The organism is Corynebacterium sp. zg-331 (assembly GCF_014267345.1).
GTDB lineage: Bacteria > Actinomycetota > Actinomycetes > Mycobacteriales > Mycobacteriaceae > Corynebacterium.
The window spans coordinates 1-55944 of sequence record NZ_JACMYD010000009.1; the positions used below are offsets into that span (position 1 = coordinate 1).

The 55944-nt window shown below is 66.0% G+C and carries 56 protein-coding genes, 1 tRNA gene and 1 pseudogene; 30 read left to right on the forward strand and 28 right to left on the reverse strand.

The window, feature by feature from the left end:
- Positions 1-483: 483 nt before the first annotated feature.
- On the reverse strand, positions 484-1581 hold the full coding sequence (gene ychF / locus H7347_RS09180; protein ID WP_186337444.1) for a redox-regulated ATPase YchF: 1098 nt from the start codon (positions 1579-1581) through the stop codon (positions 484-486).
- Positions 1582-1818: 237 nt separating this feature from the next.
- Between ychF and H7347_RS09185 the strand changes: the two genes are divergently transcribed.
- Genes H7347_RS09185 through H7347_RS09195 form a run of 3 tightly spaced genes read left to right on the forward strand, consistent with a single transcriptional unit; the run spans position 1819 to position 4291 of the window.
- Positions 1819-2184 (forward strand): hypothetical protein, encoded by a 366-nt coding sequence (locus H7347_RS09185; RefSeq protein WP_152823222.1) that lies wholly within the window; start codon positions 1819-1821, stop codon positions 2182-2184.
- Between the two features lie 59 nt (positions 2185-2243).
- Positions 2244-3518, forward strand: a complete 1275-nt coding sequence (locus H7347_RS09190; protein ID WP_152823223.1) for an AI-2E family transporter — start codon at positions 2244-2246, stop codon at positions 3516-3518.
- An 11-nt stretch (positions 3519-3529) separates the two neighbouring features.
- A complete protein-coding gene (locus tag H7347_RS09195; RefSeq protein WP_152823224.1) occupies positions 3530-4291 on the forward strand; it encodes a DUF6542 domain-containing protein in 762 nt (253 codons plus the stop codon).
- Between the two features lie 105 nt (positions 4292-4396).
- On the opposite strand, the gene H7347_RS09200 is transcribed toward H7347_RS09195, so the two are convergent.
- A complete protein-coding gene (locus H7347_RS09200; protein ID WP_152823225.1) occupies positions 4397-5362 on the reverse strand; it encodes a 4-hydroxy-3-methylbut-2-enyl diphosphate reductase in 966 nt (321 codons plus the stop codon).
- Between the two features lie 78 nt (positions 5363-5440).
- On the opposite strand from H7347_RS09200, the gene xseA reads away from it, so the two are divergent.
- Both xseA and H7347_RS09210 read left to right on the forward strand, forming a co-directional pair.
- Positions 5441-6682, forward strand: a complete 1242-nt coding sequence (gene xseA / locus H7347_RS09205; RefSeq protein ID WP_152823226.1) for an exodeoxyribonuclease VII large subunit — start codon at positions 5441-5443, stop codon at positions 6680-6682.
- Positions 6683-6694: 12 nt separating this feature from the next.
- Positions 6695-6988: an exodeoxyribonuclease VII small subunit gene (locus tag H7347_RS09210; protein ID WP_186337445.1), complete on the forward strand. Its 294-nt coding sequence runs from the start codon at positions 6695-6697 to the stop codon at positions 6986-6988.
- Here H7347_RS09210 and H7347_RS09215 read toward each other — a convergent pair.
- Positions 6925-7533 (reverse strand): DUF4245 domain-containing protein, encoded by a 609-nt coding sequence (locus H7347_RS09215; protein WP_370513955.1) that lies wholly within the window; start codon positions 7531-7533, stop codon positions 6925-6927. The genes H7347_RS09210 and H7347_RS09215 overlap by 64 nt on opposite strands.
- 200 nt (positions 7534-7733) lie before the next feature.
- Between H7347_RS09215 and glpX the strand changes: the two genes are divergently transcribed.
- From glpX to H7347_RS09235, 4 genes are all read left to right on the forward strand, one after another.
- Complete coding sequence (gene glpX, locus H7347_RS09220; RefSeq protein WP_152823227.1) at positions 7734-8765, forward strand: class II fructose-bisphosphatase; 1032 nt, start codon at positions 7734-7736, stop codon at positions 8763-8765.
- Positions 8766-8849: 84 nt separating this feature from the next.
- Positions 8850-10250, forward strand: a complete 1401-nt coding sequence (locus H7347_RS09225) for a class II fumarate hydratase (RefSeq protein ID WP_152823228.1) — start codon at positions 8850-8852, stop codon at positions 10248-10250.
- A gap of 252 nt (positions 10251-10502) precedes the next feature.
- A complete protein-coding gene (locus H7347_RS09230) occupies positions 10503-11129 on the forward strand; it encodes a TetR/AcrR family transcriptional regulator (RefSeq protein WP_152823229.1) in 627 nt (208 codons plus the stop codon).
- A complete protein-coding gene (locus H7347_RS09235) occupies positions 11126-12634 on the forward strand; it encodes an MDR family MFS transporter (RefSeq protein WP_152823230.1) in 1509 nt (502 codons plus the stop codon). The genes H7347_RS09230 and H7347_RS09235 overlap by 4 nt, the downstream gene beginning before the upstream one ends.
- A 110-nt stretch (positions 12635-12744) precedes the next feature.
- Here H7347_RS09235 and H7347_RS09240 read toward each other — a convergent pair whose 3' ends face one another.
- From H7347_RS09240 to H7347_RS09250, 3 genes are read right to left on the reverse strand one after another with little or no spacing between them, the layout of a single operon-like run.
- Positions 12745-13296: a GNAT family N-acetyltransferase gene (locus H7347_RS09240; protein WP_152823231.1), complete on the reverse strand. Its 552-nt coding sequence runs from the start codon at positions 13294-13296 to the stop codon at positions 12745-12747.
- A 51-nt stretch (positions 13297-13347) separates the two neighbouring features.
- The gene (locus H7347_RS09245; protein ID WP_152823232.1) at positions 13348-13830 is read right to left on the reverse strand and encodes an LGFP repeat-containing protein; all 483 of its coding nucleotides are present in this window, start codon (positions 13828-13830) and stop codon (positions 13348-13350) included.
- Positions 13827-14492: a LysR family transcriptional regulator substrate-binding protein gene (locus H7347_RS09250; RefSeq protein ID WP_152823233.1), complete on the reverse strand. Its 666-nt coding sequence runs from the start codon at positions 14490-14492 to the stop codon at positions 13827-13829. The genes H7347_RS09245 and H7347_RS09250 overlap by 4 nt, the downstream gene beginning before the upstream one ends.
- Before the next feature lie 25 nt (positions 14493-14517).
- Here H7347_RS09250 and H7347_RS09255 point away from each other — a divergent pair, with 25 nt between their 5' ends.
- On the forward strand, positions 14518-14904 hold the full coding sequence (locus H7347_RS09255; protein ID WP_152823234.1) for a DUF5997 family protein: 387 nt from the start codon (positions 14518-14520) through the stop codon (positions 14902-14904).
- On the opposite strand, the gene glyA is transcribed toward H7347_RS09255, so the two are convergent.
- Positions 14901-16193 carry a serine hydroxymethyltransferase gene (gene glyA / locus H7347_RS09260; RefSeq protein ID WP_152823281.1) on the reverse strand — a complete coding sequence of 431 codons (1293 nt, stop codon included), beginning with the start codon at positions 16191-16193 and terminating at the stop codon, positions 14901-14903. The two genes, H7347_RS09255 and glyA, sit on opposite strands and share 4 nt — an antisense overlap.
- A gap of 106 nt (positions 16194-16299) precedes the next feature.
- On the opposite strand from glyA, the gene coaA reads away from it, so the two are divergent.
- Positions 16300-17244, forward strand: coding sequence for a type I pantothenate kinase (coaA, locus tag H7347_RS09265; RefSeq protein WP_152823235.1), 945 nt, complete (start codon positions 16300-16302; stop codon positions 17242-17244).
- Positions 17245-17266: 22 nt separating this feature from the next.
- Here the strand turns inward: coaA and H7347_RS09270 are convergent, their stop codons facing one another.
- The 4 genes from H7347_RS09270 to mca are packed head-to-tail and all read right to left on the reverse strand — an operon-like array spanning position 17267 to position 19878.
- Entirely contained in the window at positions 17267-17806 is a 540-nt protein-coding gene (locus H7347_RS09270; RefSeq protein WP_186337446.1) for a flavodoxin domain-containing protein, read from the reverse strand.
- Positions 17807-17815: 9 nt separating this feature from the next.
- Positions 17816-18598 (reverse strand): isoprenyl transferase, encoded by a 783-nt coding sequence (locus H7347_RS09275; protein ID WP_152823236.1) that lies wholly within the window; start codon positions 18596-18598, stop codon positions 17816-17818.
- A 40-nt stretch (positions 18599-18638) separates the two neighbouring features.
- Positions 18639-18944, reverse strand: coding sequence for a hypothetical protein (locus H7347_RS09280; RefSeq protein ID WP_186337456.1), 306 nt, complete (start codon positions 18942-18944; stop codon positions 18639-18641).
- A 37-nt stretch (positions 18945-18981) separates the two neighbouring features.
- Positions 18982-19878, reverse strand: a complete 897-nt coding sequence (gene mca / locus H7347_RS09285) for a mycothiol conjugate amidase Mca (RefSeq protein ID WP_186337457.1) — start codon at positions 19876-19878, stop codon at positions 18982-18984.
- Between the two features lie 148 nt (positions 19879-20026).
- Here mca and H7347_RS09290 point away from each other — a divergent pair, with 148 nt between their 5' ends.
- The 3 genes from H7347_RS09290 to H7347_RS09300 are packed head-to-tail and all read left to right on the forward strand — an operon-like array spanning position 20027 to position 21512.
- Positions 20027-20467, forward strand: coding sequence for a DUF4307 domain-containing protein (locus H7347_RS09290; protein ID WP_152823237.1), 441 nt, complete (start codon positions 20027-20029; stop codon positions 20465-20467).
- A 26-nt stretch (positions 20468-20493) separates the two neighbouring features.
- Positions 20494-21018, forward strand: a complete 525-nt coding sequence (greA, locus tag H7347_RS09295) for a transcription elongation factor GreA (RefSeq protein WP_152823238.1) — start codon at positions 20494-20496, stop codon at positions 21016-21018.
- A gap of 29 nt (positions 21019-21047) precedes the next feature.
- Positions 21048-21512: a hypothetical protein gene (locus H7347_RS09300; protein ID WP_152823239.1), complete on the forward strand. Its 465-nt coding sequence runs from the start codon at positions 21048-21050 to the stop codon at positions 21510-21512.
- Between the two features lie 79 nt (positions 21513-21591).
- On the opposite strand, the gene H7347_RS09305 is transcribed toward H7347_RS09300, so the two are convergent.
- A complete protein-coding gene (locus H7347_RS09305; protein WP_152823240.1) occupies positions 21592-22386 on the reverse strand; it encodes a Bax inhibitor-1/YccA family protein in 795 nt (264 codons plus the stop codon).
- Between the two features lie 158 nt (positions 22387-22544).
- Here H7347_RS09305 and H7347_RS09310 point away from each other — a divergent pair, with 158 nt between their 5' ends.
- Together H7347_RS09310 and H7347_RS09315 are read left to right on the forward strand one after the other, a co-directional pair.
- Positions 22545-23786 carry an Nramp family divalent metal transporter gene (locus tag H7347_RS09310; RefSeq protein ID WP_370513961.1) on the forward strand — a complete coding sequence of 414 codons (1242 nt, stop codon included), beginning with the start codon at positions 22545-22547 and terminating at the stop codon, positions 23784-23786.
- 584 nt (positions 23787-24370) lie between these two features.
- Positions 24371-24781 (forward strand): hypothetical protein, encoded by a 411-nt coding sequence (locus tag H7347_RS09315; protein ID WP_152823242.1) that lies wholly within the window; start codon positions 24371-24373, stop codon positions 24779-24781.
- 1210 nt (positions 24782-25991) lie between these two features.
- Here H7347_RS09315 and H7347_RS09320 read toward each other — a convergent pair.
- The 6 genes from H7347_RS09320 to H7347_RS09345 form a co-directional block, all read right to left on the reverse strand.
- Positions 25992-26068: transfer RNA gene (locus H7347_RS09320), tRNA-Leu, on the reverse strand.
- A gap of 73 nt (positions 26069-26141) precedes the next feature.
- Positions 26142-27101 carry a Ppx/GppA phosphatase family protein gene (locus H7347_RS09325; protein WP_152823243.1) on the reverse strand — a complete coding sequence of 320 codons (960 nt, stop codon included), beginning with the start codon at positions 27099-27101 and terminating at the stop codon, positions 26142-26144.
- A gap of 15 nt (positions 27102-27116) precedes the next feature.
- Complete coding sequence (locus tag H7347_RS09330) at positions 27117-27662, reverse strand: DUF501 domain-containing protein (RefSeq protein ID WP_152823244.1); 546 nt, start codon at positions 27660-27662, stop codon at positions 27117-27119.
- 5 nt (positions 27663-27667) lie between these two features.
- On the reverse strand, positions 27668-28219 hold the full coding sequence (locus tag H7347_RS09335; RefSeq protein WP_186337448.1) for a septum formation initiator family protein: 552 nt from the start codon (positions 28217-28219) through the stop codon (positions 27668-27670).
- Positions 28220-28226: 7 nt separating this feature from the next.
- Positions 28227-28889: a metal-dependent transcriptional regulator gene (locus H7347_RS09340; RefSeq protein ID WP_152823245.1), complete on the reverse strand. Its 663-nt coding sequence runs from the start codon at positions 28887-28889 to the stop codon at positions 28227-28229.
- 240 nt (positions 28890-29129) lie between these two features.
- Entirely contained in the window at positions 29130-29321 is a 192-nt protein-coding gene (locus H7347_RS09345) for a hypothetical protein (RefSeq protein WP_152823246.1), read from the reverse strand.
- Between H7347_RS09345 and H7347_RS09350 the strand changes: the two genes are divergently transcribed.
- Positions 29308-30198: an alpha/beta fold hydrolase gene (locus H7347_RS09350; RefSeq protein ID WP_186337449.1), complete on the forward strand. Its 891-nt coding sequence runs from the start codon at positions 29308-29310 to the stop codon at positions 30196-30198. The two genes, H7347_RS09345 and H7347_RS09350, sit on opposite strands and share 14 nt — an antisense overlap.
- 19 nt (positions 30199-30217) lie before the next feature.
- On the opposite strand, the gene eno is transcribed toward H7347_RS09350, so the two are convergent.
- From eno to H7347_RS09370, 4 genes are all read right to left on the reverse strand, one after another.
- Positions 30218-31495, reverse strand: a complete 1278-nt coding sequence (gene eno, locus H7347_RS09355) for a phosphopyruvate hydratase (protein ID WP_186337450.1) — start codon at positions 31493-31495, stop codon at positions 30218-30220.
- 159 nt (positions 31496-31654) lie between these two features.
- On the reverse strand, positions 31655-32440 hold the full coding sequence (locus tag H7347_RS09360) for a lytic transglycosylase domain-containing protein (RefSeq protein ID WP_152823248.1): 786 nt from the start codon (positions 32438-32440) through the stop codon (positions 31655-31657).
- Complete coding sequence (locus tag H7347_RS09365) at positions 32430-33038, reverse strand: MazG nucleotide pyrophosphohydrolase domain-containing protein (protein ID WP_152823249.1); 609 nt, start codon at positions 33036-33038, stop codon at positions 32430-32432. Before H7347_RS09365 ends, H7347_RS09360 begins: the two co-directional genes overlap by 11 nt.
- A gap of 12 nt (positions 33039-33050) precedes the next feature.
- Positions 33051-33260, reverse strand: coding sequence for an antitoxin (locus tag H7347_RS09370; RefSeq protein WP_370513956.1), 210 nt, complete (start codon positions 33258-33260; stop codon positions 33051-33053).
- Positions 33261-33356: 96 nt separating this feature from the next.
- Between H7347_RS09370 and H7347_RS09375 the strand changes: the two genes are divergently transcribed.
- The 3 genes from H7347_RS09375 to H7347_RS09385 all read left to right on the forward strand — a co-directional run bounded on the left by H7347_RS09375 (position 33357) and on the right by H7347_RS09385 (position 36322).
- The gene (locus H7347_RS09375; protein ID WP_370513957.1) at positions 33357-34841 is read left to right on the forward strand and encodes an amino acid permease; all 1485 of its coding nucleotides are present in this window, start codon (positions 33357-33359) and stop codon (positions 34839-34841) included.
- 137 nt (positions 34842-34978) lie between these two features.
- On the forward strand, positions 34979-35689 hold the full coding sequence (locus H7347_RS09380) for a hypothetical protein (RefSeq protein WP_152823251.1): 711 nt from the start codon (positions 34979-34981) through the stop codon (positions 35687-35689).
- A gap of 297 nt (positions 35690-35986) precedes the next feature.
- The gene (locus H7347_RS09385; RefSeq protein WP_152823252.1) at positions 35987-36322 is read left to right on the forward strand and encodes a hypothetical protein; all 336 of its coding nucleotides are present in this window, start codon (positions 35987-35989) and stop codon (positions 36320-36322) included.
- A 5-nt stretch (positions 36323-36327) separates the two neighbouring features.
- Here the strand turns inward: H7347_RS09385 and H7347_RS09390 are convergent, their stop codons facing one another.
- The 5 genes from H7347_RS09390 to mfd all read right to left on the reverse strand — a co-directional run bounded on the left by H7347_RS09390 (position 36328) and on the right by mfd (position 43908).
- On the reverse strand, positions 36328-37647 hold the full coding sequence (locus H7347_RS09390) for a dihydroorotase (protein ID WP_152823253.1): 1320 nt from the start codon (positions 37645-37647) through the stop codon (positions 36328-36330).
- Between the two features lie 20 nt (positions 37648-37667).
- Positions 37668-38594: an aspartate carbamoyltransferase catalytic subunit gene (locus H7347_RS09395; protein WP_152823254.1), complete on the reverse strand. Its 927-nt coding sequence runs from the start codon at positions 38592-38594 to the stop codon at positions 37668-37670.
- A gap of 3 nt (positions 38595-38597) precedes the next feature.
- Complete coding sequence (pyrR, locus tag H7347_RS09400; protein WP_152823255.1) at positions 38598-39185, reverse strand: bifunctional pyr operon transcriptional regulator/uracil phosphoribosyltransferase PyrR; 588 nt, start codon at positions 39183-39185, stop codon at positions 38598-38600.
- 86 nt (positions 39186-39271) lie between these two features.
- Complete coding sequence (gene argF, locus H7347_RS09405) at positions 39272-40270, reverse strand: ornithine carbamoyltransferase (protein ID WP_152823256.1); 999 nt, start codon at positions 40268-40270, stop codon at positions 39272-39274.
- A gap of 74 nt (positions 40271-40344) precedes the next feature.
- The gene (mfd, locus tag H7347_RS09410) at positions 40345-43908 is read right to left on the reverse strand and encodes a transcription-repair coupling factor (protein WP_152823287.1); all 3564 of its coding nucleotides are present in this window, start codon (positions 43906-43908) and stop codon (positions 40345-40347) included.
- 1178 nt (positions 43909-45086) lie between these two features.
- On the opposite strand from mfd, the gene H7347_RS09415 reads away from it, so the two are divergent.
- Entirely contained in the window at positions 45087-45635 is a 549-nt protein-coding gene (locus H7347_RS09415; RefSeq protein WP_152823257.1) for a hypothetical protein, read from the forward strand.
- A 26-nt stretch (positions 45636-45661) separates the two neighbouring features.
- Here H7347_RS09415 and H7347_RS09420 read toward each other — a convergent pair whose 3' ends face one another.
- A complete protein-coding gene (locus H7347_RS09420) occupies positions 45662-45961 on the reverse strand; it encodes a hypothetical protein (protein ID WP_152823258.1) in 300 nt (99 codons plus the stop codon).
- A gap of 248 nt (positions 45962-46209) precedes the next feature.
- On the opposite strand from H7347_RS09420, the gene H7347_RS11020 reads away from it, so the two are divergent.
- The 9 genes and pseudogenes from H7347_RS11020 (at position 46210) to H7347_RS09455 (ending at position 55744) form a co-directional block, all read left to right on the forward strand.
- Complete coding sequence (locus H7347_RS11020; RefSeq protein ID WP_370513958.1) at positions 46210-46440, forward strand: excalibur calcium-binding domain-containing protein; 231 nt, start codon at positions 46210-46212, stop codon at positions 46438-46440.
- 160 nt (positions 46441-46600) lie between these two features.
- On the forward strand, positions 46601-47059 hold the full coding sequence (locus H7347_RS09425; protein WP_152823259.1) for a hypothetical protein: 459 nt from the start codon (positions 46601-46603) through the stop codon (positions 47057-47059).
- 536 nt (positions 47060-47595) lie between these two features.
- Positions 47596-48096, forward strand: coding sequence for a hypothetical protein (locus tag H7347_RS09430; RefSeq protein WP_152823260.1), 501 nt, complete (start codon positions 47596-47598; stop codon positions 48094-48096).
- 522 nt (positions 48097-48618) lie between these two features.
- Complete coding sequence (locus H7347_RS09435) at positions 48619-49878, forward strand: phenylacetate--CoA ligase family protein (protein WP_152823261.1); 1260 nt, start codon at positions 48619-48621, stop codon at positions 49876-49878.
- On the forward strand, positions 49875-51080 hold the full coding sequence (locus H7347_RS09440) for an MFS transporter (RefSeq protein ID WP_152823262.1): 1206 nt from the start codon (positions 49875-49877) through the stop codon (positions 51078-51080). Before H7347_RS09435 ends, H7347_RS09440 begins: the two co-directional genes overlap by 4 nt.
- A pseudogene (locus tag H7347_RS11025) lies at positions 51077-51445 on the forward strand (GNAT family N-acetyltransferase); the annotation flags it as partial. The gene H7347_RS09440 and the pseudogene H7347_RS11025, both read left to right, overlap by 4 nt.
- Before the next feature lie 74 nt (positions 51446-51519).
- Positions 51520-52077, forward strand: coding sequence for a hypothetical protein (locus H7347_RS09445; protein WP_152823263.1), 558 nt, complete (start codon positions 51520-51522; stop codon positions 52075-52077).
- On the forward strand, positions 52074-53237 hold the full coding sequence (locus H7347_RS09450; protein ID WP_152823264.1) for an acyl-protein synthase: 1164 nt from the start codon (positions 52074-52076) through the stop codon (positions 53235-53237). The genes H7347_RS09445 and H7347_RS09450 overlap by 4 nt, the downstream gene beginning before the upstream one ends.
- Complete coding sequence (locus H7347_RS09455) at positions 53234-55744, forward strand: acyl-CoA reductase (protein ID WP_152823265.1); 2511 nt, start codon at positions 53234-53236, stop codon at positions 55742-55744. Before H7347_RS09450 ends, H7347_RS09455 begins: the two co-directional genes overlap by 4 nt.
- The last annotated feature ends 200 nt before the right edge of the window (positions 55745-55944 follow it).

The following is a 55944-nucleotide window of genomic DNA, read 5'->3' on the forward strand; positions in this document are numbered from 1 at the left end:
AATCGCCTGATGAGCCTGCTAGGCATTAGTGGTGTGCTGCGGCATAAATCCACGCGCACGACAGTGACCAACCCGAACAATCCCCGGTTTGCTGATCACTGCAAACGATCCTGGCAAAGCGTCTCACGTCCGGATCAGTGGTGGGTAGCAGATTGAACAGCTCCGGCCGAATGCAATACCTCACCGGCTCCATTGCCGTGACAATGAAAGTGATGATGTGCTTCGAGCTCTGATCCTTGTTCTGATGAACAACGAACACCTCAACCAGTCGGTCGCGCTTGCTCGCGGTCGGCATTGGATCCTCCATGTGCAAGCGAAGGAGCAAATCGCCGATCTCACGACCAGTCAACCCATCTGAGGTATCGGCAAGGACGTCGGCAATCGCCTTCAGGACTGAGTACGACCAAGAAGACGGGGCGTAGCCATGCTAATTCGCCACCCGCGTGTTGATGTGCAAGAGCACAGGAGGCATACGCTGACTACCTACTTCTTAGACGTAAGCCCCGTTCGAAACTCCACCACATCCCCATCCACCATCACGTACTCCTTACCCTCCTGCCGCACCTTGCCCGCGGCACGCGCCTCGGCCATGGAACCGGCGGCATCCAAATCCACAAAGGAGACGATCTCGGCCTTAATGAAGCCCTTTTCAAAGTCGGAGTGGATCACGCCCGCCGCCTGCGGGGCGGTGGATCCCTTGCGGATCGTCCAGGCACGCGCCTCCTTAGGCCCGGCGGTGAGGTAGGTCTGTAAACCCAGGGTGTCGAACCCGGCGCGGGCGAGCGTCGCCAGTCCCGGCTCGTCCTGCCCCACGGAGGCCAGCAGCTCCATGGCCTCCTCCTCGTCGAGTTCCAGCAGTTCCGCCTCGGTGGCGGCATCGAGGAACACGCAGTCGGTGGGGGCCACCAGCTCCCGCAGCTCGGCCTTTCGGGAATCAGAGGTCAGCACGGCCTCGTCGGCGTTGAACACGTAGAGGAAGGGCTTGGCCGTCATCAGGTGCAGCTCGCGAAGGTCCGCCAGCTCGATCTCCCCCGCCACGGAGGCGGCGTAGAGGGTGCGGTCGTCCTCCAAGATCGCCTGCGCCTTCTTCGTCGCGTCCACCAGCGCGGCCTTGTCCTTATCCTTGCGCGCCTCCTTCTCCAGGCGCGGCAGGGCCTTCTCGATGGTTTGGAGGTCGGCCAGGATCAGCTCCGTCTGGATCACGGAGATGTCGGCGGCGGGGTCCACCTTGCCGTCCACGTGCACCACGTTGTCGTCCTCGAAGGCGCGCACCACCTGGCAGATGGCGTCAGCCTCGCGGATGTTGGCGAGGAAGGCGTTGCCCATGCCCTCGCCCTCGGAGGCGCCCTTGACGATGCCCGCGATGTCCACGAAGGACACGGTGGCGGGCAGGATGCGCTCGGAGCCGAAGATCTCCGCCAGGCGGTTCAGGCGGGGGTCGGGCAGTTCCACCAGGCCCACGTTCGGCTCGATGGTGGCGAACGGGTAGTTGGCCGCCAGCACGTCGTTGCGGGTCAGCGCGTTAAAAAGGGTGGACTTTCCGACGTTGGGCAGACCGACGATTCCAAGAGTAAGGCTCACGGTGGCCTATCCTATCAAGCCTTGCTCACAGGTCAGGTTCCGACTTCTCGCGGGGCGCCCGTCCTCTATCCCGCCGTAATCTACTATGGCGTTGACACCTCCGCAGCCCAGGTTTCGATGGGGTCAGTCGGGCTGCTGGTACTGTTGCGGAGCATCAACGGGTCAATCATGATGCGGCCCCACTGTTTCCTCGGCATAGAACTACTGCCTGCCATCCTAAAAAGTAACCTCGACTCCATGAGTACCCTCCCCTCCCTCTCCCGCCGCGCCCTCACGGGCATCCTCGGCGGCGCGGGCGTCCTCCATTTCCTCAAACCCCAACCCTTCGACCGGATCGTTCCCGCCTGGGTTCCCGGTTCCCCGCGCCTGGCCACCTACGCCAGCGGCGCGGCCGAGCTGGTCATCGCGGCGGCCCTGACCCACCCCGCCACCCGGACCCCGGCTGCCAGGGCCGCGGCGGCGCTGTTCGTGGCGGTGTTCCCCGCCAACGTGGAGATGGCCCGCCAGTGGGTGCCGCAGTCGCGCGCCAAGGCCGCGATCTCCCTGCTGCGCCTGCCGCTTCAGGCCACGTTGATCCGCAGCGCGCTGCGGATCGCTCGCTGAGTATCCCGCCCCGGCGCGTTCGAACACCCGCTAGCCCCGTGCTACCCCCATCGGGCAGAATGACTCCTGTGACGGATAAGGAAGTAGCAGACGTCGAGGTGCACGAGGCATCGCCCGAGACCCAGCCGCAGGAGCAAGGTCCGCCACCCGTGGATCGCTCCGTCGTCATCAGCGACTCTCTGCGCACCACCGCCCGGTTGTGCCTGCGCGTGCTCGTCATCGTGATCACGGCACTGGTGGGTTCCTTTATCCTCCGCGAGTTCTGGCAGGGGCTTCTTCCAGTGATCCTGGCGATCATCGTGTGCACGGTGTTGGCTGGGCCCACGAATTGGCTGCGGCGCCATCGCGTGCCACCGGCACCGGCGGCACTGCTGACGCTGCTGGTCTTTTTCTCCCTCATCGGCGCGGTATTCGTGTTCATCGCCCCGGATATCGTGCGCCAGTCGGGCGTGCTGTATCTCCAGGCCTTCGACGGCATCCAGCGCCTGCGCCTGTGGCTGGAGCAGCCCCCGCTGAATATCGGCTCCTCGGAGTTGGACGTAGTGATCAACGAGGCCGCCACCTGGCTTCAGGAGCAAGCCGGGGCCATCGCAGGCGGCATCCTCTCGGGGGTGTCCACCGTGACGTCGATAGCCGTCACTCTGGGCGTGGTGCTGGTGCTCACGTTCTTCTTCCTCAAGGACGGCCACCGCTTCCTACCCTGGCTGCGCGGGGTGGCCGGGCAGCGCCAGGGGTGGCACGCCACGGAGCTGCTCACCCGCGCCTGGCGCACCCTGGGCGGCTTCATCCGGGCACAGGCCCTGGTCTCCCTGGTGGACGCGGTCTTTATCGGCCTGGGCCTCATCATCATCGGGGTGCCGATGGCCCTGGCGCTGGCCGTGATCACGTTCGTAGCAGGTTTTATCCCCATCATCGGGGCCTTTACCGCCGGGGCGCTGGCCGTACTCATCGCCCTGGTCTCCCTGGGGGTTCCGCAGGCGGTGGCCACCCTGGTCGTGGTGGTGGCGGTGCAGCAGTTGGAGGGCAATATCCTCTCACCCATCCTGCAATCGCGCGCCATGAACCTGCACCCGGTGATCATCCTAGTTTCGGTGACCATCGGTGGCAGCCTCTTCGGCATCGTCGGGGCGTTCCTTGCCGTGCCCGTGGCGGCCATGATCGCGGTGCTCTTCCGCTACCTCCAGGACATCACCATGCTGCGCTCCGGGGAAAAGACGCTAGGCGAGGTTCCCTTTGTCACCGAGGAGGGAGCCGCCGTGGGCGAGCTGAGCGTGGCAAGCGGCCTGGAGCTGCGCGCCCGGCACTACGGTTCCGATAACGCCACGGCCCACTAGGATTAATGCACGTGTCTCATGTGACCCCTCAACCGCGCAATGCCTCCGGTTCTACCGCCGCCGGGCTACCCACGTGGTCCGGCGTGGCCATCGTGCTGGCCGCACTCCTCACCGGCCTGCTGCTGAGCATGATCCACCACGCCATCGGCGCGCCGTACATCATCCTCTTTGTGGTGTCCAGCCTCGGGGTGGCTCTCTTTACGGAGGTGCGTGGCCTCTTCATCACCGTGGCCTGCCTCCCGCTTTCCTTCGCCGCCGTGACCGTGCTGACATCCTGGCTCAACGGGCGCGCGCTCAGCCCCAATATCTCGGGGCTGTCTACCACGGCTCTCGTCACGGCGGTCTACCCGCTTCTGCAACTCTTCCCGGTGCTTTTCCTCGTCACTCTGGGCTGCGCCCTCATCGCCTTCCTGCGCATCTCACTGCTGCGCCGCCAAGGCGCCGAGATAGAAAGGAAGGAGCGCGAATCACGGCGGCGCACCGCCGAGGCGGATCGGCGCAACCGGGAGACCGTCAGCAGGCTCCACTCCACCTCCACGGCCCGACGCCCGCGCCAGCGCGCCGAGAACCAACGTCCCGCCCAGCGCCCGCCGCGCACGGCGGCACCCCCCGCCAAGGAAGACGCACGGTCCCCCTGGCCCGCCGACCGCGCCCGGGCGACCTACCGCCCGCAGCGCCCTCCCCGTTGGGATCAAGGCGAGGAACAGGGCCGCCACGAGCGGCGCCGCACTTCCTATCCCCCATCCCGGACTCCGCACCGCCGGGATTACTAGCACCGCCCCCGCCAAGGAGCGGTTTTTGCACACTCGCGGATCTTTTTCTCATCCTTGTGTGGCGCCAGTGATTCACCCCCGTCACACACCACCCCGAATACCCGATTACGTCCGGGCCGGGCGCAGATCCCTCGGTAGGGCGAAGGTGATCTTTTCGCTGGCGGTGGTGACCTCCTCCACGGAGGCGTAACCGCGCTGCGCCAGGGACTCCACCACGTCGCGCACCAGGATCTCGGGCACGGAGGCCCCGGAGGTCACGCCCACGGTGTCCACGCCGTCGAACCATGCGTCCTCGATCTGGTCGGCGTAGTCGATGAGGTAGGCGGCCTGGGAGCCGTGTTGCAGGGCCACCTCCACCAGGCGCTTGGAGTTGGAGGAGTTCTGGGATCCCACCACGATCATGAGCGGGCAGCGCTGCGCGATGGCTTTCACGGCCACCTGGCGGTTTTGCGTGGCGTAGCAGATGTCGTCGCTGGGCGGGTCCTGGAGGTGGGGGAAGCGCCGGTGAAGTTTTTCGCGAATCTGCATGGTCTCGTCCACGGACAGCGTGGTCTGGGAGAGCCAGATGAGCTTGACGTCGTCGAGGAAGTCCGGCAGGGCGTCCACCCCGTCCAGGCCATCGACCAGGTGGGTGACCTCGGGGGCCTCGCCGGCGGTGCCCTCGACCTCCTCGTGGCCCTCGTGGCCGATGAGCAGGATGTGGTAGCCATCGCGGGCGAAGCGCTTGACCTCGTTGTGCACCTTGGTCACCAGGGGGCAGGTGGCGTCGAGGGTTTGCAGCTGAAGCCCCCTGGCCTCGCCGCGCACCTGGGGGCTCACGCCGTGGGCGGAAAAGACCAGGTGGGAGCCCTCGGGCACCTCGTCGGTCTCCTCGACGAAGATGGCGCCGCGCTCGGAGAGGGTGTCCACCACGTAGCGGTTGTGCACGATTTCCTTGCGCACGTAGACGGGGGCGCCGTATTTTTCCAGTGCGCGTTCCACCGTTTCCACGGCGCGGTCCACGCCCGCGCAGTAGCCGCGCGGGGCGGCGAGCAGCACCTTTTTGTCTCCGTCTGTCATGGTCGCGGTCATGGTGACCACAGTATCCAAAGCGGGGTGCACGGGCATAGACTGGGTGAACCGTCTCTGTCCGCCATCGAAGGGGAACGCATGGCTAAAGCCGTCACCACCGCCCAGGCCCCGCTGCCGGTTCGCGAGGTCAATGCCTTGGTCAAGGGGTGGATCGAGCGCCTGGGTCACGTCTGGGTGGAGGGGCAGCTGACCCAGGTGAACATGAAGCCCACCTGGAAGCTGTCCTACCTCACGCTGCGCGACACCCAGGCGGAGGCCTCCGTGCAGCTGACCTGCCCCACCTCCCTGCTGCGCGACGCCCCCTCTCCCTTGCGCGATGGCGACCGCGTGGTGGTCTACGGTAAGCCGGCGTTCTACGCCGGGCGCGGTTCCTTTTCCCTCTGGGCCACGGAGATTCGGCACGTGGGCGTGGGCGAGCTGCTGGCCCGCATCGAGCAGCTGCGCCGCGCCCTGGCCGCAGAGGGACTCTTCGATGCCTCCCGCAAGCTTCCCCTGCCCTTCCTGCCGAACCGGGTGGGGCTGATTACCGGGCGCGGTTCCGCCGCGGAGCGCGACGTGCTCTCCGTGGCCCGGGATCGCTGGCCCGAGGTGGACTTCCGGGTCATCAATACCGCCGTGCAGGGGGCAAACGCGGTGCCGGAGATCATCGAGGCGCTGCGCGACCTGGACGCCGATCCCGAGGTGGACGTCATCATCATCGCCCGCGGTGGGGGCTCGGTGGAGGACCTGTTGCCCTTTTCCGAGGAGGCTCTGCAACGCGCCGTGGCGGCGGCGCGCACCCCGGTGGTGTCCGCCATCGGGCACGAGCCGGATAGCCCGGTGCTCGATCACGTGGCCGACCTGCGCGCCGCGACCCCCACGGATGCCGCCAAGCGGGTGGTACCGGACGTGGCCGAGCAGCGCGCCCTGCTCGCGGAGCTGCGCGCGCGCTCGGCGGCGGCGCTGCGCGCGTGGGTGCGTCGGGAACAAGAACGCCTCCACCAGGTGCGCTCACGGCCGGTGCTGGCCGATCCCGCCACGCCCATCACCCGGCGCCGCGAGGAGATCCAGCGCGCCCTGAGCGCCCTGCGTCGAGACGCAACGCACCTGCTGGACGCGGAGCGCTCCCGGGTGGCATCGCTGCGCGCGCAGGTCTCGGCGCTCGGCCCCTCGGCCACGCTGGCGCGCGGCTATGCTGTGGTGCAGGTTGTGCCCCGCGATGGCTCCGAGGCTCAGGTGGTCACCACCATCGAGCAATCGCCGCCCGGCAGCCAGCTGCGCATCCGCGTGGCCGACGGCTCGATCACCGCCGCCGGCATGTCCACCACCCCCGCGAATTAGGAGCACAAGCACGTGAGCAATCCAGATACCTTCGGCAGCGGTCGGCCCGCCGAGCTCCCCGAGGCGTCCACGCTGAGCTATGAGCAGGCCCGCGACGAGCTGGTGGAGGTGGTCAAGATCCTCGAACTCGGACAGATGGGATTAGACGAGTCCCTGGCCTATTGGGAGCGCGGCGAGGCCCTGGCCGCCCGCTGCGAGGAGCACCTGGCGAGGGCCTCGGCCAGGGTGGAGCAAGCCCTGGCTCAGCGCAGCTCCGCCGAGGCCGCCGATTCCCCTGCGACCCCCGACGCCGAGCGCAAGGGCTGAGCCTGGGCGGTGGCCTCGATGAGGGCACGGAACTCCTCCTCGGTTGCGGCCCCACTGATCAGCAGGCGCGCGTCGCCTAAGTCCGCCACCCACAGGTCGCGCACCTCCCGATCCGACGAGGCGTAGACCTCGGTGGCGGTCCCGGCCACGTCGATGGTGCGGTCGTGATCGCGCAGCTCGTCGTCGTAGCCGCGGGCGGCCTCGTCCCCGGGCAGGTCGGTCTGGGCGAGCTGGAGGTACCCGCCCCGATCGGTGATATATCCCACCGTCGGCGCCGGGCGACCGCCCACGGAGGTACGCCGCGCGGAGTTAGAAACCCAGCCCTCGGGTGCCTCCGGCAGGCGCACCGGGAAGGAGGCACCGGCGGCCTCCATACCCAAAAACGCCGCGGCATCCGCGGTGGGAACGGGGCCGTTTTCCGGGTTACCCGGATCGAAGGAGCAAAGCCCGGTGGCGCCCACCCCCACCACCATCATCACCACGATGGCGCCGAGGGAAAGCATCATGTCGCGGCCGTCTTGAAAGAGCCTTGGTTTTTCTGCCACGCGCCCCAGTATCGCACTAACGCGCCCCCGCACCGAAACCATCGACGCGTGCAAGCAGAGACCTCCGCCACCCGGAAAACGCAGGAAAAGTACGCGCCGCTACCCTCATATGGGTGCAATGTGCCCGGCCTTACGCCCCCTAGTGCAACAATATAGGGGTTCCTTGGTAGTACCTTGCCCCACAGGAGGCCGCAGTACAGATGAATGAAAGCCGTCCAGACAACCAGAAGAACGCCGAGGTGCCGGATCGCAACCTCGCCATGGAACTGGTCCGGGTGACCGAGGCGGCGGCGCTGGCCTCCGGCCGGTGGGTGGGCCGCGGCATGAAAAACGAGGGCGACGGCGCCGCCGTGGACGCCATGCGCGAGCTGATCAACTCCGTGAACATGAACGGGGTGGTGGTCATCGGGGAGGGTGAAAAGGACGAGGCCCCCATGCTTTTCAACGGCGAGCACGTGGGCACCGGCTTTGGCGCGGAGGTGGACATCGCCGTGGACCCGGTGGACGGCACCACCCTCATGGCCGAGGGCCGCCCCAACGCCATCTCCGTGATCGCCGCCGCCGAGCGCGGCTCCATGTACGACCCCTCCGAGGTGTTCTACATGCGCAAGATCGCCGTGGGCCCCGAGGCCGCCGGGAAGATCGACATCGAGGCCCCCGTGGGTCACAACATCAACGCCGTGGCCAAGGCCAAGGGACTGCATCCCTCGCAGGTCACCGTGGTGGTACTGGATCGCCCCCGGCACACCGACCTCATCGCGGAGATCCGCCGCGCCGGGGCCAAGGTACGGCTGATCTCCGACGGCGACGTGGCCGGCGCCGTGGCCGCCGCCCAGGACGACGTCGCTAATTCCGTGGACATCATGATGGGCACCGGCGGCACCCCCGAAGGCATCATCACCGCCTGCGCCATGAAGTGCATGGGCGGCGAGATCCAGGGCATGCTGGCCCCCCGCAACGACGAGGAAAAGAGCCGCGCCCTGGCAGCCGGGCACAAGCTGGGCCAGGTGCTGGGCACCAACGACCTGGTGCGCTCGGACAACTGCTACTTCGCCGCCACCGGCGTGACCAACGGCGACATGCTGCGCGGGGTGACCTACCGCAGCAACGGCGCCACCACCCGCTCGCTGGTCATGCGCTCCAAGTCCGGCACCCTGCGCTACCTCGAATCTCGCCACCAGCTCTCCAAGCTCCAGGAGTACTCCGCGGTGGACTACCTCTCCGACCTCTGAGGTCACCATCACACCTACCCCGGCGGCGCTTATGCGCCATACTGGACTATGGACTAGCACACGCGAGAAGCAAAGGTGATAGCAATGACTGAATACCGCATTGAGCACGACACGATGGGCGAGGTCAAGGTCCCCGTGGACGCCCTCTGGCGCGCCCAGACCCAGCGCGCGGTGGAGAACTTTCCCATCTCCGGACGAGGCCTGGAGGCCGCCCAAATCCGCGCCATGGGTCTGCTCAAGGCCGCCTGCGCACAGGTGAACAAGGATTCCGGCGCCCTGGACGCGGAGAAGGCCGATGCCATCATCGCCGCCGCCAAGGAGATCGCGGCGGGCAAGCACGACGACCAGTTCCCCATCGACGTGTTCCAGACCGGCTCCGGCACCTCCTCGAATATGAACACCAACGAGGTCATCGCCTCCCTGGCCAAGGCCGCGGGCGTCGAGGTTCATCCCAATGACCACGTGAACATGGGCCAGTCCTCCAACGACACCTTCCCCACCGCCACCCACGTGGCCGCCACCGAGGCCGCCGTCACGGATCTCATCCCCGGACTGACGGTGCTGCGCGACTCCCTGGCGGCCAAGGCCGACCAGTGGAAGTCCGTGGTCAAGTCCGGCCGCACGCACCTCATGGACGCCGTGCCCGTGACCCTGGGGCAGGAATTCGGCGGCTACGCCCGCCAGATCGCCGCCGGCATCGAGCGCATCGAGGCCACTCTGCCCCGCCTGGGTGAGCTGGCCATCGGCGGCACCGCCGCCGGAACCGGCATCAACACCTCCGCCGACTTCGGGGCCAAGGTCACCGAGAAGCTGCGCGCGCTCACCGGCCTGGACGAGCTGAACGAGGCGCGCAACCACTTCGAGGCCCAGGCCGCGCGCGACGCCCTGGTGGAGTACTCCGGTGCCATGCGCACCGTGGCGGTTTCCCTGTACAAGATCGCCAACGACATCCGCCTGATGGGCTCCGGCCCGCTGACCGGTCTCTCCGAGATTCGCCTGCCGGATCTCCAGCCGGGTTCCTCCATCATGCCGGGCAAGGTCAACCCAGTGCTATGCGAGACGGCCACGCAGGTCTCCGCCCAGGTGATCGGCAACGACGCCGCCGTCGCCTTCGGCGGCACCCAGGGCCAGTTCGAGCTCAACGTGTTCATCCCGATGATGGCCCGCAACGTGCTGGAATCCTCCCGGCTGCTGGCCAGTACCGCGCGCGTGTTCGCCGAGCGCCTGGTGGACGGCATCGAGCCGAACGAGGAGCGCATGAAGACGCTGGCGGAGTCCTCCCCCTCCATCGTCACCCCGCTGAACTCCGCCATCGGCTACGAGGCCGCCGCCAAGGTGGCCAAGCACGCCCTGGCCGAGGGAATCACCATCCGCGAGGCCGTGATCGACCTCGGCTTCGTGGACGGCGAGAGGCTCACCGAGGAGGAGCTGGATAAGCGCCTGGATGTGCTCGCCATGGCGAACACGGATCGAGATAAGCGCTAACGTCTCCAGCCTTGCGCGACAGCGCACCAAGAACCCCCGCGAGTCCACCCCGACCCCGGGGGTTCGTTCTATTCCCGTTAACGTTCCCTAGGCCCACCGGCCACGGCCACACCATCCGCGGTGCTCGCCGCGCCCCACAGCGCAGATCCCCGCCCACCCAGGACAACAAACGTTCCGTTCCCCGCCGCAGACCACCGAATATACTGGGTGCAATTTTGCACGGAGTGCACTTTTGGGGTACGTTCGTGCCCCGTGCAGGAAGAAAAAGCCTCTCTCAGGGAGAAAAAACGCCGCGCCACGCTCCACGCCATCGAGGATCACGCCACCCGCCTGGTGTGCGAGCGAGGCTACGAGTCCGTCACGGTGGAGGACATCTGCACCGCCGCAGGGGTATCCCGCCGCACCTTCTTCAACTACGTGGACTCCAAGGAGATCGCCATCTTCGGCCGCCCGGCGCGCCTCCCCCCGCCCGATGCGCAGCACCGTTTCCTCCACACCACGCACGCGGATCTCGTGGCGGCGGTCGTCGATACGCTCTTCGATGCCTTCGTGGCCGAGCACGATGGCCAGCTGCTGCGGCGCCGCAAGACGATACGCCAGGCGCATCCGGAGATCTTTTACGCCCGGTTTGCCCAATCCCACGAGATCCACCAGGCGGTGGCCGGGATGGTCACCCGCTACCTGGACGCCCACCCCCAGCGACGACGCCTGACTTGCCCCACCGAGCACGAGGCGCACGCGGTGGTCACCCTCGCCGGAGCGGCCATGCAGTTGGGAATGCGCCGGTGGATGAACGGCACCGGGAACACCGTGGAGGCGCTGCGCGGCAGCATTCATGGCGCACTGGATGATTTGACAGCAATAGAGAAGGAACGATGACTATCCAAGAAACAACGCAGGAACGGCAGCAGCGCCTGCCCTGGATCATCGGCGCGCTCATGCTCGCCATGCTGATGAGCTCCTTAGGCCAGATGATCTTTTCCACCGCCCTGCCTACCATCGTGGGCGATCTGGGCGGGGTCAATCACATGACGTGGGTGATCACGGGCTTCCTGTTGGGGCAGACCATCGCGCTGCCCATCTTCGGCAAGCTCGGCGACCAGATCGGCCGCAAGGGGCTCTTTCTCTTTGCCAACGCCCTGTTCGTGCTCGGTTCCCTCGTCGGCGGTCTGGCGCAGTCGATGAGCATGCTCATTGTGGCGCGCGTGCTTCAGGGCATAGCCGGCGGCGGCATGATGATTCTCTCCCAGGCGATCACGGCGGAGGTCACCACCCCGCGCGAGCGCGGCAAGTACATGGGCGTCATGGGCTCCGTGTTCGGCATTTCCGCCGTGCTCGGCCCCATCCTGGGCGGCTGGTTTACCGACGGCGTGGGCTGGCGCTGGGGTCTGTGGCTCAACGTGCCCATCGGGGTGCTGGCCATTGCCGCGATCTCCGTGCTCCTTCAGCTCCCGCCCAAGCCCAAGCGGCTCAACTTTGACTGGCTGGGCATGGTCACCATGGCGATCGCCACCGCCGCGCTGGTGCTCTTTATGACCTGGGGCGGCAACGAATACGAGTGGGGCTCACCGATGATTCTCGGGCTTATCGCCACCGCCGTGATCGTCGGCGCGCTCTTCGTGTTCGTCGAGACCCGCGCCCTCGATCCCTTGGTGCCCATGAGCCTGTTGAAGAACCGCAATTTCGTACTCACCACCGTCGCAGGCTTCGGCATCGGCGTGTTCATGTTCGGCTCCCTGGCCTACCTGCCCACCTACCTGCAGATGGTGCACGGCATGTCGCCCACCCGCGCGGGCCTGATGCTGCTGTGCATGATGGTGGGCCTGATGGGCACCTCCATCGTGGTGGGCAACCTGGTCTCCACGTTCGGCCGCTACAAGGCATTCCCGATCGTGGGCCTGCTCATCGTGGCGGTGGCGATGACGCTACTGTCCACCCTTCGGGCGGATAGCTCCCTGGTAATCGTGGGGATCTACATGTTCTGCTTCGGCTTCGGCATGGGCTGTTCCATGCAGATCCTGGTGCTCATCGTGCAAAACTCCTTCCCCGTGGGGATGGTGGGCACGGTGACGGCCACCAACAACTTCTTCCGGCAGATCGGCGGCTCGGTGGGCTCGGCGCTGGTCGGCGGGCTCTTCGTGGGCAATCTCACCACGCAGCTCCAGCGCAACCTCCCCGGCGGCCAGCAGCTCAGCAGCGGCGCGACGAGCCACCTGACCCCCAGCGCCCTGTCCTCCCTCCCGGAACCCCTGCGCCAGGCCATCGAGGTGAGTTATAACGACGCCCTGACCCCCATCTTCTTGCTCCTCATGCCCCTCGCAGTGCTGTGCTCGGCGCTGCTGTGGTGGGTCAAGGAGGACAAGCTAAAGGAGACGATCTCCTAGCATGGCTCTCCCCGACGCGGCCCTGGGCGCCATGTGGTGCGGTCGGCCACCGGCAGGCGGGAGGCAAAAATAAAAGGCAGGACCTGGGCCCCGCCGCGTGCGTATGAGTCTTAGTTATCGGGAAGATCCTCCACCGCGATATTCGGCTTGGGCAGCAGCTTCTCCCAGACGTCGGTGTCGCGCCATTGCCCGCTCATTTCCCCGTAGGGCATCTTGGCCAGATGGTGATAGGTACCCACCTTCTCAAAGCCACGGGACTCATGCAGCTTGGCCGAGCCCTCGTTCTCCGGGAAGATCCAGGAGTGGATGGCCCACTTATCCAACCTCGTGCAGGTCTCCACCAGGTGATCGAGCAGCGCCCCGGCGATCCCCCGCCCACGCGCATCCGGACCGATATAGATGGAATCCTCCACCACCCCGCTAAAGACCTGGCGGGAGGACACCGGCGCGGCCGATACCCAGCCGAGAACCTTGGCGTCGTCGTCTTCCTCCACCGCCACAAAGACGGTTTCCATGATCTTGGAGGTGCGGAATTTCTCCCAGGTAGGCGCCTTGCGCTCGTAGGTGGCATGCCCGGTATCTAGACCATGCTCGTAGATGGCCTGCACCTGCGGGAAGTCCCGTTCCTCGAACGCTCTAATCCTAAAGGACGCTTGTGACATGAAGACGATTGTGACGCTTTCCCTCGCCGCGCGCAACCAGGACCCATGTCGCTAGGACTGCACCTCCGCCTGGTATTGCCCCTTGTCGTCGCGCGCCCAGGAGATCCGGCCGCGCTGGAAGTCCTGGGCCCAACCGCGTTCCCCCGATAGGGCTTCCTCCGCTGCCACCGGCAGGCCCACGGGCGCGTTCAGCGCCCCCTCCCCCATCCAGATGCGCGCGATCTTGCCACCGATCTTCTGCGCCCCGGTGTCTGGGGAGTACACCACCGAGGAGCCATCGCTGAGCTCCACCAGGTAGCGCTGTCCTTCCCCCGTGGTCAACGCCAGCACCGCCGCGCCGCGCCGCTCCGCGGCCGACACGGCGTGCGCCACCTCCCCGGGCACGGGGGTCTGCCCGATCGTGGCGCTAGCGGGCACCTCGGCGGTGCTCGTCGGGGTCTCGCTGGCCCGGGGGGCCGCCTCGCCCTCCCGGTCGGCGGTGCAAGCACCGAGGAACAGCGCGGCCATGAGCACGCCGATCGTGGTTTTCTTCATCTCTTCCTCCTGCGTTGCCCGACGCGCTTATCCCGCTGACTGCCGCGCCGGGCCTGCTGCTTGGCCCTGGTCTTTTCCCTGGCGCTGCGCTTGGGCGCCGCCTGACGCGAGGAATTCGCGGTGCGCCCGCGGGCAATACCCACGAAGTCCTGAATCGCCTCGCTATCGCCCAGCCTGGGCCACACCAGGGCGATCTGCGTTTGGGGCACGGCGTCGTCGCGTAGTTCCAGGGGCACCACCTGCTTACGGCTGAGGATCTTCAGCAGCGGTCGAGGGGCGATGGCCACCCCGACGTTCGCGGCCACCACCTGGAGGGCGGCACGCACCGCCGGTACGTCTACCGCGCCGGAGTCGGCAAGGCGGTACTGCACCATCTGCCCCTCCAGGTCGGCGGCCGTCACAGGCTCGCCCACCTCGGCGAAGATGCTCTCCTTGGGCACCGCGACGCCGCACGCCTCGGTGTAGAGCAGCACCCGGTGGTGCCGGTCATCCATCCGGGCGTCGGGCAGGCGCACCAGCGCGAGGTCGGCCCGACCGGATTCGAGCAAACCCAACGGGTCATCGCTGCCGTGGGCGTCGATCCCCCCGTGGCGGGTGCGCTGCGCAAAGCGGTCGCACCATTTTCCCGGTTCCGTGCCGGTGGCAAAGGCAAAGCGCAACATGGGGGTAATGCTACCGTGAGACACCATGAGCGAATCGCATCAGGATCAGCGCCTCCCCTCCGGCACCGCCATGAAGCCCCAAACGGCGGCCAAAAAGCTCGGCATTTACCTGCCGGCGGCACCCGAGGACGTCCGCACCACCGCCATAACCCACGCTCAATTGCGCGAGTGGCAGCACAATCCGCCGGAGTGGCTGGCGGAGCTACGGCGCACCGGCCCCCACCCGCGCCCCGTGGTGGCCCAGAAGCTGGGCATTACCATCGCCGCCCTCAAGCGACACGGCATGGACAAGCCGCTGACTACCCAGGAGATCAAGGATCTCCTGGGTAGTCAGCCCGAATGGCTCGGGCGGGAGCGCGCGGCCCTCGCCGAGGGCCGCGCCGCCGGAACCCAGCAGGACTCGCCCGCCTAGGCGAGCATCGTCCAGTCCTCGATGCCCTCATAGAGGGGGTAGTGCTCGGCGATCTTGGCCACGCGCGCGCGCAGCGCCTCGACGTCCGCGCCCTGGCCCGCGGCCAGGGCGGTGCCGATGATGTCCGCCACCTCCTCGAAGGCCGCGGCATCCAGGCCGCGAGTAGCCAGGGCCGAGGTGCCGATGCGCAGGCCGGAGGACACTGCCGGCGGGCGCGGGTCAAAGGGCACGGCATTACGGTTCACGGTGATGCCCACCTGGTGCAGCAGATCCTCGGCCTGCTGCCCGTCCAGGGCGGAGTGACGCAGGTCGGCCAGCACCAGGTGCACGTCCGTGCCGCCGGTGAGCACGTCCACACCGGCCTCGCGGCAATCGGCGGCGGTCAAGCGCTCGGCCACCAGGCGCGCGCCCTCCAGGGTACGAGCCTGACGATCCTTGAACTCCTCGGTGCCTGCGATCTTCAGAGCGGTGGCCTTGGCCGCCACCACGTGCATGAGCGGGCCGCCCTGCTGCCCGGGGAAGACGGCAGAATTGAGCTTCTTAGCCCATTCCTCCTTGGCCAGGATCAGCCCGGAGCGCGGACCTCCCAGCGTCTTGTGCACGGTGCTCGACACGATGTCGGAGTGCGGCACCGGGGAGGGATGCAGCCCAGCGGCCACCAGGCCGGCGAAGTGCGCCATGTCCGTCCACAGCACCGCCCCCACCTCGTCCGCGATGGCGCGGAAGGCGGCGAAGTCGATGGTGCGCGGGTAGGCCGACCAACCCGCGATGAGTACCTTCGGGCGGTGCTCCAGGGCAAGCTCGCGCACACGATCCATGTCGATGCGCATCGTCTCCGGATCCACCTCGTAGGCCACCACGTCGTAGAGCCGCCCGGAGAAATTGATCTTCATGCCGTGGGTGAGGTGGCCGCCGTGGGCCAGGGAAAGACCCATGATCTTATCCCCGGGGCGGGCGGCCGCGTGCAGCACGGCGGCGTTGGCCTGGGCGCCGGAGTGTGGCTGCACGTTGGCGTACTCCGCGCCAAAGAGGGACTTGGCGCGGTCACGCGCCAGATCCTCGATCACGTCCACGTGCTCGCAGCCACCGTAGTAGCGGCGACCGGGGTAACCCTCGGCATACTTGTTGGTGAGCACCGAACCCTGGGCCTCAAGAACCGCTCGCGGCACGAAGTTCTCCGAGGCGATCATTTCCAGGGTGCTGCGCTGGCGGTTCAACTCGCCCGAGATCGCCCGCGCTACCTCGGGATCCACCTCGGCCAGGGAAGTTGTGCGCACGTCCTTGCTCATCGCGGCCTTAGCCACCTTTCCTTTCGGGAGAAATCTTCCCCTGAAAGTGTAGCGGCATCACACCCCTTTACCCATCTCTTTACACCCGCAGGGCACAATGGTGGGCATGCCTCGTGCCGCCGTCGCCAGCCCATATCTCGACTTTGACCGCTCCCAGTGGGGAAAAATGCGCCAATCCATGCCCCTGGTGCTCACGGAGGAAGAGGTCGTCCAGCTGCGCGGCATCGGGGAGAACATCGACCTCGCCGAGGTCGCGGAGGTCTACCTGCCGCTCAGCCGCCTCATCCACCTCCAGGTGGCCGCGCGCCAAAAACTCAGCGACGCCACCGAGACCTTCCTGGGGGGAACCCAGCGCTCCCCCCTCGGCCACGAACATCCGCCCTTCATCATCGGCCTGGCCGGCTCGGTGGCCGTGGGCAAGTCCACCACCGCCCGCGTACTCCAGGTGCTCCTCCAGCGCTGGGACACCCACCCCAAGGTGGATCTGGTCACCACCGACGGCTTCCTCTACCCTGCCGCCGAGCTGCGCGCCCGACGCATGATGAACCGCAAAGGATTCCCCGAGTCCTACGATCGACGCGCCCTGCTGCGCTTTGTCACCGAGGTCAAGTCCGGCGCCGCCGAGGCCCACGCCCCCGTGTATTCCCACCATCTCTACGACCGAGTGCCCAACGAGCGCCACGTGGTACGCCGCCCGGACATCCTCATCCTCGAAGGCCTCAACGTCCTCCAAACCGGCCCCACCCTCATGGTCTCCGACCTCTTCGACTTCTCCCTCTACGTGGACGCCCGCACCCCCGTGATCGAGCAGTGGTACATCGATCGCTTCCTCACCATGCGCAAGGGGGCCTTCCGCAAGCCCGGGGCGCACTTCCGGCACTTTGCGGAGTTAGACGACGACACCGCCACCCAGGCCGCCCGCGAGATCTGGCAGTCCATCAACCTGCCCAACCTCGTGGAAAACATCCTGCCCACCCGGGTGCGCGCCTCCCTGGTGCTCACCAAGGACAGCGACCATCGCGTGCAGCGGGTCAGGCTGCGCAAGATTTAGCCGCGACCGTGCACATCACCGGTTAGTCGTGCTCCCGAGAAATACCCCTCGCCCACTCCACCAACGGATCGAGCTGGGCCAGGTCTATGCGATCGACGTCCTTGTTATAGGCCTCGATCATGGCACGCTCGTTGTCCGTTTTCCCCGGCTTGAGCCGCAGCGCCCCCACGATGCCGCGCATGATCTGGCGGTGGGTGGTGGAGATCCGGGAGTAATAGAGCGCGCCGGGCAGGTAAAAACGGCGGGTGGTGGCAGCCTTGGCGCCCAGAATCCCGGCCATCTGATCCTTGCGACGCGCCTCATCCGCGAGGGTCATGCCCACCGCGGCACAGGCCACGGGGCGGTCTCCCAGGTCGTGACGGGCCACGTAGGAGGCGGCCGCGATGCTGGGACCGAAGACCGGAGAAAGCACGATGAGCGGGGTGGTGTCCTGCGGGTCGAGCCGGGATACGGGGGCATCGTCGGAGGAAAGGACCTCGGCGGTAGCCCCCAGTCGCCCGGCCAGGGCCTCGGCGTAGCGGCGGGTGGCCCCGTAGGTGGTGGCGTAAAGCACCTGGATCACGATAAAAACCTACTTTCCAAATCGGCGGGTGCGCTTGGAGTATTCGCGCAAGGCGCGCAGAAAATCGATGCGGCGAAAGGCCGGCCAGTACGTGTCGGTGAACCAAATCTCCGAGTAGGCGGCCTGCCACAGCAAAAAGCCGGAGAGGCGCTGCTCGCCGGAAGTGCGAATCACCAGGTCGGGGTCGGGCTGCCCCGAGGTGTACAGGTGCCGGGAGATGGAGTCCACGGTCACCTTGTCTACGATCTGTGCGGCGGGGGTGCCCGCGGCCACCTCGTGCGCTACCAGATCGCGCACGGCATCGACGATCTCCTGGCGACCCCCGTATCCCACCGCCACATTCACCGCGACCCCGGTATGGTTCTCGGTGGCGGCCACCGCGGCGGTGATCCGGTGAGCGACGCCGGGGGGCAGCAGGTCGAGGTGGCCCACCAGGCGCACGCGGCAGTTGTTATCCGGGTGCGCCAGCTCGTCCACCACGTCCGCGATGATGTCGAGCAGCATGCCCAGCTCCTCGGGGCTGCGCCGCAGGTTTTCCGTGGACAGGAGATAGACGGTCACCAGCTCCACCTGGGTGTCGCGGCACCAGCGCACCATCTCCCCGATCTTGCGGGCGCCTACCCGATGGCCGTGGCTGACGTCCTCGAAGCCGGCCTCCCGCGCCCAGCGGCGGTTGCCGTCACACATCACGGCCACGTGCCGGGGCTGGGGCAGCCCCCTGAGCTCCAGGCGCAGTCGCGTCTCGTAGAGGGGGTAGAGCAGGCGACGCGGGAGGAGATTCACCCGGCTCATTATACGCCTCCCTCGTCCCCAGCTCGGCGGAATACCGTGGCTAGAGCCAGTGCTTCTTCTTGCGATCCAGCACCCCGGCCTCGGCCATGGCCTTGTCGAGGGTTGCCTCGTCGAAGGGGTCGATGCCGTGCGATTCCGCGAACATGCGGCGCCGGTTCATTCTGCTAAACCGGCGGTGAAAGGCCCAACCGAGGTAGAGGACGGCGGCAAAAAGCACCACGATAACCAGCAACCCGATGGGCGAGGCCTTGCCGAAGTCCGCCCCCAGCGGCCCGTTGCCCTGCTGCGCCAGCGTCATCGAGGAGACGGCATGGGCGGCGTAGGCGGAAAGATCAGACACCATCATCACACCCCACAGTGTATTGCGTATTGCGCACTCGTCGCTAGTCCAAGCCCCCGTCCCCGGCGACGCCAGCGAAGAGATCCCCCTCCGGCAGGGTGGTGGCCACCCGGGTGGCGGCCAACTCGAATTCCTCCGTGGGCCACAGGCGGGCCTGCTCCTGGGCGTCGATGACGAGGAATCCACCCCGGGGGTCCACCTGGGTGGCGTGCGCGCGCAGGGCGGCGGCGCGCGCCTCAAAGTAGTCCGCGCAGGGCACCTGGGTAGTCACCCTGGCCATGATGTCCTCGCTGTCTTGCATGAAGCCCAGCATCCTCTCGTAGGGGCTCTCCTGGCCGCGCTCCACCAGCAGGTCGTGGAAGGCCTTGATCCGCTCGTAGACGAAGCCGTGCGTGTAGTAGAGCTTCAGCGGCTCCCAGGGTTCCTGGTTCCGGCCAGTATCGCGCGCCGTGGTGACCACCGCCGGATCGCCCGCCTTCGCCCAGGCGATCATGGAGGCCTCGTGCACCTTCAGGTGATCGGGGTGGGGGTAGCCGCCGTTTTCGTCGTAGGTAATGATGACGTGGGGGCGAAAGTCCCGGATGATCTCCACCAGCTCCGCGGCAATGTCTTCGCCGCTTTCCCGCGCGAAGCACCCCTCCGGCAGCGGGGGCAGCGGATCGCCCTCGGGCAACCCGGAGTCCACGTAACCGAGCCAGCGGTGCTCGATGCCCAGCGCGCGGGCCGCCTCGGCCATCTCCTCCCGGCGCACCTCATCGATGCGTTCCCGGATGCCGGGGCGATCCATCGCGGGATTGAGAATATCGCCGCGCTCCCCACCCGTGCAGGTGACCACCATCACTCGGTGCCCCTCGGCGGCGTAGCGCGCCATCGTGGCCGCTCCCTTGGAGGATTCGTCGTCGGGGTGGGCATGAATGGCCAGGAGGCGCAGTCCGGTCACGTCGATCACTCTTTTCTGTCTCCTCGATGTCTCCAGCGGGGTATCCGCGCCCTTACATACTAGGGCCCTCCGTTGCCCTGGCACGGATATCAATCGGCTAATCTAGACGGGACTGTCCGCACACGTTTTGCACTGGTGGTGGGAAACTATGGCCTCGCAGCCTTTTGAGCGTCCACAATCCCGGTACGGTGCCGCCCGGCCCGCCCGGGGTTCCGGCGGCATCAGCGGGAAGATTATCGCCGTCCTCATGGTGGTGCTCCTGATCGCGCTCGTTATCGTGGTAGCGCGCTTCCTCGCCACGCGCGACGACGCCACCGTCAAGGCCTCCATGACCAACTTCGAGCGAGTGGACGAGGCCACCATGCACCTGGACATCGACGTCACGCGCAACCAACAAGATGTGCCCAGTTACTGTATTGTCACCGCGATGAATTACGACAAGGCCGAGGTGGGCCGCCGCGAGGTGCTGATCCCCGCCGGCGGGCCGGAAACGCAACGCATGGCCGTGGAGATTCCCACGCGCGAGCCGGCCGTTTCCGGCAGCGTCTACGGTTGCTCCACCCAGATTCCCGCCTACATGGATCTGTAGAGATTTTTAGCGAAAGGACACAGCTCATGGCAGAAGAGCAAAAGCAGTACATCACCCCGGAAACCAAGGCCAAGCTGGAATCCGAGCTCCAGGCCCTCATCGACCACCGCCCCGTGGTGGCCGCCGAGATCAACGAGCGCCGCGAGGAGGGTGACCTCAAGGAGAACGCAGGATACGACGCCGCCCGCGAGATGCAGGACCAGGAGGAGGCCCGCATCAAGCAGATCTCCGAGATCCTGGCGAACTCCACCACGGAGCGCTCCAGCATGGTCGAGGGCGTGGCCCACGTGGGTTCCGTGGTGCACGTGTACTACAACGGCGACGAGACCGACAAGGAGACCTTCCTCATCGGGACCCGCGCCGCCGCCTCCGATAACAAGGACCTGGAGACTTACTCCGAGCAGTCCCCCCTCGGCGCGGCGATCCTGGGCGCCCAGGAGGGCGAGACCCGCGAGTACACCGCGCCCAACGGCAATACGCTGACGGTCACCGTGGTTTCCGCCGCCCCGTACGACTCCGATAAGGCCGCTACCCCGCGCGCCGCCCACTAGAACGTTCCTTTCCCGAGAGGATCCCTGTCATGACCCGTTCCCGTTCCACCGCTCTCACCGCCGTCCTGGCGGCCTCCGCCCTTGCCATCGCCGCGTGCAGCCCCCCGAACCAACAGGACTCCGAGGACAAGGTCGCCACCGCCACGAGCCTCAACGCCGCCCCGCGCCCTGCCGCCACGGAGCGGCCCGCCGCTACCGCCTCCACCAGCGTCTCCCCCTCGGCGGCGCGGGCCAACGCCACGCAGTTCATCGACTGCACCCGGACTCCCACCGTGGAGCCCAGCCAGGTGCAGCTTTCCTGCTTTGGCGCCCAGCAGATCACCGCGCTGGACTGGGAGTGGGGGGCGGACTCCGCCACCGGTCGAGGCACGCAGATCAACCCAAACGGCACCACCGAGGACGTCACCCTGGAGCTGACCGCGCCCGTATCCATGGACGGAGCCCAGGTGTTCTCTCAGATCAGCCTCAACGGCCAGCCCCTGGCGGCCTCCTAACCACCACATACATGCCTAAGGCGCCGCCCCTCCTTACCTGGGGCGGCGCCTTAGGCGATGCGGCCGGAACTACCCGAGCCTAATCGTTGCGCAGGTAGCTGAGCAGGCGCAGGATCTCGGTGTAGAGCCACACAAGGGTCACCGCCAGGCCCAGGGCCACGCCCCAGGCGTTCTTGGCCGGGGCACCGGCGCGGATGAGGCGATCGGCCTGATCGAAGTCCTGGAGGAAGGACAGCGCCGCCAGCACGATGCACACCAGGGAGAACACGACGGCCAGCGGGCCGCCATCGCGCAGCGGGTTGAAGCCGAAGATCAGGGCGGTCAGCAGGTTCCCCAGGGCCAGCACCGCGATGCCCACGATCACGCCGGTGACGATGCGGTTAAACTTCGGCGTCACCTTCACCGCCCCGGTGCGATAGACCACCAGCATGCCGATGAACACGCCCACGGTGCCCAGGATCGCCTGGCCGATGATCGCCATGTCCGAGCTGGCGGAGCCCGTGGCCCCGGAGGTAAAGCCGGTGTTGGCGAAGGCGAAGGAGAACCCGCCCACGAACAGCCCCTCGAAGGCGGCGTAGATCAGGGTGACGGCGGCGGAGCCGAAGCTCTTGCTGAAAGCGGAGACCAGCACGGTAATAAAACCGCCGAGGGCACCCACCCCCATGAGCAGAACCGCCAGGCTCGGGTTACTCATGCCGATGGTGAAGTTCACCGCGCCCAGGGCGATGATAATGGCGAGCGTGATGCCGGTCTTGGAGACCACGTCATCGATGGTCATGGGACGCTCGGCGGTGGCCTGCTGATAGCCTCCCGCGCGCAGGTCGCGCTCGGTGGATTCGGTGAGATTGCTAAATACCGGGTTGCTGCTCCTCATAGCGGTTCCCCAGTCCTTTCCTTGGCTTGAAGCATGTCACTGAGTTAAACGCCACGCGCACCTTAAAAGTTCCCTACCCCCGTTTTGCCTGCTGAGGCAACCCAAACTAGCATGAGTTCAGCTTCTTGAACTTTCAATAAAGTTAGGCTGAACCTATGATGACCGCACCCGTCAATATGCCCGCGCGGCACCAACCCCGGCTGACAAGCCTGCTCGGCCCCGCCTTCGTGGCCGCCATCGCCTACGTGGATCCCGGCAACGTCGCCGCCAACCTCTCCGCCGGTGCAGAATACGGCTACCTCCTGCTGTGGGTACTCGTGCTCGCCAACCTCATGGCCGCCCTCGTGCAATACCTCTCCGCCAAGCTCGCCCTGGTCACCGGGCGCAGCCTCACCGCAGAACTCGCCCAGCGCCTCCCGCGCACCCCCCGCTGGCTCTACTGGGGGCAGGCCGAGATCATCGTGGCCGCCACCGACATCGCCGAGGTTATCGGCGGGGCCGTGGCCCTCCACCTCCTCTTCGGCACCCCACTCCTGCTCAGCGGCATCATCGTCTCCGCCGTCTCCCTGACCATGCTGATCCTCCAGGGCGGGCGCACCCAACGCAGCTTCGAGGCCGTGATCGTGGGCTTCCTCGTCGTTATCACCATCGGTTTCGTCTCCGGCCTCTTCGTCTCCGGCCTCGACCTCGGCGTCATGGCCCAGGGACTCGTCCCTCGCTTCCAGGGCACTCCCACCATCCTGCTGGCCGCCGGGATGCTCGGCGCCACCGTCATGCCGCACGCCATCTACCTGCACTCCGGGCTCGTGCGCGATCACGGCTTTAGCCCCGAGGGTGAGCACGGCATGCGCCACCACCTGCGCGCCACCAAGATCGACGTGGGCCTGGCGCTCAGCGTCGCCGGCAGCGTGAACATCGCCATGCTCTGCCTGGCCGCCCAGGCGCTGCGCGGCGTCGAGGGCACCGACACCATCGAGGGCGCGCACCAGGCCGTCACCGAGCACCTGGGCACCGGCATCGGCATCATCTTCGCCATCGGCCTGCTCGCCTCCGGGCTGGCGTCTACCTCCGTGGGCTGCTACGCGGGCGACATGGTCATGCGCGACCTGCTCAAGTTCCGTGTTCCCCTGGTGCTACGCCGGTGCATCACCCTGATCCCCGCCCTCATCATCCTCGCCTCGGGCGCGGAGCCCACCTGGGCGCTCGTGCTCAGCCAAGTGGTCTTGAGCATCGGCATCCCCTTCGCCCTCATCCCCTTGGCCTGGCTCACCGCTCGCCCCGGCGTCATGGGGCGCTGGGCCAACCCCACTCTCTTAAACATCGCCTCCGCCATAGTGAGCGCCGCCATCGTGGCGCTCAACATCGCGCTCATCTGGCTCACGCTCACCGGACAGGCATAGATTTTGCTTGTCGACGCCGCGGTTTATTCTTGAAGCGGTCATCCGCTCGTACCGCGATGCGACAGCACCACTCGGTGAAGTGGTGGAGGTGTTCCTCCATCTACTCAGCAGTATCACTCATGCCGCGTCACCGAGAATCATCGTGAGGTAGTCACGGATGTTCATCACCTCGGGGCGGGTGAGTGCGGCATCGGCGTCAAGGCCGCCAGGACGGCTGATAATAATGGCCCCTTGCGGGGTGTACTGGGGGCGCTCATCGTCGCAGCGGTAGGCAGGGCAGTGTCGTAACCACTTTCCCCTTGACAGATCAATGTCATATATGGATACTGGGCTATGCACCTGGAATTGAACTAGGAGCCAGTATGAAGATCGCGAAACAATCTCTCTCTCAGCACTTTTCGCAGTATCCATAGCTCTTTCATCCGTAAGCATTTCAGAGGCAGCGGAAAACCCCTCGTCCATCAATCAGGTCTCCACCTACACCTTCTCGCCAGAATGAGGAACAAATCGCCAGTGAACTCGCAGCGGGATTTGAGTATTTTTACTCACATATCGTTTCTCAAGATGAGAATGGCGAATGGTATGTGAACGAGGAAGAAGCCGAATCCATCGCCCCCGAAGTTGAACCTTCTCGCCTCGAACCGATGGCAGAAATGTTCAACGAAGACGATCCCTTCACCCCGAGCAACAGTCCATTCCGAACCGCAGAGTGGGACTGGGCCACCTACGCCGAGTGCGTCATCACCGGCATGTCCCCTGTCCCCCTCCCAGATCGAGCCAAAAGCATTGAAATCGGGAAGAAGTTAAAAGATCGACACTTCCAGGAAGCAGCCGAGCTCATCGTTCGAACCTACGGCGAAATGGCTGCGGGTGGCACACTTGGAGAAGGCGTTGAAGGAGCAATTAAGGCACTAGGAGGCTCCAACCCCGCTGTTCTAGCTGGACGCCTAGCAGTGGCCGCAGGAGGTTGCGCCATTTGGAGTCACGGCGAATAAAAATGTTCGGCTACACCCCGAAATACATCGACAAGGAACTCAATTACATCCGGCACGGCCCCATAACCCGGACCAAGCAGCGAGCTTACATCATTGCTGTTTGGTCGGGGTGGGGCGGTGGGCATAATTATTTTCTCGGACAATATGCCCGGGGAATTACACGAAGTGCACTTATCCTACTTACCCTTGATGCCGGTTTTCGACTCCACGCAGTGTGGTTAACCCTCCTGTACATCGCCACAATTATAGCCTTGACGCTTCTGAGTATTTTCTTCATAGCCAAAAGCGATCCAGAAGCAAAACCCTACAATACTAAGACTGGACCATTTTTCATTCCTGGTCGGCGTACTTCATCTGGAATTTACTCTGGGGATGGAACTACTGGAAGGTTCCCACCAAGGAGCGGTGCAAAGATTAACGCTCGGGGGTTACCTCCCCCACACAGGGGGTAACCCCCGTCGCCCCCGGCGTAATGTCCGGCCGGGGGCGACGGTATTATTCTTTCATATTTAGTAGATCAATCACGTAAGGACTCCCTCACAACCTCTGAACAATACAAACCGCCCACCCGAAAGACGATCCTCGCCTGGCTTCCCTCACCTTCGGCGCGCCGGTGGCGGGACGCTTCGTATCCTCGGGACGTTGTTCCTCGGCGCGGCAATCATCCTGCCTGGTGGGTGATAGTGTTCTGAGAGAAGCAGGACAAAGCCGCCCGTAAGGATACCAAGGATCGTGTAAGCGATGTGGGCGAACTCACCTTGGACGAGCGCGCACTGCTGGGTGATTCGCCTCCGGCGGAGACGAAGAATCAGCGGTGGCCGTTGATCGCGGGCATCTCCGTGCTGTTGTTGCTAACCAGTGGGGCACTGTCTCCTGCTTCGGAGTCCAGAAAAGACGATGATCCTCAGCTGGCCCCTTCTTCCACCTCGGAGACGGCTACCAGTACTGTCACCACTTCGCCGGAGTCCACCACGGCGAAGCCTACTGGCGGGCAAACCCCAGTGCCCCGGAGACTACAGAGACGAAAGAGCCTGAAGCCGTGGAGAAAGGCGAAGGCAGAAGGTGCTACGCTGCTGTAGTCGGATAATCCTCGATTTCACTCACCGTTGGATCCGTGATGGTTCAAGTGATTCCCTGGTGACAAAAAGATGGGGTTTCCAAGCGATGTGCTTGTGATGGACATGGCTGTTTCCCCTCTAGCCCCTGTTTATGGTGCCCCCAGTCGGACTCGAACCGACACTGAGCAGATTTTAAGTCTGCTGCCTCTGCCAATTGGGCTATAGGGGCCTTACCGTGCGCTCCTCAACCCTAGCTTCACAAGAAACAGGATCGCACGCCGCGCTTCGATAAATTATAGCGGCTAGGCGGGGGTGTCGTCACGCAGGCTGCCGATGATGCCGTCGAGGATGTCTTTTTCCGAGATGATGAAGCTCCTGACCTGGGTCTTTTCCCGGATCATCGCCATGATCTCCTCGACGATGATGGAGCCGGAGCCGATCACGTCGGCCCTGCCCTGGTGGATCACCGGGTTCATGGCCCGCTCGGCGGAGGCGGTGGCGGCGAGGTCACCGGTGAGCACCCGCAGAGCCTCGAAGTTCAGCTCCGAGCAGTGAATCATGGAGGGGTCGTAGCGCTCTAGCCCCTGGGCCAGCGCGGAGAGCGTGGTGAAGGTACCCGCGCAACCGACAAAGGTGGTGGCCTGGGAAAGGGGAACGAGGGCGGCGACCATGTCGAGGCGTTCCCGGATGTAGTCGCGGGCGACGTCGATCTCCGAGGCGGTAGGCGGGTCGCTGCGCAGGATGCGCTCGGTGAGCCGCACGCAGCCCATCTGCACGGAGGTGGCCCCGGCCAGGTCGCCGTTGTGGGTTCCCACCACGAACTCGGTGGAACCGCCGCCCAGGTCGATCACGCAGAAGGGCCCCGCGTCGGCGGGCAGGTCCTGCACCGCGCCTCGGAAGGACAAAAAGGCCTCCTCCTCACCGGAGATCACCTCGGCCTGCGCACCCGGCTGGACGCGGCCCAGCAGCTCGGCGGTCATGGAGAAGAAGTCCTCACGGTTCTCCGCGTCCCGGGTGGCGGAGGTGGCCACCATGCGCACCCGCTCGACCTTCTCGAACTGCATGATCTCCGCGTAGCGTTCCAGCGTGGCGCGGGTGCGCGCCAGGGCCTCGTGATGCAGCTCCCCGGTGGCGTCCACCCCCTGGCCCAGGCGCACGATCTCCATGGTGCGGTGGATTTCCCGCGGGGCACCGTCCACGATCTCGCTGATGAGGAGGCGCAGGGAATTGGTTCCGCAGTCGATGGCTGCTAGTCGGGTCATAGGTTCTTCCGCCTTTTATGCTCGGGAGAAGTCGAACTGTTCCAGGTCGATGCCCAGATCCTGGACGGTGGGCCAGGCCTCGGGGATGGCCGTGCCGCGCAGGCGGGCATGCTCGGCGGCCATCGCCACCGCCTCGGTGCCCAGGCGCACCCGGCCCGGCCCCTCGGCCAGGGCGTAGGCGATGAGCACGTGGAGGCACTTCACCCGGTCGGGCATACCGCCCCCGGAGAAGTCGGTTCCTAAGTCCTCGATGGCGTTGCGGGTGGCAAGGTAGTGCTCGTGGGCGGCGCGGTAGTCGGCGGCCAGGTCAGCGTCCTCGCCGAGGCGCCGGGTCATCCAGGTCATCACGTGGGCCACCTCAAGGCGGGAGGCCTCCGCGGTGAGCCGGGGATCGGTGAGGTAGTACAGGGTGGGAAAGGGGGTGCCGTCCTCCAGGCGGGGCGCGGTCTTGACCACGGCGGGGATCGCGTCCGGGGTGCGGTAGGCGATGTCGAGCACCCCCCTAGGGGTGCGACCTAGGTGCTGGGAGACGATGGCGAGGTCGGCGTCGCTGACTGTCATGCCGATCAGTTTAGGGGACGGCCGTCCTCGATGGGCATGTGCGTGTCCACCTCGCCTGCCTCCAGCGGCTCGGGGTCGGGGGCGGCCGCGCCGGGAATCGCAATGGAGTCCCACAGCTCGCGCCACCATTCCTGGGGGCCGCGCTCCTCCTCGCCCTCGACGGGCTGCGTACCCGTGCTCATCGCGGGGTCGAGGATGCGAAAGGCCGTCTCCCCCTCCTCGATCACGCCCAGGCGCTTGCGGGCCTCCTCGCGCTGATAGGCCTCGGAATGATACCGCTCGACCTCGCCCAGGAGGCGGTCCTTTTCCGCCTGCTTCTGCGCGATCGCCTCGGTGGTCCGCGCGATGTCGGTGCGGCCCTGGAAGTAGTTGCGCAGCGGCACCGCCACGGCCGCCAGGATCAGGATGGCGACCAGCACGATCACGGCGCTTTCGGCGATGCTCAGCCGAACCCGAGGCAGCCGGATGCGCCCGCGCGGGCCGGAGGGATCGGAGCTGCGGTGCGCTACCGGAACGCGCCCGCGCGGGCGCCTGAGTTTCCGGTTGATGGGTGCCATAGGGTTTTCATCTTAGCGCGAGGATCGAGTCAAGCGCGTTGGCGCTCACGCTCACCTCCCGCTCCCCCACCCTGAGCAGCGCCATTCCGGGATAGGGTGGGGCCAGCACGGCCACCCGGGCCCCCGGCAGCACCCCGTGCTCGCTGAGGTAACGCAGCAGGGCAGGGTCGCGATCGCGCACCCGTTCCACGGTGGCCTCCTCCCCCGGCGCGACGCGCGAGAGCGCCACGGTACCGGGGTCGGCTACCTCCCCGTCCGCGCCGGGGATGGGGTCGCCGTGCGGGTCGCGCGGCGGGTGGCCCAGGGCGGCGTCGATGCGCTCCACGAAGGTATCGGAGACGGCATGTTCGAGGACCTCCGCCTCGTCGTGCACCTCGTCGAGGCGGTAACCCAGGTAATGCACCAGGAAGGATTCGATGAGGCGGTGGCGGCGCACCAGCTGCACGGCGAGGCGATGGCCCTGCGGCGTGAGGGTGATGTCCCCGTAGGGCGCGTGATCGACCAGCCCGGAGGTGGCCAGCCTCTTGATGGCTTCCGACGCCGTGGAGCGACGCTGCCCGAGGGCATCGGCCAGGTCGGATAGCGTTGCCCCCTGCCCGTCCCACTCCTGCCTGTCGTAGATCGTTTTCAGGTAGTCCTGGGAGCGTTCCGGCAGGTCAGTGATGTGCATGACGGCCATTGTATCCACCGGCCTCAGTGCCGCGACCCCACCCCTTGATTATTTTTATGATGCGGGACACAATTTAGCCATGGACATTCTTCACTAAAAGAAAGTTATTCCCGCCCTGATCCTGCTCGCCCTCCTCGCCTGCCCGCTGACTGCCCGCGCCACCCCGGGCACCCTCATCCGCGCCGCCCCCGCCCCGGATCTCCTCGACGGGCCCTGGCCCGCCACCGCCCAGCGCATTCTTTACTCCTCCACCCTCGGCACCGGAGCCCCCACCGCCGTCTCCGGGTTAATCCTCGAACCCACCACCGCCTGGGTTGGAAAGGGACCCCGCCCCACGATCGTCATCGCCCCCGGCACCCGCGGGGCGGGCGACGCCTGCGCCCCCTCCCGCGGCCTGCTCTCCCTCGACCCCGAGGCCTTGGCCCTGGGCATCAACTACGAGCTGCCCATCACCCACCTCGCCACCGCCGCCGGGGTACGCGTGGTCATGACGGACTACGTCGGGCTCGGCACGCCCGGCGCGCACACCTACGCCTATCACCGGGAGGAAGCCACGGCGGTTCTCGACGCCGCCCGGGCCGCCCTTCGCAACGCGGGTGCAGCCCCGGATTCCCCCGTGGCCCTGTGGGGTTACTCCCAGGGCGGCGGGGCCACCGCCGCGGCCGCCGAGGCCGCGGCCACCTACGCCCCGGAGCTCGACATCGTGGGCACCTTCGCCGGCGCACCCCCGGCGCACCTGCCCACGGTGATGCAGGCCGTGGACGGCAACGCCATCTTCGGAGTACTGGGGATGGCGGCAGCAGGCTTCGCAGAGCGCGAGCCCGCCCTGCTCGGCGAGATCCTCCCCCTGCTGAACGACGAAGGACGGCGCTACTTCCGTGAAACCCCCACCATGTGCATCCCCGACGCCATCCTGGCCTGGAGCCGACGCACCAGCCGGGAGCTGAGCACCACCGGGGAATCCTTCGGAGACATCGCCCGCTGCTCCCCCACCCTGTGGCGAGCCCTCAACGAGCAAAACCTCGGGCAGGCCGCCCCCACTCGGCCGATCATGATGGCCACGGCACTCCACGACGACGTGATCCCCCGCGATCAGGTACGGGACCTCGCCCGGGTCTACTGCGGAGCGGGAACCCCCGTGACCCTCGAGCAGGACTCACTGCCCCGCCTCGCGCCCGGCTTCGCCGTCAATCACGCTCTTCCGATGTTCACCGGGTTGGAATCCAGCCTCCACTACCTCATGGAGTGCTTCCGGGGCGCGCCTGCACCGAACGATTGCGCGGCGATCCTGGCCGAGAGTCGGCAGTAATCGTCCCCGTTAGCTCACGCTACCCCCGGAAGCGCGGGAAGGCATCGCGGCCCGCGTACACAGCGGCCTCACCCAGTTCCTGCTCAATACGCAACAGCTGGTTGTACTTAGCCACACGCTCAGAACGAGCCGGAGCACCGGTCTTAATCTGGCCGCAGGACAAGGCCACCGCCAGGTCGGCGATGGTGGTGTCCTCCGTCTCGCCAGAGCGGTGAGACATCATAGTGCGATAGCCATTGCGGTGAGCCAGCTCCACGGCATCGAAGGTCTCAGTCAAAGTGCCGATCTGGTTGACCTTCACCAGCAGGGCGTTGGCGGCCTTCTTCTCGATGCCCTCGCGCAGGCGGGCGGGGTTGGTGACAAAGAAGTCGTCGCCCACGATCTGCACCTTGTCCCCGATGGCGGCGGTCAGCGCGGTGTAGCCCTCCCAGTCGTCCTCCTGAAGCGGATCCTCGATGGAGACGATCGGGTACTCATCGATAAGCTGCTCGTAGACCTTGGCCATCTCCTCGGCGGAGTGCTGGCCGCCCTCGAAGTGATAGACACCGTCCTTGTAGAACTCCGAGGAGGCCACGTCCAGGGCCAGGGCCACGTCCGTGCCCGGCTCGAATCCGGCCTTCGTGATGGCCTCCACGATCAGATCCAGGGCCTCCTTGGTGGAGCCCACGGAGGGAGCAAAGCCACCCTCGTCGCCCAGGCCGGTGGACAGGCCCTTGGACTTAATCACGGACTTCAGGGCATGGTAGACCTCCGCACCGGTGCGCAGCGCCTCGGCGAAGGTCTCCGCACCGATGGGGGCGATCATGAACTCCTGGACATCCACGCCGGAATCCGCGTGGGCGCCGCCATTGACGATGTTCATCATCGGAACCGGCAGCACGTGGGCGTTCGGGCCGCCGATGTAGCGGTAGAGGGGCAGCCCGGCGGACTCGGCGGCCGCCTTGGCGGTGGCGATGGAGACGCCGAGGATGGCGTTGGCACCTAGGCGGGACTTATTCTCGGTCCCGTCGAGGTCGATCATGGCCTGGTCGATCAGGCGCTGGTCGTCGGCCTCCATGCCGGCGATCGCGTCTGCGATCTCCTCGTTGACGTTGGTCACGGCCTTGGTCACGCCCTTGCCCAGGTACCGCTCGCCGCCGTCGCGCAGCTCGTGGGCCTCGTGGACGCCAGTGGAGGCTCCGGAGGGAACACCGGCGACGCCGCGCGCGCCGTCGTCCAGGAATACCTCCGCCTCAACGGTCGGGTTACCGCGGGAATCCATGATCTCGCGGGCAAAAACGTGCATAATATCAGCCACCGTGGCCTCCTCTTGCCATGTCAAACGGTCTTTTTCCGGTCTCGGGAGGGCCCTGGGCGCGCCTCCCTTGCTCAATTGTTCCAGAAAATCGCCGCGCGTGGGTGCCCGAGTCTGCCCGAACGTGTCTGGCTTGCCGCCGCCCCGCCCCGTCGGGACCCGCTAGGGCGCGGGTTGCCCCAGCGCATAGGAATTGGCCGCGTCGCGCACCTTGATGAGGTAGTCCTGCGACATGTTGTAGGAGCGGATCGCCTCCACCCACTGATCCTCCCGGCTCAAATTGCGGCCGTGGCACACGAGGTGGGCCGCGGACAGGGCGGCGTCGTCGATTTGCTGGGGATCGGCCTCGCCGTCCCCGTTGGCATCGAGCCCAAAGCGCCCCCAGGATTCCGGAATAAACTGCATGGGCCCCACGGCGCGATCGTAGCGCGCGTCGCCGTCGAGGCGTCCGCCGTCGGTATCCGGGATTTCCGCCACGCCGGGCGAGCCATCGAGGGCGATGCCCACGATCGGCGGGCTGACCACACCGTCCTCCCCGATGCTGGAATGGTGAAACCACTTGCCCGAGTAGGTTCCGTGCCGGGTCTCCACGTGGCCCAGGCCGGCCAGAGTGGTCCAGCTCAGGTGGCACTCGGGCCAGGCCTGGGCGGCGATGAGCTCCGCGTTGCCGTAGGCCCGCAGGGCCGGCTCGGGAATACCCATCCGCTCGGCCAGGGGCTTGGCCCAAAAGCCCAGCTTATCGGAGGTACGGCCGGGGGCGTGGACGTCGATTCCGGGCACCTCGGCACCGGCGGCCGGTGGGATGGTATCGGGAATAGGGCGCAGGTCACGCCCAACCGTGGGGGGGCTGAACACGGAAAAGGCCCAGGCGACCAGGGCGACGATGAGCACGAGGGCCAGAACCACACCGCATCCGCAGCCCGCCGCTCTTCGTCCATCATTCGCCATGGCGGTCGATGGTAGCGCAGCGCTCCTTGTCCTTGCCCGCCAACCAGAGACGGTGCTGTTCCGCCGCATCCACCAGTTCCTCGGTACCGTCGAAGAGGTACGGCGCGCGAACCCGCATCTTGCGCACGAAGCTCAAGGCCACGTCGTCAAGGTCGAAGGCCCCGCGCTCCTCGGCGATCCGGGCGTGAAAGAGCACCTGAAGCAGGACGTCGCCCAGCTCCGCGCACAGAGCCGCATCATCGACGCGCCCGCGCGCCTCCCGGGCCACCTCCTCGGCCTCCTCCAGCAGGTAGGGAATCAGGCTGGCGTGGGTCTGTGCCTGCTCCCACCGGCCGATTCTGCGGGCGCGCTCCATCACGGCGCGCGCCCGAGCCAGGGCGTCGTCGCGGCTGGGGGCCACGATCACCTCGCAGCCACGGGGTATCTCTTCTTCCCTGGTGGTCACCAGGGTGCCGGTGCCCGACGGCCGACCTCGCCCCAGGGCCTCACGCACCTCCCCCGGTATCTCCGCGGTGGCGCGCACCGGCCCCTCGCAGCGCCGCCACGCCTCCAGGGGAATCTGCGTGGGCCAGCGGGGATCGAGCAGCACGGCCAGCATGAGAATACGGCGCTACTGCTGCTGCTCGGGATTCCCACCGATCTTGTCATCGATGGCGTTGCGCACCTTGTCCACCTGCTCGGCTTTGTCCTCGCCCAGCTTGCCCTTGGCAAAGTCCGCGGCCTTATCCAGCACCTGATCGGTCTGCTCCTCGGCCTTATCGGAGTGGAGGAAATCGGTGGCCTTCTTCTTCGCCTCGTCCAGGAAACCCATCAGCGTCATCCTTTCTGTGTCTGTTTACGCCAACGCCCCACCACGGTACGGGATTATTGCCAGGCGGGTTGATCTCCGCCCCGCGCGATCCGATAAATTGGGTGGGTGACTCTAGGAATCCCCCAGGAAGAAGGCACCCGCTCCGTGCCCATGTGGACGCTGGTGGCCCTCATCATCGGCTCCACGGTGGGCGCCGGTATCTTCTCCCTGCCGCAAAACATCGCCTCCGTGACCGCCCCCGGCGCCATGCTGATGAGCTGGGGCATCGCGGGGGTGGGCATGCTCTCCGTGGCCTTCGTGTTCCACATCCTGGCCCGCCGCAAGCCCCACCTCAACTCCGGGGTGTACGCCTACGCGCGGGCCGGGCTGGGGGACTTCATCGGCTTTGCCTCCGGCTGGGGTTACTGGCTCGGCTCCGTGATCGCCCAGGTGGGTTACGCCACGCTGTTTTTCACCACCCTGGGCCACTACGTACCGCTGTTTTCCGGGCACCACCGCTACGCCACCGCCGTGGCCGTCTCCGCGCTGACCTGGATCATCTTCGCGGTGCTTGCCCGCGGGGTGCAGCAGGCCGCGCTGCTGAACACCGTGACCACCGTGGCCAAACTCCTGCCCATCCTCGCCTTTATCCTGCTCACCGCCTTCCTTGGATTTAGCTGGGATCGCTTCACCCTGGACTTCTGGGGGCAAGGCAGCGGGGCGAGCGTCTTCGAGCAGATCCAGGGCACCATGCTTTTTACCGTGTGGGTGTTCATCGGCATCGAGGGGGCCTCGGTGTATTCGCGCCAATCTCGCTCCCGGCGCGACATCGGGCGGGCCACCGTGATCGGCTTCCTCTCCGTGCTGGCCCTCTTGGTCAGCGTCTCCGCCCTCTCCTTCGGCGTGCTCACCCAGGAGGAGCTGGCCGCCCTGCCGGATAACTCCATGGCCTCCGTCCTGGAGGTGGTGGTGGGCCCGTGGGGGGCCGCCCTCATCTCGGCGGGCCTGTGCCTCTCCGTGCTCGGCGCCTACGTCTCCTGGCAGATGCTGTGCGCCGAGCCGCTCATGCTCATGGCCGCCGACGGCCTCCTGCCCCGCCGGGCCGGTGCCACCAACGGCGCGGGCGCGCCCTGGATGGCGCAGCTGATCTCCACCACCGTGATCCAGGGCTTCGTGGTGGTGTTCTTCCTCAACGAGACCACCTACGTGTCCATGGTGCAGCTGGCCACGGTGCTCTACCTGCTGCCCTACCTATTTTCCTCGCTCTACCTGGTGCTGCTGGCGGCCCGGGGGCGCGGGCTGACCCACCCCCGGGCGGGCATTGCCTTTAACGACGCCGGCCCCGCCATGACCGCGCGCGAGAACCAGCGCCACCTGCTGGTGGGCGTCATCGCCCTGGTGTATTCCCTGTGGCTCTTCTACGCCGCCGACCCCACTTACGTGCTCTTCGGCGCGCTCGCGCTGCTGCCCGGCCTGGTGCCTTACGTGGTGACCCGGCTGCGCCGCCACGAGCCGCTGTTTAGCCCCTTCGAGTGGACCGTGGTGGCCGTGGTGGTGGCGGCCTCCGCCGTGGCGGCGTGGGGGTTGAGCACGGGGGCGCTGAGTCTGTAGGGGATTGCTTCAACCCCAGCCGCACAAGAATGAAGGCCTGTACCAAAAAATATTTTGGTACAGGCCTTCGCATATCAGCACCGAAAAAATGAAAGACTTGAAGAGCGTACAATATTCACAGCATACAGGCAGTATTTATGTCGATTTTTTTAAAGTCAGGAAAACCCTTGCCAGGCCGCAAGTACTCCCCTATGATTGAAACCATACCGCCCCATACCCGTAAAAGAGTTCATCTTGAAGAGATTTCACGCCCCTCCCTCATAACAGCAATCGCAACTACAGTCACAACAAGTCTTCCCCTCGCACCAGCAGCCAGCGCAGTAGACAATACATGGTTTGAAGGAATCGTGCATCCAGGAGAAACAAAAACGGAAGGTGCGCCATCGACAGGTTTCCTGCGAAACTCCAGCAGTGCCGACAGTGGCCTTCACGGAAATCCTTTTGTTAGAATGACATGCAGGCTCGGAAACTATACCGCCGTCGGCGGCGATAGCTGCGAAGTCCGTGGCGATGAACTAAACAACGAACCCGCCTCATTCACCTATGAACACATGGAAGTAAACATGGGTGGGGCGGGACAAGAAGCCCCTGCGAAAGCCTGGATTGGCGGCATACCAGGCGGAGGCATGACCCTCTTCGCTCAGAACGCACTAGACCACGAGCCAGAATCCCAGCGCTGGGAAAGCGGGAATCGTCGAGCATACATCACCAAGATTTCCGATGAGACAATCGAACTTGCCATCACGGACGGCATGGTCACCGCCTCCACAAAAACAGACATATCCACCTATCAGAAAGGGGGATTCGCGGCGTTCTTGACGACGGAAAAGAACGAACCAGTCTCCTGATCTTCCCGGAAGATCAGGAAGATTTCAAACTTTTCAGTACCGACAATGCGGAGATGAAGGATAACGTCATCAGTCGAAAAGGAAACGACTCAAGCGTCCAAAATATTTCCATAAATAACGGGAAGGATGAACTCGAGGTAATGCTACTATGAATAAAATGGTAAAAATCTTCCCCTTGATATTCCTAGTCTCATGTTCCTTCCTCCTTTCTTCATGCTCCACCGACACCAAGGATAACCAAGCACTCCTTGCGGCCACTGAAAAGGCCGCTAGCGAAAGAAGCATCGATTCCGGAACGTGATACTCACCCTCGCCAATGTGTACGGAGATGAATGGGATGAATACGTCTCGCTTTGCTCCGATGCACCACGCGATCGGGTAGCAAAGGCGCTCAGCGTACCAGAAAGTGATTTGCCAGAATTACAGCAGGATGATAATGCCCTGCTGCGCCTCGACGGCGCGAAAGTAGCCGCCGAGGTTCACCACAAGGAGGATTTCCTCCTGTGCAGCGGGATGAATGTCCCTGCCTACCGGCTCACAAGCGAAACCGTCTCCATCCGCGATGGAAGGCAGCTTGCCTCCCCCAACTCTCGCTGGTGGCTCAGCGGCTCCGATACGGAGCCGCTGCTCTAACCAGGTTATCCCTCGTGGGTGACCGTGCCGCGCAGCACGGTCGCGGCCACCTTGGTGTGGAACTCTATCCCGGCAAAGGGGGTATTCTCCGCCTTGGAGGCCAGCTCGCCCGGCTCCACCGTCCAGGGCCGATCCTCCGCCACCACGGTGAGGTTGGCCGGCTCGCCCACCGCCAAGGGGCGGCCATGACCGGGCAACTTGGTGATCTGCGCGGGCCGCTCGCTCATCACCTTAGCCACCCAGCGCCAGTCCGCCAGGCCCTCGCGCACGAAGATCTCCGCGATGATCGCCAGGGAGGTCTCCAGGCCCAGCATGCCCGGCAAGGCGTGGTCGAACTCGCAGCACTTGTTCACCGCGGCGTGCGGGGCATGGTCGGTGGCCACGCAGTCGAGCACGCCGTCGAGGAGCGCCTGGCGCAGGGCCACCACGTCGGAGTCCTCGCGCAGCGGCGGATTGACCTTGTTCACCGGGTCGTAGGTCTCCAGGCGGGCGTCGGTGAGCAGCAGGTGGTGCGGGGTAACCTCGGCGGAGACCTCGATGCCCTGCTCCTTAGCCCAGCGCAGCAGGCTCACGGTGCCCGCGGTGGAGGCGTGGCAGATGTGCACCCGCCCGCCGTAATCGCGGCTGAGCAGCAGGTCGCGGGCCACGATGGATTCCTCGGCGGCGCGCGGCCAGCCGCGCAGACCCAGGCGGGCGGCGGTGGGCCCCTCGTGGGCCACGGCGGCCTCGGTGAGCACGGGATCCTCGCAGTGCTGGGCCAGCAGGACGTCGTGCGCCCGGGAGTATTCCACGGCGCGGCGCATGAGCGCGGAGTTGTCCACGCAGGTGCCGTCGTCGGAGAACACGCGCACGCGGGACTCGGCCTGCGCCATCAGGCCCAGCTCCGCGAGCTCCTTGCCCTCGCGGTTCTTGGTGATCGCACCCACCGGGTGCACGTCGCACAGCCCGGCCTGCTGGCCCTTGGCCCACACGGCGTCTGCCAGCACCGGCTGATCGATCACGGGGGTGGTATTGGCCATGGTAAACACAGCGGTAAAGCCGCCGCGCGCGGCCGCCCGGGAGCCGGTGACGATGGTCTCCGCGTCCTCGCGGCCCGGCTCGCGGAAGTGCACGTGCATGTCCACCAGGCCGGGCAGCAGCACCCCGCCGCGGCCCTCAAGCACGCGGTCGGCGGCGGCCTCGCCGGCGTCGAGCGAGGAGATCGCGCCGTCTCGCACGAGGACGTTCACCGGCTCGCCCTCGCCGTAGGGCCGCACCTCGCGGATGAGCAGGCTGCCGCGCTCCGGGGGGTTGAGCGGGCCGGTGCTGGGGTAATCGGTTGCCATGAGTGTTGTCCTCCGTTGTGTTATTGACCCAGGATGGTGGCAAAGAGCACGGCCATGCGCACGTGCACGCCGTTGGTGACCTGCTGGAGCACCACGGTCCGCTCGGAATCGGCCACGTCGTAGCCGATCTCCATGCCGCGCAGCATGGGCCCGGGGTGCATCACCACCGCGCCCTCGGGCATCATGTCCATCCGGCGCGCGTCCAGGCCGTACATGGCGGCGTACTCGCGGGGCGAGGGGAAGAATCCGCCGCGCATGCGCTCGCTTTGCACCCGCAGCATCATCACTACGTCGGCATCGGTGATCTGCGCGTCGAGGTCGTAGGAGGTCTCCACCGGCCAGCCCTCCGCGCCGGGGGGCATGAGCGTGGGCGGGGCCACCAGCGTCACGCGGGCACCGAGCTTGGTGAGCAGCTCCACGTTGGAGCGCACCACGCGCGAATGCAGGCAGTCGCCCGCGATCACCACCTTGCGATCCTCCAGGGTGCCCAGGCGCTGGCGCATCGTCAGGGCGTCGAGGAGCGCCTGGGTAGGGTGGGCGTGCTGGCCGTCGCCGGCGTTAATCACGGCGGGCCCGGCACCGTCCGGGGACACCCACCGGGCCAGCTGCTCGGCCGCCCCGGAGCAGGGGTGGCGCATGACGATGGCGTCCGCGCCAATGGCCTTGAGGGTGAGGCCGGTATCGCGCAGCGACTCCCCCTTTTGCACCGAGGACGAGGACGCGGAGATGTTGATGGCGTCCGCGCTCAACCACTTGGCCGCGGCTTCGAAGGAGGAACGGGTGCGCGTGGAGTTCTCGTAAAAGAGGGTAAAGACCGTCTTGCCGCGCAGCGTGGGGAGCTTTTTGACCTCCCGCTCGGCGAGCAGCTTCTGGAAGTTATCGGCCTCATCCAGCAGGGAGGTGATCTCGCGTGCGCTTAAGTCCGCGATGCTCAGTAGGTGCTTCATTTTTTAGGCCCGCTCCCCCGCCTCGTCGGTATGCTCCGGTCGGCGCAGCAGCACCGCGTCCCGGCCGTCCACCTCGTCGAGGCGGACGTCGATATCCTCACTGAGCGCGGTGGGCACGCTCTTGCCCACGAAGTCCGCGCGGATGGGCAGCCTGCGGTGCCCGCGATCCACCAGCACCGCCAGCTTGACCGACTCCGGGCGGCCGAGATCGCGCAGCGCATCCAGGGCGGCGCGCACGGAACGCCCGAAGAAGAGCACGTCGTCTACCAAGACCACCATCGCGCCGTCGATGCCTTGGGCCGGAAGGGCGGTGCGCTGCAACGCCCGGTGTGGCCCCGTGGCGAGATCGTCGCGGTAGAGGGTGATGTCCACCGAACCCACCGGCACCACAACGCCCGAAAACTCCTCGATATACCGGGCCAGGCGGCGGGCCAGCGGCACGCCCCTGGTGGGAATGCCCAGCAGCACCACCTGCCGCCCCTCGGCCGATCCCAGCGCGGTCTTTTCAATGATCTGGTGCGCGATGCGCGCCACGGTGCGCTTGATGTCCGCTGCGCTTAACAGCTCGACCTCGTGTCCGTGCGTGCTCATCGTGACCTCCTTCCCCGCCTCTCTGTGCGGCTACTTAAAGGATGTCCTGGCAGCTTGCTTGCTGCCCTTACGCTAGCACAGCGCCCCTAGGACAGCGTGGCGTACATGATGGCCTTGATCGCGTGCAGACGATTTTCCGCCTCGTCGAAGACGCGGGAGCGCTCCCCCTCAAAGACCTCGTCGGTGACCTCCATCTCGGTGATCCCACAGCGCTCGGCGATCTGCGCGCTCACGGCGGTGTTTGCATCGTGATAGGCCGGCAGGCAGTGCAGGAAGATGGCGTTAGCCTCGGCGCGCTCCAGCAGCTCCCGGGTCACCCGGTAGGGCTCCAGCAGCGCGATCCGCTGCTCCCACAGCTGCGGGGACTCCTCCCCCATCGACACCCAGACGTCCGTGTACACCACGTGCGCACCGGCCACCGCCTCCTCCGGCTGATCGCTCAGCCGCACGCTGCCCCCACTAGTCCGAGCCAGTTGCCGACAGGTCTCCACCAGCCGAACCTCCGGCATCTGTTCGGCGGGACCGCAAGCCACAAAGTGCATGCCCATCGTGGCGCACAGCACCATCAAGGAGTTGGCCACGTTGTTGCGAGCATCGCCCATGAACACCACCTTGAGGCCGCGGGTGCCCTGCGGGAAGTTCTCCTCGATGGTCATCAGGTCCGCGATCATCTGAGTGGGATGAAACTGCGTGGTCAAACCGTTCCACACCGGCACCCCGGCGTGTTGCGCCAGCTCCTCGACGATCGACTGATCGAAGCCCCGGTATTCGATCCCGTCGAACATTCGGCCCAGCACCCGCGCGGTATCCTTGATGGACTCCTTCTTTCCCATCTGGGACGTGCCCGACTCCAGGTAGGTCACGCCCATACCCAGATCCATCGCGCCCACCTCAAAGGCGCACCGGGTGCGCGTGGAGGTCTTCTCGAAGAGCAGCACGATGTTCTTGCCCTCAAGGTGCCGGTGCGGGGTGCCCGTACGCTTGAGCGCCTTGAATTGCCGGGCGAGATCCACGAGGTAGCGTATCTCCTCCGCGCTGTAATCCAGAAGGGTAAGAAAATGACGGCCGCTGAGGCTCACGGGCATGATGCCCCCTTTCTGAAAGGGAAAGGTACAAGAATACTTAGTCAACCCCGGTCGCGCCGCCACCGGGGGCGATTTTACTCACTCACCGATACCACCCGGCGCGACTGCGCGTTGCGCTCGGTGCCGCCGCGCACATCGGTCTGCGGGACGTCGAGAAGCGCGCTGAGGGCGTCGGCCACCCACTGCACCAGTTCCTCGTCGCGCAGCCTGGGATCCGTGACCTTGGGCCCGGCCTTGGGGAAGGGCAGCTGGATCGCCTTGGCCGCCGCGCGGTAGGTGGCCCCCGGATAGAGCCGACGCAGCCGCACCTGCTTGGAATCCGGCAGCTCCACCGGGTGCACCTTGATCCTGGTGCCCTGCACCCCGACGTCGGTGATCCCCGCCTGCCGCGCCACATGACGCAGCCGCGCCACCGTGAGCAGCCGCGCCACCTCGCGAGGAATCTCGCCAAAACGATCCCGCATCTCCGCGCAGATGGCCCGCAGATCCTCCTCCGAGCCGGAGGCGGCGATCTTGCGATACACCTCCAGGCGCAGGCGCTCGGCGTTGATATAGGACTCCGGGATGTGGGCATCCACGGGCAGATCAATGCGGATCTCCTTGGGCCCCTTGTCCGTGGCGTCCAGCGGCTTCCCGCTGGCCAGGGCGCGGTAGGCGGCCACGGCCTCGCCCACCAGGCGCATGTAAAGATCAAAGCCCACCCCGGCGATGTGCCCGGACTGCTCCGCGCCCAGGACATTGCCCGCGCCGCGCATCTCCAGGTCCTTCATCGCCACCGCCATGCCGGCGCCCAGATCGTTGTTTTGCGCGATCGTGGACAGCCGGTCGTAGGAGGTCTCGGTGAGCGTGGCCCCGCGCGGATACAGAAAATAGGCGTAACCACGCTCGCGGGAACGCCCCACCCGGCCGCGCAGCTGATGCAGCTGTGATAGCCCCATGTGGTGCGCATTCTCCACGATGAGGGTGTTGGCATTGGCGATGTCCAGGCCCGTCTCCACGATGGTGGTACACACCAGGACGTCGTACTCGCGGTCCCAGAAGCCCTGCACCGTGCGTTCCAGGATCTCCTCGCTCATCTGCCCGTGCGCCACCACGATCCGCGCCTCGGGCACCAGCTCCCGCAGCTCCCGGGCCTTTTTCTCGATGTCGCGCACCTTGTTGTGAATATAAAACACCTGGCCGTCGCGCAGCAGCTCGCGCCTAATGGCCGCCGCCACCTGCTGGCTTTCCTCCGCGCCCACATAAGTGAGCACGGGGTGGCGATCCTCCGGCGGGGTCAGGATGGTGGACATCTCCCTGATCCCCGACATCGACATCTCCAGGGTGCGCGGAATCGGGGTGGCGGACATGGTGAGCACGTCCACGTGGCTGCGCAGCGCCTTGATGTGCTCCTTGTGCTCCACGCCGAAGCGCTGCTCCTCGTCCACCACGATAAGCCCCAGGTTCTTCCAGTTCACGCCGGTCTGCAGCAGCCGGTGTGTGCCCACTACCACGTCCACGGTGCCGTCCGCCAGGCCCGCAACGATCTCCCGCGCCTCGGCAGGAGGAGTAAAGCGCGACAACCCGCGGATGGTCACCGCGAACCCGTCCATGCGCTCCTCGAAGGTCTTGAGGTGCTGCTGGGCCAGCAGCGTGGTGGGCACCAGCACCGCCACCTGGCGGCCGTCTTGCACCGCCTTGAACGCCGCGCGCACCGCCACCTCGGTCTTGCCATAGCCGACATCGCCCACCACCACGCGATCCATCGGAGTGGAGCGCTCCATGTCCGCCTTGACGGCCTCGATCGCCGCCATCTGATCCTCGGTCTCCACGTAGGGGAAGTTGTCCTCCATCTCCCGCTGCCACGGCGAATCCGGAGCAAAGGCGTGCCCGGGGGCGGACTGGCGCTTGGCGTAGAGCTCCACCAGCTCGCCAGCGATCTCGCGCACCGCCGCGCGGGCCTTCTTCTTGGTGTTCTTCCAATCCGAACCGCCCATCTTGGACAAGCTGGGGGCCTCGCCGCCGGTGTACTTGCTCAACAGGTCGAGGGAATCCATCGGCACCCACAACTGATCCGCGGGTTGGCCGCGCTTGGACGCCGCGTATTCCAGCACTATGTACTCGCGCCTCGAGGTTTCATCGCCGGCCTTGATCGTGCGCTCCGCCATCTTGATGAAGCGCCCGATGCCGTGGGTTTCGTGCACCACATAATCGCCGGTCTTGAGCGCCAGCGGATCCACGCGATTGCGCCGCCGCGCCGGACGCCGCTTGGCACCGGCGATGTCCCCCACGCGGTTGCCCGTGAGATCCGTCTCGGTGAGTACCACCGCCCCGGAAAACACCAGGCCGGCGTGGCTTAGCGCCTGATACAGCGTGACCTCGCCCGCGCGCGGCTCCCATGACGGAGAGGCCACGTGGATGCGAATCCCCTGCTCCGCGAAGCGTTCCACCATGCGCTTGATCGCCCCGCGGGTGGGCGTGATGTAGGCTGCACGCCCCCCGCCATTGGTGTGGGCCAGCAGCAGGGACATCGTCTCCTCGATCTTGGACAGATCGCCGTGGGGAGCGGGGGCCGCCTCAAACTCCAGGGGCAGGGTGTCCTCTTCCGGCCCCTCCAGCATCCCGGGGGGGGAAAAGGTCCACCACGGCACCCCGGCCGACTGCGCCCCGGCGCGCAGGGACTCAAATGAGCGATAGGAACTCGCCGTGAGATCCAGCCCCGCCGCCGAGATCGGTGCCGCGCCTTGCGCCCCCATCGCCGCGGCCTCCCAACCGGCCTCCAAAAACTCCCTGTCCGTGACCTCCAGGTCCGCGATCCGGGAGCGGATCTTCTCCGGGGCCACCCACACCAGGTGGGTACCCCGGGGCGCGATATCCGGCAGCACCGCCAGCGGGGAGTCGCTGAGCACCGACATCAGCGCCTCCATGCCATCGGCGGGCTGAGAGGACGCGATCTTGCTCAGCAACTCCACCAAGGTAGGGTTGCCAGGATAGCGTCGGGCCAGCTCCTGTGCCCGCGCCGCCACCTGGGGGGTGATCGGCAGCTCACGGGCCGGATAGAGCTCCACCTGCGCTATCCGTCCCTCGGGCAGGGTGCGCTGATCCGCCACGGAAAACTGGCGCATCTCCGAAACCTCGTCGCCCCAAAACTCCACGCGCACCGGGTAATCCCCAGTGGTGGGAAAGACATCCAGGATGCCGCCGCGCACGGCGAACTGGCCTCGCTTGGCCACCATGTCCACGTGCTCGTAGGCCCGGAACACCAGCTGCTCGGTGAGCTTGCCCAAGTCGTGCTCGTCGCCCTCGCGCAGGCGCACGGCCTCGCGCCCTGGCACCTCCCGACAGAAGGGCTGGCTGATTGCACGGGCCGCGGCCACGATCACCCGGTAGCGGGCGCAGTTTTCTATCACCTCCGCGCGACGGCCCACGATGTCCACCCCGGGGCTGAGCCGTTCGTGCGGCAGGGTCTCCCAGGATGGGAACCACGCCACCTTATCGCCCAACATCGCGCGCAACTCGGCGCTGAGATCCTCGGCTTCGCGCCCCGTGGCCGTCACCACGATCACCGGCGCCTCGCGCGAGAGCGCCGCGACCGCCCAGGGGCGCACCTGATCCACGCCGGTGAGATGCAGTTCCCGCTCCCCCACGTGGGTAAGCATTCCCCGGATCTTTGGGTCCTCGCCCACCACCTTGAGTAGACCCGCCAAGGCCGGAGCCTGCACCGTATCGTGGTCTGCCACCGTGATTATTCCTTACCCTCTCAACAACATTCGCGTTCCCCGCCCACCGCGGGCACCACGCCCGACGGGCGCGACGAGACCTACCCAGTAGACCACACCCGGTGGACACCGAGCTTTGCAGACCCGACGCCCCGCGCTGGACAGCACGAGCAGCGGTTACGCGCGGCCCCAGGCCATGCGCTACAGTGTAAAAGCGCGCGACGCACTATGCCGCGCGATTCCCCATGGTGTAATCGGCAACACTACGGTTTTTGGTACCGTCATTCTAGGTTCGAGTCCTGGTGGGGAAGCATTCTGTCACACCCCAGGCCGCAGGGAAAATCCCTGCGGCCTGGGGTTTTCCATTTCTGGGCCGCGTGACGAGTACGGCGAAAACTGTCGCGCATGTCGTGGAATTGCACCCTAGGAACCACCAGGTCAGCCCACCTAGCCACGGCCCCGATTGGCACCGACGATGGCTGCTGGCACGCCGTCGGCACCCGAACAGAACCCGGCCACCGCCGCCACGTCCACCACCAGCGAGGGTGAGCCAATATGCGTTCTTTACAAGGCGACGAGCCGCCTCATTATAGATACCGGAGCGAGACAGGCTCCGGGACGGAGACGGCCCAAGCCACACCGCACCACCTACCTCATAAGGAGGCCGTCATGATTACCGTTCGCACCACCATGGATACCTCTCCCGGACGCGACACGCTGAAAGCCCACAAAAGCGGCTTTGGCCCACCAAGCTGGCTACCCACGGGAATCAGGTGACCCGCCGCACCGAGGCCATCGCCCGAATCATTGAGGTTAAGGGGACGGTCACTAACGCGGATCGTGAGGCTGTGGCTTAGGAGCAGTGGCAGGAGGCCGCCCGCCACACGGGGGTTCTAGGCTCGTAACGGAAAGCTCCACCCTGGCGAGGTGGGGCCATCATTTACTCCCCGGAGAGATCACCGCACAGCGTCTTCAACATCCGAAAAGTGGTAGTGAACTGGCGTTATATAGCCATCTGATGTTCTCACAGAAAAATTTCCTCATGACCGTTGCGTGCCTTGGCGGGCCGTGCAATAATGCGGGCGCTCCCAGAAGTTCTAGCCGAGAGGAGAAAGAACATGAGCAAGAGTCTCATCCAAAGACTTGTATCTATTGCTCTTGTCCCCACCCTTTCTTTCGCTACAGCAGAGGTAGCCCACGCTGACACGAAAGAGAAAAATGAAGCGGCCAGCGATGTCCCTCAAGTGACCGACGAAGATTTGGCTTTCGTGGATAGTTTCTTCGCTTATGTGGAAGCAATGCCTGACGACCTCGTCCAAAATGGCAGCAACGAAGAGATTGAAGCCTACCTTCAGGCCAACCAACCCGGCACCATTGAGGGCAGGTCGCCTATCCTCATGAACTACAACGCGTGGGAATGCGCTGGTGCTATCGCGCTCATCATCGGTGGAGCCGTTGTCCCCGTAGCGAAGGTGGTCAAACTTATTCGCCTCATCAAGGGCGCAGATGGAGCCCAGAAAGTTACCCGCGCCATTGAAGAGGCCGGGGGAATCAAAGAGATTCTTCGGACTGGAGGCACAAGCATTAAGGCTCAAGACATGAAGGCAGCCCTCCTAGAGATCGCCGAGGAACTTTCCGGTATTGGCCTCGCAGCCGAGAAGCGCTAAGGCTTGAAAATGGAAAAAGTAACCACCTATATCTCTATAGCATTTTCCATTCTTTCTATAATTGCCTTCATATTCCAGTGGAATTTCCCTATGGTTAGCCTACTATTTCTGGCGGTAGCGGTAATTTTCTCATCTATCGGGAGGCTGGCCACAAAGTAGCCCAATTGGCTATCTTTGACTGCGATCTTCCAGCCATCGAAGATAGCCCATGCCTTACACGGTGCATGAGCCACTTTTCCTTGCGCCACACGGATCACCGAGCGCAGGATCACGATATATCCCGCCGCCACAGCCTTCTTACCAGTCAGGCGGGAGGCTTCCTCCATACGGGCAATGTGCCGCTTGAGGCGATCCCGCTCCGCTTTCTAGCACCCGCAGGCGCTCGCGGAGTTTCTCGTTATCATCCCGGTAGCGCTTGAGTTTATCCAAGCCCTTCACGAACGCCTGGCACTGACTGGCCACGGTCTCCCTACAGAAAGAGCGACGCTGCCACAACACCACCACCAACCCCGACGCCGCACCGACCACGACGATAACCTCCCCTCAGCAAACATCACCCCCACCGCCTTATCCCATGACAGGTGCGGGGTCACCGCGCCCCAATGCCCACCGGGAAAGCCGCCCGCCCCTGCCCCAGCAAACACCCCAGAGCTCGTTCAACAAGCCTCGACGCCATGGCACCCACATCGACACCCACTACTCCAACTCCACTCAGGTTAAGGCCGCTGGTGCCGCGCCACTCTACGCCAGGAGTCCCGACCACAGCAGCCGACTCGACCATGACGGCGCAGCCTGCGAAAACTAGACCTCCGAAGAAATCCCCATGAACAAACCCTGCCCAGTAATGCGATAGGGGTACCCCATAGGCGTATCCCCTTCCACTAATTGATACCTATTAACCCATAAGTAGTAAACCTTTTAACATACGCTACACTGCACGTAGACCTAGGAACTAGGCTGTACCCGTGCAGAGAGGAAAGCGTATTACTAAGCGCATAGGGCAGCGTATCGCCACCCTCACGCTCGCCATCACGATCCCTTTCACTGGACTCAACATCGCACACGCCAGCACAGATGAGGCCATCAGTCCCGCTGCTGTTGGCGAAAAATTTTCCATCACCTCTGAGGAGCTAAGTGAACTCAACCAGCTCCGCAAAATGGATGGGGACGCCCCCATCGATGCATCGGCAAAGTTTCTCACCCTCTCCGAGGACTACCAGCTCAAAGCCTACGATGCTGATGGCGCCCCCATCGCGGTTGAAGATTCACCCGTAAAGGCGGAATCAGACTGCCCCACCATCGTCACGTACGATTCTGCCGTGCAAAACACTGCCCAGTTCCTCACCGGCTGCGCGGGAGGAGTGATTGGATACGACAAAATCCTCCAAGTTCTAGAAGGCCGAGCCGGAAAAACGCTCTCGTAAAGTTCCTAGCCGGCAAGGTGGGCTGGGGTCTTGCCATCTCCTGTGTGGGATCGGGCGTCTCCACCGCTCTGGGAGTAAAATGTTCCTCTTGGTCGTGATCATTGTTGCCATTGCAAACACGGTGCATCCTGTATTCTGGGCAGACCAGCCAGGATCTCTGCAGGCCATTACTCAGGGAATCGTTGCAGGGTTAATTATCGCATCAGTGGCGACTGCTGATGGCCGTAAAATTTGGGCTCGGATTTCTCGACTCATCCCTCGACAAGAGTAGTCTTTATAGCCCAAAAAGGGATTGCGGGACAGTTCCCACAATCCCTTTTAATTACTTATTTTCTAGTACCGATGCTCATAGGCCAAGCAAAACGCCCCTGCAGTCCATCACTACCGCGGGGCCGGATAATTTCTCACTTTTATGCAGTTAAAATCGTTTTTCAGATCGAACGCGGCTAGGTTCGAGCCCTGGTGCGGAAGCCGATCGGGGGATTCGTCTCACTTCATCTGTTATACGGCCTCCCTACGCGCTACCCCGTGTTACCGTGGCGGTATCTACGGAAATCTACCCGGAGGACACCATGAAATACCGAGTTCTTGTCGCCACCCTTCCTCTTCTCCCACTGGCGCTCACGGCCTGCTCCACCGCGGAGGAGGACGCCCAGGCGGCCGAGACCGCATCGAGCGCCACCCCCACCAGCTCCGCGCTGCCCACCAGCGACCGCACCGCTGGCCCCGCCATCGAGATCAACCTCGACGGCGATCTCAAGCCGGGAGCAGAACTGACCGTCTCCACCCCCTGCACCGAGGAGGACACCTCCGCCACGGCCGTGGCCTCCTTCGGCGGGAGCACCACACTGCACCGTCAGGGCGATACCGGCCCCTTCGTGGGCACATTCACCGCCCCCATCAATATCGACCCCGGGCCCAATGGCGGCCCGCACATCATCACCGTAACCTGCGATAGCGGCGCTAACAGCACCATCGCCATTCCCAGCGCGGGCAACGGGGACACCAAGGCACAGGACGATCCGCACCAGAGCTAGAAGTTGAGCCCACGCCCCGCCAAAGAGGGCGCGGGCGATCTTTGTCTCGCCGAGTACCAGAAGCACCCCGGGCACACTATCCCTTTTCCCTCCGCCGCGTATTTCTCGGGCACCCCGCGCGGCTTAATCGGCGCTAAAAAGTCCCCCCCAGACCAAAAACTCACAGCATACATACAGGAATATTTTTACCCGGCCCGATTATCTCACTCACACCTCCACCCAAAAGCACCACGGGCCATTCCAATGCGTCCATCCCCCCTCTGCACCAGGAGTTAATCCGGCCGCACACCCCACCCGACACCGGAACCTCAACCGCCCCAGGGAACAATCGGATACCCAACCCTGCGTCACCGCGCTGCCAAGATCGCCAGGCAACCAGGCGGATATTGCCATTATGTACGCTTTCCACCACACAGCGCCGCGAGCGGGGGTACCGGCCCTCGCCTTCGGTGTGCGCCACACAGGCAAAACAATAAACATAATGCTCTGTTTTCAGCACTCTCGACCAGTAAAGACACCGCTATGCCCATCACTCCCTTGCCAGAGCACATCGCCTTCGTCCGCGCCCACTCCCCCTTCTACCGCCAGCTCTACCGGAACCTGCCCAAGCGCCCGAAGTGGGAGGAGTTGCCGGTGGTCGATCCGTCGTCGTTCTGGCGGGCCAATCACCCGGCGCGTAATACGGTGCTCACCGCGCCCGCCTCGGACGCCCTGGTGCTGCGCAGCGGCGGCACCACGGGCGCACCGAAGTTTTCCTGGTGGTCGGCCCAAGAGTGGCGGGATTTCTGCCACGCCTTCGGCCACGGGCTCGTCGATGCCGGGCTTGCCCCCGGGGCACGGGTGGCCAATCTCTTCTACGCCGGCGATCTCTACGCCAGCTTCACCTTCATCCTCGATTCCCTGGCACACTGTCCCATCGCCACCACTCGCTTTCCCTTTGGAGGAGGGCTAAGCCCCGAGCGCCTGGCGCACGCGCTCGGTGAGTTCCGCATCACCACCATCGCCGCACTGCCCAGTACCGTCATCACCGTGGCCGAGCACCTGGTGAACATGGGCGATACCCTGCCGGAGGTGGAGTTGATCCTCGTGGGCGGGGAGCTGCTTTTTGGCGATCGCCGTCCGCTGCTGCGCGCGGCCTTCCCGCACGCCCGCGTCCAGTCCGTAGGATACGCCAGCGTCGATGCCGGGCTGTTGGGTCGGCCGGTGCGCGGGGATGATCTGCGCAAACACCAAGGCTGGCATCCCTATACTCGCACCGAGATCCTGGATGAGTCCGGCTGCCCCATCACGCAGCCGGGGGTGCCGGGCACGCTGGTGGTTACCGATCTGCGGCGTCACCTCATGCCCATCGTGCGCTACCCCGCCGGAGACCGGGCGCAGTGGGTGGATCACGAGGCCGGGGTCTTCCGGCTGATGGGTCGTGCGGGCGACGCCCTGCGAATCGCCTACGTGACGATGCACGTCGAAGACGTCCACGCTGCGGTCGCCACCGTGGACACCGACCACGAGATCGCCGCGCTGCAACTGGTCGCGGTGCATCGTCGCGGCCTCGACGGCCTGGTGCTGCGGGCCGCCACGGCCCACCCTGATTCCCCACGCGCCACCGCACTGGCCCACGCGATCGTCGAAGCGGTGCTGCGCGCCCGACCCGCCTACTCCGAGGCCACCGAGCATCGTCAGGTTTTGCCCCTGGAGGTGGAGTGGGTGCACCACCGCGACCTGGCCACGCATCCCCGATCTGGCAAGCTGCTGCGGGTGATCGATCAAAGGCCGCTGGCATGAGCGCGCCCGTGGTTGTGCGCAATAGGGGCTTCGCGGCGGTGTGGGCGGGGCAGTTTCTCACCCAGGCCGCCGCGCGCGTCTTTCAAGTGGGCATCGTGTGGTGGCTGGTGGGGATCGCCGGCGGCCACCACGTCGGCCGCCAGTCCGGCCTCGTGCTGATGTGTGCCACCGTTCCCGCCGTGGCCCTGGTGCCGCTGGTCGCTCGCCTCATCGCGCGGCACGATCACCGCCGCCTGCTGACCGGGACGGCAGCCTTGGCGGGCGCCCTGGCCGGGACGGCCGCGTCGGTGAGCCACGCATGGCCGCTGCCCATAGGCGCGCTGTGTGCCCTGGCCCTGCTTCTGGCCTGTTGCCAGGCGGTATTCGATCCCTGCCTGAGTACCTCCATCCCGGAGTTGGTGGCCGACGAGGACATCGAATCCGCCACCGGCTTCCAGCTGGCCACCCAGTCCGTCGCCGGTCTCACCGGGGGCTTCCTGGGGCCGCTGGTGGTGGAAACCACCGGCGCGACGGGGTTGCTCTGTTGTTGCGCCACGGCCTATTTAACGGCCGCCGCGCTCATCGCTGCCACCGGTTTTGCTCACCGCGCCCCCTCGGCACCGACCCCCGTACACCCCGCCCCCAGCCGTCACGTGCTGCGGCGTCTGCCCTCGGTGCGGAGAATGCTGCTGTGTTTTACCGCAGCGAATTTCTTTAGCACCGCCGTCTTTGTGCTCGACCCGCTCTTTGTGCGCGGCACCCTCCGGGGCGGCGGTACCACCGTTTCTGCCTTCGAGGCGGCCCTGGGTGCGGGCACCATTGCGGGTGCCGCCCTGGGTTCCAGGGTTGGTCTGCGGTTGGCCACGGTGGGCGGCGGAGGCCTGGCGATAGCCGCCGTGGGCTTCGCCGCTCCCGGTCTCCTGCCCCACCCGGGGGTGGCCGCCGCGGGCCTGGTGGCGGCCGGGGTGTGCATCGGGGCGATCGGGGTGCGGTTTATGTCCTGTTTCCAGCGGAAAGTCCCTCCCCAGGACAAGCCCGCGTTCTTCGCCGCGATGCAGGCCCTCATCAGCGCCACGCTGCCGGTGTCCTCGCTCGTCTTCGGCGCGCTGGGAGACGTGGTTGCGGTGCGCCTGCTGTTGGTGGCCCAGGGCGCGGGGCTGCTTCCGGTGGCCGGCGCCACCTGGGTGGCCGCCACCCGCCTAGACACAGAGGAGCGGTCATGATCCCCACCGTGGCGGACGCCCCGGGCCTGATTGCGCTCTTCCACGAGGTTTACGGGGAGCACTACCCGCTGCCCCTGGGCCGGGATCTCGCGGAAACCCAGCGCCTGCTCGCATCGCCGTCCACCCACTGGCGCATCGTGCGCGACCACGACGGTTCTCCCATCGCCTCCGCAGTGGTCATCGCGGATACCGCCCTGCGGGTGGGGCTGCTCGGCGGCATTGTCGTCCACCCAGAGCACGGCGGCCGCGGCCTGGCGCACCGCGTGACCGCCGCAGCCTGCACCGCGGCCTTCGGCAGCGGCACCCTTGATTCCGCCTATTCCACCGTGCGGCTGCACTCCCCGGGGCCGCAGCGGGTGGTACTGCGGCAGGGTTTCTACCCCACCGGGGTACTGCCGGGTGCCGCGATGCTGACCGAGCGCGAAAGCCTGGGGTTTTTGTGCGCCACGCCCCGGGGACGCTGGGGCGTAGATCGACGCCACCGGCGCTGCCCGTCGGGGCAGAGGAACTCTATCGGCGCGCCCTGCGCAGCGCGAACATCACCGACGCCCGCCCGCCGGAGGTACTATCGGACGGCCCCGCGCCGATGCCCGCGGCCGCGGCCGTCTCGCTGCGACAGGTCAGCACCCACCGCTACGTCGCCACGACCGCAGACTCCACGGTGCGCCTGGGCCTCGACATTCACCCGGCGCTCGGCGGGGCGCGATTGCGCGATGTATGGCCAAAACCTGGCGCACTGCCAAGGATCGCCCCAACCCTGTACACGCAGCTGCGCCGCCGCGGCATCGCCTACGTAGAAGCCGCCGTGGCGCTCTACGACGCACGCGACGCCACTACCGCAGCGGCCTATGTGGACGCAGGGATGAGGCCGGTGGCGTACTATCCCGCCGCCAGGGCCCGCGCGGGCTGCCTGCACGACCTGATGATCCTCGCCCACAGCGCGGACACCGCCGCCCTTCTCCCCGTCAAGGAACTCACCGTCAAGGAAGCAGTATGACCCCCTCCTACCTCGGACCCCTGACCGTACCCGATCCCCAGGCACTGCCCCACCTGCAACGCCTGTGCGACCTGCGCGACCCCTATGACCTCACCTCGCAGGCCCGGCGTCTCTTCGACCTGGCCCTGGCGGAAACCCACGCCTGGCACCGGCACCGCAACGATTTCTGGCGCTCCGTGGCAAACGCCGAGGACACACCCTCCCCGTTGATCCCGGCGGCCTTTTTCAAGCGGCACGAAACCCTCTCCGTGCCGCGCGAGGAGATCTCCTTGCACCTGACCTCCTCGGGCACCAGCGGGCAGAAATCCCAGATGTTCTTCGACGCCTGGTCCATCGGGGTAGCCCAGCGCATGGTGGCCTGCATCTTCGACCATTACGGCTGGTACACCCCGCGCATAGAGGCCGATTACCTGCTTCTTAGCTACGAGCCCCAGCGTGATCTACGGGTGGGCACCTCCTTTACCAACACCTACCTGTGCGACTTCGCCCCCGCCCACCGGATCACCTACGCGCTGCGCTGCACCGCTGCGCGGGCGGCAGCGAGCCAAGGCCCGCGCCACGAGTTCGACCCCTTCGGCGCGATTGCCGCCATCGAGCGGGCCGCCGCGGACGGCATTGCTCTGCGGATCTTCGGCTTCCCCGCCTTCCTCGCCGCGATCCTGCACCGCCTGGAGGCCCTGGGGCGCGGGCCTCTGCGCCTGGCCCCCGACTCCCTGGTATTCCTCGGCGGCGGGTGGAAGAACCACACGGACAAGCAGATTCCCAAAGAAGAGCTGCGCGCCCTGATCTCCCGCACGCTGGGCATCCCCCCGGAACGCATCCGGGATAGCTTCGGCTCCGTGGAACACTGCGTACCCATAGTCGAGTGCGCCCGCCATCGCCTGCACCTGCCGGTATGGTCGCGCGCCACGATCCGCGACGTGGCCACCCTGGCCCCGCTGCCGCACGGTCAGCGCGGCTTTTTGCACCTAGTCAGCCCGTACATCACCTCCGTTCCGGCGCACAGCGTGCTCATGGGGGATATCGCCAGCGCCCACCCCGCCGAGGAATGCGACTGCGGGGCGCAGACCGAATGGATCGTCCTGCACGGACGCGCCGGGTTAAGCCGCAACCGCAGCTGCGCCATCGCCGCCGCCGAACTACTGAAAGGACGCTCATGATGCACCTTTGGCAAGGAGAAATCCTCGATGACACCCAGGCCCGCGTGCGGTTGGCGGATCTGGGTGCGCTCGCCCAGCGCGAACTGGCCGCCCCGCTGCCGCCTTCCGTAGTGCTCGATGCCTGCGCGGCCCTCGGCGCGCAGATCGCCGACGCCTCCTCCCCACTGCGCGCCCGCCTGGGTTTCCTCGAGCCCACCACGATCGAGGCCCTGGCGGCGTCGCTCTCGCGCGACACCCTGGAGGGCCGCCTACTGCGGGAGCTGGGAGATCGCGTCGATCCCTTCCGGCTGCGCCGCCCCGATGCCCACCACCCCGTCTACGAGGCCTGGGCGCCCCTCGGGGTGCTCGTCCACGTGGCTCCCGGCAACGCCCCCGCCGCGGGCGCGCTCAGCGTGGTAGAGGGCCTACTCACCGGGAACATGAACGTGCTCAAGACCGCCAGCGGGCACCACGAGGCCTCCGTGACCCTGCTCTCGGCGCTGGCTGAGGCCGACCCCACCGGTATACTCGCCCAGCGCATCATCGTCCTTTCTTTTTCCTCCCGCCGGCAAGACTGGTGGGAGGCGCTGTGTCCACACGCCGACGGCCTGGCGGTGTGGGGCGGCGAGGAGGCCGTGTCCTCGCTCAGCGCCCTGGCCCCGCCCGGCTGCCGGGTGGTGGCCTGGGGCCATCGCCTCTCCTTTGCCTATCTCACCGAGGAGGCCGCCCGCGATGCGGGCACGCTGGCTGCGGTGGCGGCGGATGCCTGCGCCCTCGACCAGCAGGCGTGTTCCAGCCCGCAGGTGGTCTACCTGGACACCGAGGACTTCGCTAAGGTCACGGCACTGGCCGAGGATCTGGCCGACCACCTGGCGGCCCGCCCCGCGCCGTGGCTGGCCGATCCCGCCCCCGGCGCGGGCCCCTCCGAGGCCGAATGGGCCGAGATCGCCACCGTGCAGCGGGTGGCGGAACTGGAAGAACACCTGGGGCTGACCCGGGTGTATGCCGATCCGCGCGGGGGCTGGCGGGTGCTGGCGGATCGTCGCCCGGCGCTGAGCGCCTCGCCCCTCTACCGCAGCCTGTGGATCAAGCCGCTGCCTCGGGGGCGCATCGGGGAGGTACTGCGCCCCCTGCGCCGCTACCTGCAAACCGCCGCGGTGGCCGGTACGCCCGCCGAGGTCGCGGAGCTTTCGCGGCGCCTCATCACCGCCGGGGTCACCCGCATAACCTCCTGCGGCCACATGATTGACGGCTACCCCAGCGAGCCGCACGATGGCCTCTACCCCCTCCAGCGCTATGCGCGGCGGGTCTCGGTGCGCCGCACCGAGGAGGACTACCGCCACCTGGCCGCCCTCGATGACCTCCTGCCGCAGCCTGAGCCGATACGCCCGTCCGGCCTACCCCTCATCGGCAAGGCCGAGGTGCAGCGGGCGCTGGCCCACCTGCCCCGCGAGGCCGCGCAGCTGTCCTTCCAGTCCGGAGGCAGCTCGGGGGCACCCGCGCTATCGGCCTACACCTACCGGGACTACACCGATCAGATGCGCGCGGTGGCCGACGGCCTGCTGGCAGCCGGTTTCGAGCCCGCCACCGAGCGAGTAGCCAACCTCTTCGTGGGCGGCAACATGTACGGCGGCTTCCTGAGCTTTTTCACCAGCCTCGAACACCTGGGCGCGGCGCAGCTGCCCATCGGCGTTCCCGCCAACCCGGACTATGCTCTCATCGCCGACCTCGTGATCCGTCACCGCGCCACCACACTGTTCGGCATGCCCTCCCACCTGTGGCGGTTGCTTCACGAGCAGCGCGAGGCATTCCTCGCCTACGGCGGCATCCGCTCCCTCTACTACGGCGGCGAACATTTCCACCCCGCCCAGCGGGCGGTGCTGCGCGAGGACTTCGGCATCACCACCATCCGCTCGGCCACCTACGGCAGCACCGACCTCGGTCCCCTGGGCTATCAGTGCCTGCACTGCACCGGCTCCGTGCACCACCTGCATTCCAGCCTCATCGACGCCGAGATCATCGACCTCGACCACGACCGTCCCGCGGCCCCCGGCGAGGTGGGGCGAATCGTACTGACCTCCCTGCTACGCACCGGCCAGCATCTCCGCCGCTACGAGATCGGGGACCTCGGCCGCCTGCTGCCCGGACGGTGCGCCTGCGGCAGCCTGCTACCGCGCGTGGAGCTCCTGGGACGCTACGGGGACGTCATCCGCGTGGGCAGCCGTTCCTTCCACTACCAGACCTTTGTGGACGCGCTGGCCACGCACGCCGACTATGCCGGTGACGTGCAGGTGCGCGTGGACTGGCACCGCGACCGCGAGCGTCTCACCGTGCTCATCGACCCCACCGCCGCCCACAGCTGCGACGCCACCACCGCGCGGGCCGCCCTGGGCCGGGGCGTGGCTCACCTCGACCTCGCCTGCACGGAGGGTCTGATGAGCGTGGCGGCCCGCGCCATCGCGCCCGAGGAATTCACCCGCGCGGCCTCCAGCGGGAAGATCGTGCGGGTGGTGGATATGCGGGGGTGAGGGGAAGAAGTGGAGGTGGGGCGGTACACAAAAGGAAGGTCTAAATCAATTTCAAGTTCTCCTTCAATCAACGTGGTAGACATCAGCGGGGTTCTTGATCCCGGGCAGGTCATCGAGCCGCTGCTTATCGCGGTCACAGTATCCCTGCTGGCGGGGACGATCTATGCACGCATGCCGCCCGCGCGGCGCACCCTCGCGTG

What these genes read in the sequence shown, in the direction of transcription:
- H7347_RS09305 (WP_152823240.1), bottom strand. Translation starts at nt 22,386, where the DNA reads ATGAGGAGCAGCAACCCGGTATTTAGCAATCTCACCGAATCCACCGAG.
- H7347_RS09300 (WP_152823239.1), top strand. Translation starts at nt 21,048, where the DNA reads ATGACCCGTTCCCGTTCCACCGCTCTCACCGCCGTCCTGGCGGCCTCC.
- H7347_RS09280 (WP_186337456.1), bottom strand. Translation starts at nt 18,944, where the DNA reads ATGATGGTGTCTGATCTTTCCGCCTACGCCGCCCATGCCGTCTCCTCG.
- H7347_RS09440 (WP_152823262.1), top strand. Translation starts at nt 49,875, where the DNA reads ATGAGCGCGCCCGTGGTTGTGCGCAATAGGGGCTTCGCGGCGGTGTGG.
- H7347_RS09255 (WP_152823234.1), top strand. Translation starts at nt 14,518, where the DNA reads ATGAGCGAATCGCATCAGGATCAGCGCCTCCCCTCCGGCACCGCCATG.
- H7347_RS11020 (WP_370513958.1), top strand. Translation starts at nt 46,210, where the DNA reads ATGACAGGTGCGGGGTCACCGCGCCCCAATGCCCACCGGGAAAGCCGC.
- H7347_RS09360 (WP_152823248.1), bottom strand. Translation starts at nt 32,440, where the DNA reads ATGGCGAATGATGGACGAAGAGCGGCGGGCTGCGGATGCGGTGTGGTT.
- H7347_RS09340 (WP_152823245.1), bottom strand. Translation starts at nt 28,889, where the DNA reads ATGCACATCACTGACCTGCCGGAACGCTCCCAGGACTACCTGAAAACG.
- pyrR (WP_152823255.1), bottom strand. Translation starts at nt 39,185, where the DNA reads ATGAGCACGCACGGACACGAGGTCGAGCTGTTAAGCGCAGCGGACATC.
- H7347_RS09240 (WP_152823231.1), bottom strand. Translation starts at nt 13,296, where the DNA reads ATGTCACAAGCGTCCTTTAGGATTAGAGCGTTCGAGGAACGGGACTTC.
- H7347_RS09390 (WP_152823253.1), bottom strand. Translation starts at nt 37,647, where the DNA reads ATGGCAACCGATTACCCCAGCACCGGCCCGCTCAACCCCCCGGAGCGC.
- H7347_RS09200 (WP_152823225.1), bottom strand. Translation starts at nt 5,362, where the DNA reads ATGACCGCGACCATGACAGACGGAGACAAAAAGGTGCTGCTCGCCGCC.
- H7347_RS09290 (WP_152823237.1), top strand. Translation starts at nt 20,027, where the DNA reads ATGGCCTCGCAGCCTTTTGAGCGTCCACAATCCCGGTACGGTGCCGCC.
- H7347_RS09330 (WP_152823244.1), bottom strand. Translation starts at nt 27,662, where the DNA reads ATGACAGTCAGCGACGCCGACCTCGCCATCGTCTCCCAGCACCTAGGT.
- H7347_RS09335 (WP_186337448.1), bottom strand. Translation starts at nt 28,219, where the DNA reads ATGGCACCCATCAACCGGAAACTCAGGCGCCCGCGCGGGCGCGTTCCG.
- H7347_RS09420 (WP_152823258.1), bottom strand. Translation starts at nt 45,961, where the DNA reads ATGGAGGAAGCCTCCCGCCTGACTGGTAAGAAGGCTGTGGCGGCGGGA.
- H7347_RS09325 (WP_152823243.1), bottom strand. Translation starts at nt 27,101, where the DNA reads ATGACCCGACTAGCAGCCATCGACTGCGGAACCAATTCCCTGCGCCTC.
- H7347_RS09250 (WP_152823233.1), bottom strand. Translation starts at nt 14,492, where the DNA reads ATGTTGCGCTTTGCCTTTGCCACCGGCACGGAACCGGGAAAATGGTGC.
- H7347_RS09455 (WP_152823265.1), top strand. Translation starts at nt 53,234, where the DNA reads ATGATGCACCTTTGGCAAGGAGAAATCCTCGATGACACCCAGGCCCGC.
- H7347_RS09365 (WP_152823249.1), bottom strand. Translation starts at nt 33,038, where the DNA reads ATGCTGGCCGTGCTGCTCGATCCCCGCTGGCCCACGCAGATTCCCCTG.
- argF (WP_152823256.1), bottom strand. Translation starts at nt 40,270, where the DNA reads ATGCCCGTGAGCCTCAGCGGCCGTCATTTTCTTACCCTTCTGGATTAC.
- H7347_RS09190 (WP_152823223.1), top strand. Translation starts at nt 2,244, where the DNA reads ATGACTCCTGTGACGGATAAGGAAGTAGCAGACGTCGAGGTGCACGAG.
- mfd (WP_152823287.1), bottom strand. Translation starts at nt 43,908, where the DNA reads ATGCTTACCCACGTGGGGGAGCGGGAACTGCATCTCACCGGCGTGGAT.
- coaA (WP_152823235.1), top strand. Translation starts at nt 16,300, where the DNA reads ATGCCTCGTGCCGCCGTCGCCAGCCCATATCTCGACTTTGACCGCTCC.
- H7347_RS09245 (WP_152823232.1), bottom strand. Translation starts at nt 13,830, where the DNA reads ATGAAGAAAACCACGATCGGCGTGCTCATGGCCGCGCTGTTCCTCGGT.
- H7347_RS09415 (WP_152823257.1), top strand. Translation starts at nt 45,087, where the DNA reads ATGAGCAAGAGTCTCATCCAAAGACTTGTATCTATTGCTCTTGTCCCC.
- H7347_RS09185 (WP_152823222.1), top strand. Translation starts at nt 1,819, where the DNA reads ATGAGTACCCTCCCCTCCCTCTCCCGCCGCGCCCTCACGGGCATCCTC.
- H7347_RS09370 (WP_370513956.1), bottom strand. Translation starts at nt 33,260, where the DNA reads ATGACGCTGATGGGTTTCCTGGACGAGGCGAAGAAGAAGGCCACCGAT.
- H7347_RS09435 (WP_152823261.1), top strand. Translation starts at nt 48,619, where the DNA reads ATGCCCATCACTCCCTTGCCAGAGCACATCGCCTTCGTCCGCGCCCAC.
- H7347_RS09345 (WP_152823246.1), bottom strand. Translation starts at nt 29,321, where the DNA reads ATGCCCAGGGCCAAGGCCTCGGGGTCGAGGGAGAGCAGGCCGCGGGAG.
- H7347_RS09395 (WP_152823254.1), bottom strand. Translation starts at nt 38,594, where the DNA reads ATGAAGCACCTACTGAGCATCGCGGACTTAAGCGCACGCGAGATCACC.
- H7347_RS09235 (WP_152823230.1), top strand. Translation starts at nt 11,126, where the DNA reads ATGACTATCCAAGAAACAACGCAGGAACGGCAGCAGCGCCTGCCCTGG.
- glpX (WP_152823227.1), top strand. Translation starts at nt 7,734, where the DNA reads ATGAATGAAAGCCGTCCAGACAACCAGAAGAACGCCGAGGTGCCGGAT.
- H7347_RS09310 (WP_370513961.1), top strand. Translation starts at nt 22,545, where the DNA reads ATGACCGCACCCGTCAATATGCCCGCGCGGCACCAACCCCGGCTGACA.
- xseA (WP_152823226.1), top strand. Translation starts at nt 5,441, where the DNA reads ATGGCTAAAGCCGTCACCACCGCCCAGGCCCCGCTGCCGGTTCGCGAG.
- glyA (WP_152823281.1), bottom strand. Translation starts at nt 16,193, where the DNA reads ATGAGCAAGGACGTGCGCACAACTTCCCTGGCCGAGGTGGATCCCGAG.
- H7347_RS09275 (WP_152823236.1), bottom strand. Translation starts at nt 18,598, where the DNA reads ATGAGCCGGGTGAATCTCCTCCCGCGTCGCCTGCTCTACCCCCTCTAC.
- H7347_RS09225 (WP_152823228.1), top strand. Translation starts at nt 8,850, where the DNA reads ATGACTGAATACCGCATTGAGCACGACACGATGGGCGAGGTCAAGGTC.
- H7347_RS09450 (WP_152823264.1), top strand. Translation starts at nt 52,074, where the DNA reads ATGACCCCCTCCTACCTCGGACCCCTGACCGTACCCGATCCCCAGGCA.
- greA (WP_152823238.1), top strand. Translation starts at nt 20,494, where the DNA reads ATGGCAGAAGAGCAAAAGCAGTACATCACCCCGGAAACCAAGGCCAAG.
- H7347_RS09380 (WP_152823251.1), top strand. Translation starts at nt 34,979, where the DNA reads ATGTCGATTTTTTTAAAGTCAGGAAAACCCTTGCCAGGCCGCAAGTAC.